Source organism: Microbacterium sp. NPDC056569 (assembly GCF_042793475.1).
Classification (GTDB): Bacteria; Actinomycetota; Actinomycetes; order Actinomycetales; family Microbacteriaceae; genus Microbacterium.
In genome coordinates, this window is the sequence record NZ_JBHTUV010000003.1 from 170,266 (window position 1) to 226,584 (window position 56,319).

Sequence of the window (56,319 nt, forward strand, 5' to 3'; positions counted from 1 at the left end):
ACCTGCTTGTCGTGATCGTGCAGCTGGTTGAACGTGTGGAAGAAGGCTTCCTGCGTCTCAGCCCGGCCCTGCAGGAACTGGATGTCGTCGATCAGCAGGATGTCGACGTCCCGGTACCGCGCCTGGAACGCCGAGCCCCGGTTGTTGGCGATCGAGTTGATGAAGTCGTTGGTGAATTCCTCGCTCGACACGTACCGCACCCGGATGCCGGCGTAGAGGCTCAGCGCGTAGTCGCCGATCGCATGGAGGAGGTGCGTCTTGCCGAGGCCGGAGTCCCCGTAGATGAAGAGCGGGTTGTACGCCTTGGCCGGTGCTTCGGCGACGGCGACCGCTGCGGCATGCGCGAAGCGGTTGGACTGGCCGATGACGAAGTTGTCGAACGTGTACTTCGGGTTCAGTCGCGTATCGCTGCGCGAGACGGATGCTGCGTCCCCTGAGTCGTCCAGCGGCGGGCGTCCGACGGGCGCCGCGGACTGCACCACGGGCGGCGCGACAGCACTCGACTGGATCGGGATCGGAGCGGTCAGATGCGCATCCGCCAGATCCGGGTTCACGACCACGCGGAAGTTCGACGCCGGGTCCTGGACGTCCTCGGCGACCCGCGTGAGCGCCTCGAGGATCGGCGCGCGCATGCGCTTGGTGAACTGGGCGGCGGTCAGATCGTTGGGGACGTCGAGGTAGAGCGTTCCGCCCATCACTCCCTGCGGCACTGCCAGACTGATGAAGCCGTGCAGCTGCGGAGTGATGCGATCGTCTCGCACGAGTTCGTCCAGAACGGCCGTCCAGACCGGGACATCTGGAACTTCGTGCGGTGTCATGGCCCCCCCGGGTTGTTGATGATTCCACCGGAGGCCGCGGAAACGTCGGTGCAGGCCTGTGGATAACTGCCGGAGCCACGCTAGTCAGGAGGCGTCGCGTGAGCAAACTCCACTGTAGAACCGGCCTGCGTGTCGGTGCCAGGGTGGATCGCCTCGCAGGTGCATAATGACACGTTCTGCGCTCGGTTTGAGTTCTCGGTCATCTCGACGTAGCCTTAATCGGTTGACTTATGCCTTCGTGGCAGTCGCCCCTGTACACACGTCCCCGGTCTCGAGCGTCCCGGTGACACCTGATCGGAAGTAGTCCCCATGAGCAAGCGCACCTTCCAGCCCAACAACCGTCGCCGCGCCAAGAAGCACGGCTTCCGCGCCCGCATGCGCACGCGCGCCGGCCGCGCCATCCTCTCGGCTCGCCGCGCCAAGGGGCGCACCGAGCTCTCGGCCTGACCTCGATTCACTCCTGCGGTGCTCGCGAGGTCGAACCGACTCACCCGCGGGACGGAATACAAGGCCGTCGTCCGTAGGGGTCGTCGGTGCGCCGGGACGCACACCGTCACCTATGTCAGCCGCGTCGTGACCGATGGTCCGGCGCGGTTCGGCTTCATCGTGAGCCGGCAGGTCGGCGGCGCCGTCGTGCGCAACACGGTCCGCCGCCGTTTGAAGGCGCTGTGCTTCGAGTCGATCGACACGGTGGCGCCGGGCAGTGATGTCGTGATCCGTGCGCTGCCGAGCGCCGCATCCGCGTCGTTCGACGATCTGCGCAGCGACGTCGCGAACTGCCTCGCACGGAGGGCCGCATGAGCGTCCTTCCCGCCTACGCACTCGGAGAGGCCGAGTTCTCGGCATCCGATTCCCTGCGCAGCATCCCGCTCCTCCCCCGCAACGCGCTGCTCGCGCTGCTGCACGGCTACCGCGCCACGATCTCGCACGCCTACGGCGACGTCTGCAAGTACTACCCGTCGTGCTCGGCGTACGCCGTCGGCGCGGTGCAGCAGCACGGTGCGATCGTCGGGTCGGCGATGACCGCGGCGCGCATCGCGAGGTGTCACCCCTGGGCGGTCGGCGGCGTCGACGACGTGCCGCCCCGCAAGAACTTCCGGCACGCGCTGACCCGCCACGGGTTCGTCGTGCCCGCCCCCACCGGAAAGGACTGATCCTCCGCATGGATCTCTTGTCAGCCCTCGCCTCGACGCCTTCGCCGTCCGCCCCGGCGACGAACGGCGGATTCGATCTCTTCGGGATCATCCTCTGGCCGCTCAAGTGGGCGGTCGAGGCGGTGCTCGTCTTCTGGCACTGGCTCTTCACCGCGATCGGGCTTCCGCCGGCCGACGGCATCACCTGGGTGCTGGCGATCGTCGGCCTCGTGATCGTCGTGCGCTCGGCGATGATCCCGCTGTTCGTACGGCAGATCAAGAGCCAGCGCAAGATGATGGAAATCGCTCCTGAACTGCGGAAAGTCCAGGAGAAGTACAAGGGCAAGAAGGATCAGCTCTCTCGCGAGGCCATGAGCCGCGAGACGATGGCGCTGTACAAGAAGCACGGGACCACCCCGGTCTCGAGCTGTCTGCCGCTGCTCGTGCAGATGCCCGTCTTCTTCGCGCTGTTCAGCGTGCTCAACGACGTCACCAAGCACTTCAACGCCGGCACCGGCGGCGTGGGCCTGCTCAACGCGGAGCTGACGGCGGAGTTCTACAACGCGAAGCTCTTCGGTGTCGCGTCGCTCCACGAGACGCTCATCGACGCGGTCAACACCGGCAACACCCCGGCGATCATCATCCTCGTCGTGCTGGTCGTGCTCATGATCGCGTCGCAGTTCTTCACCCAGCTGCAGATCATCTCGAAGAACCTCTCCCCTGAGGCCAAGACCGGCCAGGCGTACCAGATGCAGAAGATCATGCTGTACGTCCTTCCGCTGGGCTTCATCTTCTCCGGTGTCTTCTTCCCGCTCGGTGTCGTCATCTACTGGTTCGTGTCGAACCTGTGGACGATGGGTCAGCAGTTCCTCGTCATCCGCGAGATGCCCACCCCCGGCTCGGACGCCGCCAAGGCACGCGAGGAGCGTCTCGCGAAGAAGGGCAAGGCGATCGACGCCTCCGGCAAGGTCGTCCCGATGGAGAAGTACCTCGCCGAGCAGCAGCGCCTGTACGAAGAGGCCGAGCGCGCGAAGGCTGCGGCGCCGAAGCGCCAGCAGCCGGTGAGCAAGCAGCGTGCCAAGAAGCAGGCGCAGAAGCCCGGGTCCGGGCAGAAGCAGGGCGGACAGGTCCCCGGTGGGTCCGACCCCGCCGCCCCCGGCGCCGGTTCCGCCTCCTGACCGCATCCGACCGACGTCACACCCGAGGATCACGCAATGACCACGTCCCCTGAGTACGCCCCTGTCGACGCGCGCGAGGAGCGGGCCCCCGCCACCGTGGCCCAGCTCGAAGAGGAAGGCGACGTCGCCGCCGACTTCATCGAGGGCCTGCTCGACATCGCCGACATCGACGGCGATCTCGACCTCGATGTGCGCGCCGGGCGCGCGTACGTGTCGGTCGAGGCGCCGTCGGGTGGTTCGGTCGACCTTATCGCGGCGCCCGACACCGTTCAGGCGCTCCAGGAGCTCACACGCATCGCTGTGCAGAACCGCACCGGGCGTTTCTCGCGCCTGATCCTCGACATCGGCGGATCCCGCGACGCACGACAGAACGAGCTGACCACGCTCGTCGACCGTGCCATCGCCCGACTCGATGACGGCGCCTCGCAGGCGTCGCTGCCCGCGATGTCCAGCTACGAGCGCAAGGTCGTGCACGATATCGTGGCTGAGCGCGGCTTCGTGTCCGAGTCGTACGGCGAGGGCGCCGACCGCCACACGGTGATCCGTCGCGGCTGAGCCGCACGTTTCACGTGAAACATTCGTAGTGAGCTTGTCGAAGTGTCGATGATCGAGATCGAACAGGAACCGCCGGCGGCCGCCGAGATCTTCGGGGACCGCATCGAGGCCGCACGCACGTTTGCCGAAGCTCTGGGCCGGCACGGCGAAGAGCGCGGCCTCATCGGACCACTCGAGCCGCCGCGTCTCTGGTCGCGGCACATCCTGAACAGCGCGATCATCGCCCCCCTGTTCTCCGGACGGGTCGGCGATGTGGGCTCGGGTGCAGGACTTCCCGGACTGGTGCTCGCGATCGCCCGTCCCGACGTCGAGTGGATCCTCGTCGAGCCGATGGAGCGCCGCGTGGCGTGGCTCTCGGAGCAGGTCGAAGCGCTCGAGCTCGACAACGTCGAGGTGTTCCGCGCGCGCGCCGAGGACTGGAAACGCGGGCCCGTGCTGGACGCGGTGACGGCGCGTGCGGTGAGCGCCCTGCGCACGCTGGTGCCCCTCACCGCTCCCCTGGTGCGCGACGGCGGCGAGCTCATCCTGCTCAAGGGAACAAGCGCCGCGAATGAGATCGACGCCGCCGAGAAGCAGCTCCGCAAGTTCAAGGTGACGAACGCACGCGTCGAGGTCGTCGGCGAGGATCTGCTCGCTGAGCCGTCCCGGGTGATCCGGGCCACCGTTCGCTGACCGGCGCGGAATCGCGCCCCGCGAAGCGTGCGCATCATCGGAGCGGTGCGAGTCCGCTGACCCCGCTCGTTGTGCGAGCGAGGAGGGAGCGAGACGAAACGCCCCCGGACCATCCCGCACGCTCAGGTGTTTCGCCGTCCAGCCCTTAGGCGAAAGAGCGCCCGCCAGCCTTGTGCTCCGGTCGTTGAGCGAGCGAGGGGCGAGCGCGACGAAGTGCCCCGGAGCATTCCGCTGACTGAGGGCGCTTCGTCTTCGGCCAGTAGCGCGGCTACCTAGCCTTCCCCCCCGGTCGTTGAGCGCAGGGCGATTCGGCGTCGGGTGGTAGAGCGGCCGCCTAGTCTTCTCCCCAGGTCGCTGAGCGAGCGAGGAACGAGTGAGACGAAACACCCCGCACGCGGCGCAGACCGCCAGCATCGAAGCCGCGGCATCGCGCTGCCAGGGATGGAGAGGTGTACGTGATCGGCGAGCACCCGGAGGATCTGCAGTCGGCGCGTCGCGGGGCAAGCCCTCTTCGGGGCCCGGGTCTGGTACACACGCCCGCGAATGGACGTCACGAGCGCGTCTCGTGCGTCGTTTCACGTGAAACATGACGACCGGACGTTCGGCGCCGTCCGCGATCGCTTGCTGGACGGAATCGCCTAACCCATGCCGATGCACGCGGAGTTTCGCGACAGCGTGGATCGCTTCCCGCGACGTCGTCGCCGTGCGGTAGTCGGGCGACAGTGAGTCGCCTTTGGTCCAGACGGCGTGCGCCTCGCCGGGACGAGTGCCGGTGTGCCGCGCGCCCGCTGCGCTGCGCGAGCGGTTGCACGTCGTTTCACGTGAAACATCGCGGGAGCGCTGGCGCGCTGCGCGAGCGCGGTTGCCCCGTCGTTTCACGTGAAACATCGGCAGCGCAGCCGCTCGCTGGCGCCCCGACGTTCTCATCGCGCGAACCCCCGATCCGCTCAGATCGACAGGCGGCGTACGCGATATCTCAGGTGAAGAACCCGCTCGCCCTGAACAATGATGTCCGGGTCCTCGAGCAGGTGCTGCGAGGCGACGGAGCCGAAGTAGCGCTTGCCGGACCCGAGCACGACGGGTGCGACGTCCATGCGCACCTCGTCGACCAGGCCTGCGGCGAGTGCCTGGCCGCCGACGTCACCGGCCGCGACCTCGACGGTGCGGTCACCAGCGAGCCCTTTCGCTGTGGTCACGGCCGCTTCGATGGTGTCGACGAAATGAAACTGACTGTTGAGCTCCCAACCCTCAGGGGCAGCCCTGTGCGTCACCACGACCACGTGGTCGATTCCGCTCGGAGGCTTCCCGTCCCAACCGTCCGTGATGTCGAAGACGTGGCGGCCGGCGATCGTCACGCCGATCTGATCCCAGTACGGACGGATGTGGTCGTAGGACGCTTGAGACACTCTCAGTGCGCCGTTGTCATCCAGCGGCACATCACCGCTGATCAACCACTCGAACAACGGACCGGGATCGTCGTCCTCAGCCGCAATGAAGCCATCCACCGAGACCGACGCATTCATGACCACTTTCCTCATGGGGTTCCTCCCTTATCTCCGGTCCCCAGTCTCGTGCGTCGTGAGTGGCAGGTCTTGTAGGAAATCAATCGGCCGGCAGCAGCCAGCCCTCCAGCGCATGGGCGGGATGTTCGCGCAGGAAGCGTCGTCGGACTTCGACATACTGGGTCGGCGTGAGCCCGGTGAATTCGCGGAATTCGTGGATGAAGTGCGCCTGGTCGAAGTAGCCGGCCCCTGCGGCGACCTCGCCCCAGTCGATCGGTGCGGCCACGTCGATCGCCAATACGGTGAAGGTGAACCGGTAGCTGCGCGCCAGCCGCTTCGGCGTGACGCCGACGACGTCCTTGAACCTCTTCGCCAGGTATGTGCTGCTGGCACGCGTTCCCATTCCCAGATCGCTGATCGGCATCGATCCGCCATTTTGGGCGATGGCGCTGCTCACCTGACGCACGATCTCCAGGCCGTCGACCACGCGCGTCCGTCGCGCCAGATCCTCCTCGAACAGCCTCAGCATCTCGTGCGGTGTGTCTGCGGAGGCCAGTCGTCGCCGCAACTCGGCGACAGCGGGCCGGCCCCAGATCCGCGCGATCGTTGCCGGTCGGTCGCACAGCTCGGCCGCCGGCATCGGAAGGAACGGTGCCAGTCCCCACGGCTTGAAGTGCACCCCCACTGACCTGGTGGGGGTCGGGTAGCCGAACTTCCACGCACGGGTGGGAGTCGCGACCGCGCAGCCATCCGCGTATTCCGCGGAATCACCGTCGGTGGCGGCTCGGATGAGAAAAGGCGCTCCGAGATTGACGATGAGCAGGGGCGCCGGCGCCGCCGGTAGCAACAACCTGGCGTACGGCGGGACGCCCTCCAGGTAGTAGAGGTCGTCGATCAGACCGTCGAGCGGCGGAGCAGGCGCCCTGGAGACATACCTCACGCTGACATCATCGCCGATGCCCCTTCTCGCATCACGCACCGACGGCAGCGCGCGAGAGCGGCCCGCAATGTTCGGCATCCAGTGTCATCCCAAAGAGACGCGGACAGGAGTTCCCGGCCGGACGCGTTGTCCCCCCCGTCAGCTTCCGCGATGCGGCAGGCACTCTCCGCCCGTGCGCCCAAGAGGATCGCAGTTCCCCGTAGCGGTGAACGACGCATCGGCGGCGCGCGTGGGACAGTCACGGTGCGCCGTCGCCGACGAGAGGCAATTGTTTCACGTGAAACACGGCTCGTCTCCGGGCCCTTCATTGCCTCCCTGATGGAGCCCGGTGGTCGCTGAGCGGGACGGGCATGGCGCCGGAGCCTGCGTGGCAGGGTGGTGCAGGATCGTCTCCCGCAGACGGGGAGTAGGGCCGCCGCTCCGCGATCCCTGCCGGCCGCGATGTCGTGCTGGTCGCATTCGACCCCGGCACCACCGCGTCGTGGAGGCGTTCGTCGCCACGAGAATGTGGTCGTGAGTCCGCCGAGGGAGGTTCTTATCGAGAGCGCGCTTCTTGTCGGTGCCGACTGCCGTGAGCGGTCGCCCCGGACGGCGGTACTCCGCGCCCCGCGTGCGGGGAGCCCGTTGGCCTTCAAGTGTGGGGATCCCCCCCCGCGCGTGCGGGTCGTTCGTGTGCCGTGAACCGTGTCGGAGCCGGACACGCGCGCTCTGCGCGGCAAGCGCAGCGGTAAAGGGGTGGAAGCCGATGCGGTCCCGCGTATCGCACGGACTCGCCACACCCGCCAGTACTCGGTGACGTAGACGAGGGTCCGAGACTGCGGGTGTGCGGATGGGTGATGCTAGATGTGATCTGTCGACCATCCGCCCGGCCAGGGCGCGATCCCTCGGGGAGCAAGGAATGTTTCACGTGAAACGCGGCTCCGTCGCGAGGTCGCGACGCACCAACCATGCCCGGGTGAGCACCCGCTCGATTGGAGCAACACAGGCGCGCGCGTTCAGCGTCGAGCGCTTCGCCGCCTCGATCGCGACCGACCACGCCTGCGACGTCGCGGTCGTGACCGAACAGGCCATCATTGCGACCGGCAGCTGCGGACATTGCCGTCGGTCGCGCCCGTTTCACGTGAAACGGGGCAGCCGCCACTTCGGTGGGCGACGGCCGGCCGGGAGTCTCGTCCGCAGTGTGCGAGACGCGCGAGTCGGCCGCTCGCGCTCATACCGGCGGTGAGCTCCTGCCGACGCAGAAAGCGTCGCGAGGCACAACTGCCCGGTTTCACGCAGACGCAAGGGGCGGCTACGTCGCCGTGGTCGCCGATCCGCCGTCTCCTCCGGCGCCGGGCGATGCGTCGAATCGGATTCGGACCGCGCCGGCCCACATTAGGGATTTCTCAGTGTGTGCGAGCGGCGGGTTGGCGGGGTCGAACGCGCCGTGCGAGGTTGACTAGAGAAGGCGGATCATCCGCCCTGAACGGTAAGGAACGCATGAACAAGTGGCTCCGGCGGCTGGGAGTGGGGGCAAGGCGGGATAGGGTGGAAGACGATGTTGAGCGGCTCGGGCACGGGGGAGAGTTTCACGTGAAACAACCCGACGAGGTCGAGGCTCGAGCGTCCTCGTCTGATGAACCGCCGATCGTCTGGACGCCGGAGTCCTCGGTGATCGAGGTCGCACCCCAGGAGACCCGCGCCGACGAGGCCGACTCTGACCGCGAAGACGATGTCGCCGCGGTTGATGAAGACGAGCCCGCCGACCCGGGAGCCGCCCCGGAGGAACCCGTCCCAGGCGAGATCACCACATCAGAAGTTCCCGACGAGGATGATCGTGCCGAAGCCGAAGCCGAAGCCGAAGCCGAAGCCGACGTCGATGTCGCACCGGATGAGTACGCTGGCTCCGCACCCGAAGAGATCGCGCCCGCCGAGGGCGCCAACGTCAGGCAGGAAGAGGAATCCCCCATCGCGCAGCAAGAGGGCACCGCACTCGCGCAGGAAGACGACGACTCCCCCATCGCGCGGGAGCTCGCGGATCTGTCCGCGCGCCGCAAGGCGCTCGAAGAGGCCGAGGTTCAGCTCACCGGGCGCACGCGCGTACTCACCGTCTCGAACCAGAAGGGTGGCGTCGGCAAGACGACCACGACCGTCAACCTGGCGGCCGCGCTGGCCGAGCGCGGCGCGAAGGTGCTCGTGATCGACCTGGATCCCCAGGGCAACGCCTCGACGGCGCTCGGCGTCCCTCACACCGCCGACACGCCGAGCGTGTACGACGTGCTCATCGACGAATTCCCCCTGGAAGACATCATCCAGGTGAGCCCCGAGTCCCCGAATCTGCTCTGCGCGCCGAGCACCATCCACCTGGCCGGCGCAGAGATCGAACTGGTGTCGCAGGTCGCGCGCGAACACCGCCTGCGAGTGGCGGTGGACGACTACCTCGCGAAGCATCATGAGGAGCTCGACTTCATCCTCATCGACTGCCCGCCTTCGCTGGGTCTCCTCACGATCAACGCGTTCACCGCAGCGAGCGAACTCCTCATCCCCATCCAGTGCGAGTACTACGCTCTCGAGGGCCTGAGCCAGCTGCTCGGCACGGTGCGGATGATCCAGAAGCACCTCAATCCCCGGCTGCAGCTGTCGACCATCATGCTGACGATGTACGACGGGCGCACGAGGCTGGCTCAGCAGGTCGCGGACGAGGTGCGCGCGCACTTCCCCAGCGAAGTGCTCGACACGATCATCCCGCGCTCCGTGCGCGTCTCGGAGGCACCGAGTTTCGGTCAGTCGGTTCTCGCCTACGATGGACAGTCGGCCGGCGCCATCGCGTATCGCGAAGCGGCAGTCGAGATGATCCGGCGCGACAGCGCCTCGAACGAAAGGGGCGCATGATGGCAGCCAAGCGCACAGGACTCGGCCGCGGAATCGGCGCGCTGATCCCGACCAGCGAGCAGGCCGACGAGCGTCCCGCCGACGTCTTCTTCCCGCGCGCAGTCGCGGTGGCTGAGCGGGAGCCGGACGCCGCGGGTGCTGAGCCCGAGATCCAGGACGACCTCGTCGAGGTTCCCGGTGCCCGGCTGGCCCACATCGACCCCCACGACATCGTGCCCAACCCGCGGCAGCCGCGTACGAACTTCGACCCCGAGCATTTCGCAGAACTCGTTCACAGCGTGCGGGAGTTCGGCGTGCTGCAGCCCGTCGTCGTCCGGCTCAACGAGAAGAGCGAGTACGAGCTCATCATGGGTGAGCGACGTACCCGGGCCGCCCGAGAGGCCGGCCTGACGTCGATCCCCGCGATCGTGCGCGACACCGCTGACGAGCACCTGCTCCGCGACGCCCTCCTCGAGAACCTGCACCGCTCGGAGCTGAACCCCCTCGAAGAGGCGTCGGCGTATCAGCAGCTGCTCGAAGACTTCGGCATCACTCAGGAAGAACTCGCGACGCGCATCGGCCGCTCGCGTCCGCAGATCAGCAACACCATCCGCCTGCTCAAGCTCCCGGTTCCCGTGCAGCAGCGCGTCGCCGCCGGCGTGCTCACGGCGGGGCACGCCCGCGCGATTCTCTCCCTCGAGGACGCGAGTGCGATGCAGCGTTTCGCCGACAAGATCGTCAACGAGGACCTCTCGGTCCGTGCCGCGGAAGCCGCCGCGAAGCTTCCGGATGCCTCCCCCACCCGCGCGGTGAAGCCCCAGGCCGGGTCGCGGCGTGCGCACCTGGACGAAGTCGCCGACCGGCTGGGTGATCGCCTCAACACACGCGTGAAGATCTCGCTGACGGCCAGAAAAGGCCAGATCAGCATCGACTTCGCGACGATTCAGGACCTCAACCGAATCCTCGCGGAGCTCGGTGAGACGGAGTACGGGGCGCTGCAGGCCTCATAGCGGTCTGAGGGCGTCGGCGCGCCGACGCAGCAGGGCGGCCTCGGCGGCGTTCCCGGGCAGGTCGGCCGCCACGAGAAACTCCGCGGCCGCGGCCTCGACCATCCCGAGCCGCTCCAGCAGCTCGGCGTGCACGGCCGCATACGGGCGGAAGCCCGTGAGCTCAGGCTCCAGCTCGGCGACGACCTCGAGCGCGGCTTCGGGGCCGTCGACCATCGACATCGCGACCGCGCGGTTGAGTCGCACCACCGGCGACGGCGCGAGGCCATCCAGCGCGTCGTAGAGCCGCAGGATCCGCTCCCAGTCGGTCTCGGCGAATGTCGGGGCGACCGCATGGCACTGCGCGATGGCGGCCTGCAGGCCGTAGTAGCCGAGACCTCGGGGCGAGGCATCCGTGTTCCTCATCGCGTCCAGTCCGCGCCCGATCGCGGAGCGGTCCCACCGGCGCCGGTCCTGGTCCTCGAGGGTCACCGGCAGTCCATCGGCGTCCACGCGGGCGGCGAAGCGCGACGACTGGAACTCCATGAGCGCGATGAGAGACCAGATCTCGGGCTCACGCGGCATGAGTGCGGCCAGCTGCCGGCCGAGGCGCACCGCCTCGCGCGCGACGTCGGGCCGGAGCAGCCCTTCCCCCTCGGTGGCCGAGTAACCCTCGGTGAAGAGCAGGTAGATGACCTGCAGCACGCTCGCCAGTCGAGCGGGCCGCTCGGCGCGGTCGGGAACCTCGAACGGCACACCCTCGATGGCGAGGGTCCGCTTGGCCCGGACGATCCGCTGCTGCACCGTCGGGACGGTCATGAGCAGGGCCCGCGCGATCTGCTCGGTGGTGAGACCTGCGACGGTGCGCAGCGTCAGAGCGAGCCGCGCCTGCGCCGGGAGCACCGGGTGGCAGGCGACGAAGACGAGACGCAGCACGTCGTCGTCGATGCGATCGGGGTCCGCATCGTCGGGCACGGAGTCGATCGCCTCGGCCACGAGAGCCTCCGACACGAACAAGGGCTCGCGCTGCGACATCCGTTCACGCCGTCGCCACCAGTCGATCGCGCGCCGCTTGGCGACCGACATGAGCCATGCTCCGGGATTGTCGGGGATGCCGCTGCCCGGCCATGCGGCGAGGGCTTCGACCAGCGCCTCCTGCGCGAGATCCTCGGCCCACGCGAAATCGCCGGTATGCCGCGTCAGTGCAGACACGATGCGCGCGGACTGGTCGCGCCAGACCGCCTCCACCGCCCGGCGGGCGTGGGCATCAGGGTCGGAACTCATGCTGTCAGCGTAAACGGGTGGCCCACCGTGTCGGGATCGGCAATTACCCTGGATTGATGGCGAACGACGAGCAGAACCCGCGGCGACGTGCGAGCCTCGAGCTGCTCCGTGCAGAAGCCGCAGACGAACTGTCGGTGCTGGTGCACGAGCGTCTGCGTGCCGGCGAGGACCCGTGGGAGTTCATGGACGAGCTGCCGTCGGTCGACGAGCTCGTCGTGTACCTGCTCCGCGCCGAGAACATCGCGGCCGACGGCGGGTCGCGCCCGAACGCCAGCCGCCACTATCGCGTGCTGAGGCAGATCGCGCTCGACTATCCCCCGCTCACCCGAGCGGTGTGGTCGCTGCTCGGAGACGCCAACACGCACCGCCGGTGGGACCCGACGGTGCGTGCGGAAGCGAGCTGACGGAGTCTGCTCGATAGGCGGCGTCACGAGTTGGCGGCGCGCCACTCCTTCTCTTTGGCGACCCACTCGTCGTTCTGGTCGAAGTCGCTGAGCTCGTTGACGCGACGCACTTCGAGCGCCGAGCCGGGGCCGAGGGGGCACTTGCGCGCCCAGTGCTCGGCCTCTTCGCGCGAGGCGACCTCGAGGATCCAGAACCCGGTGAACACCTCGCGGGCCTCGGCGAACGGGCCGTCGGTGACGGCGGGCGGCACCGAGTCGAAGTCGACGCGGAAGCCCTCCGAGGCGTCCGACAGTCCTTCGGCGCTGAGGAACACACCGGCCTTCTGCAGCTCCTCGTTGTACGCGCCCATGGCGGCGTACGCCTCCGCCATGTCGAAGGTCTCGGGGTCGAATGCTGCGGCGGCTTCCGCGCCGACCTGCATGATGAGCATGTAACGCATGGGATTCCCTTTCGTCGGGGCGATGATGGCCCGGTCGGAGGCCCGTTCGGCCCCTTCACCATGTGCGTCGAACAAGCCTCGCGCAGATCGACACGGCTCGCGAACAAATCTCAGGGAATCTCGGATGCTGCAACCGGCATATGCCGGAAACACCCGGTAGACAGATAAAACCCCGCCGAGCGTGCCGGCGGGGTTCTCGTGAAAGCGTGGGACTCTCAGCCGATGTAGGCCGCGAGGTCCTGCTCGAGCGCGAACTTCGGCTTGGCGCCGATGATCGTGGTCTCGACGGCGCCCTTGTTGAACACCTTCATCGCGGGGATCGAGGTGATCTGGTACTTCATCGCGAGGTCGGGGTTCTCGTCCACGTTGAGCTTGAGGATCGTGATCTTGTCGGGGTGCTCCGACTGGATCTGGTCGAGGACGGGCGAGACCATGCGACACGGGCCGCACCACTCCGCCCAGAAGTCCACGAGCACCGGACCCTCGGCCTGGAGCACGTCCTGCTCGAACGTGGCGGAAGTCGTCGCCTTGGCGGTCATCTGTTTCTCCTTCTGTGGGAAAGTCTGTCCACGCTCATTCAACGCGAGGTGGGCGCGAAGTGTTCCCGGGCTTGTGCGCGGCCCGACGCCGCGCTAGGCGGCGTCGACCCGGGCGACGGGCTCGGCACCGGGAAGGCCGTCGATCTCGGCGGCGTCGGGTGCGGGGGCGCCCGCCTCGCCGAGCGCGGCGAGGAAGTGCTCGACGTCGAGGGCTGCGACCGTCCCGCTGCCCGCCGCCGTGACCGCCTGACGGTAGGTCGGGTCGATCACATCGCCGGCGGCGAACACACCGGGAACCGACGTGCGTGACGAGCGGCCGTCGACCCGGATCGTGCCCTCGGGGGTCAGCTCGAGCTTGTCGTGCACGAGGTGGGTGCGGGGGTCGTTGCCGATCGCGACGAACACGCCGTCCAGTGCCAGCTCGCGGCGCGAGCCGTCGACGGTGTCCTCGAGCACCACACCGGTGACCGCGTCGTCGCCGAGGATGTCGACGACCTCGCTGTTCCAGACGAACTCGATCTTGTCGTTCTTGAACGCGCGCTCCTGCATGATCTTCGAGGCGCGCAGCTCGTCGCGGCGGTGGATGATGTACACCTTCGACGCGAACTTGGTGAGGAAGGTGGCCTCCTCCATCGCGGAGTCGCCGCCGCCGACCACCGCGATCACGCGCTCGCGGAAGAAGAACCCGTCGCACGTCGCGCAGTACGAGACGCCACGGCCCGACAGGCGCGACTCGCCCTCGATGCCGATCTTGCGCGGCGCGGATCCTGTGGCGAAGACGAGCGCGTCCGCCTCGTGCGACGCGCCGCTGCCGAGCACGACCTTCTTCACGGGGCCGTCGATGTCGAGCGAGACGACGTCGTCGTACAGCACCTCGGCGCCGAAGCGCTCGGCCTGCTCCTGCATCTTCGCCATGAGGTCGGGACCCATGATCGCCTCGGGGAACCCCGGGAAGTTCTCGACTTCGGTGGTGTTCATCAGCTCGCCGCCGGCCTCGACCGAGCTCGCCACGACGAGCGGCTTCAGGTTGGCCCGGGCGGCGTAGATCGCCGCCGTGTAGCCCGCGGGACCCGAACCGATGATGATGACCTGACGCACGTGCGCACCTTTCCTCGTGAAGCCCTGCGCCCGTCCCATGACGGACGCGAACGCTCCGGATGCCTCAACACATGGTAACCGCGCGGCATTCCGCACCCCGTCCCCCGCGCCCCGAGCACCGGGACCGGGAGGCTCAGCGGCGGCCGGGCAGGAAGCGGCGCACCACGCCGGTGGCGACCGTCAGCTCGGGCGCGCGCAGCAGTGCGAGGAAGCCGACGTACACGGCGATCGCCACGACGCCGATGACGGCGGCACCGACCGCCCCCCAGAGCTGGCTTGACGCGGTCCAGCCGTCGGGGCCTCCGAACCAGAGGAAGACGAGCCAGCCGACCGTGGCGGCGGGGATCGCCGCGAGGACGAAGCGGCCGAGCGACAGCATCCACGATCCGATCGCGAGGCTCCCGAGGCGCCGGTGGAGCAGCCAGGTCGCAAGGACGACCTGGACGATGCTCGAGAACGACTGCCCGACCGCGACGGCCGCCGCGAGGTACTCCAGCCCGATGACACCGGCGTCGACCAGCCCCCGTGCGCCGAAAGCCGTCGCGACGACGATCCCGCACTGCAGCAGAGTGAAGAAGAAGGGCGTTCGGGTGTCGCTGTAGGCGTAGAAGGTCCGCTGGATGACGAACAGCACGGCGAGCGGCACGAGCCCGATCAGGTATGCGAGCAGCACCCACGCGGCATCGACGGCGTCGTCGGCGGAGTTCGTGAAGATGCGCGACGCGGGAACCGCCGCCGCAGCCAGCGCGAACGTCGCGATCACGATGAACACGCCAAGGGTGCGGATGCTGCGCCCGATGTCCGCGCGGACGTCGTCGTCGCGGCCGGCATGGGCGTGCTCGCTGAGCTGGGTGAAGTAAGGAGTGCCGATCGAGAGCACGATGATCGAGTACGGAAGCATGAACAGGAGCCATGCGTTCGCCGAGACCATGGCGGCGGGGCCGGCGCCGGAGGCTTCCGAGACCACACGGGATTGCAGCAGCCCCGCCAGCTGACCCGCGACGACCATCAGGAAGGTCCACCCCGCCAGGCGACCGATCTGGTCGAGACCGACGCCGCGCCAGCGGAAGTCCGGCCGGATGTGAAGCCCAGTCCGGCGCCAGAAGAAGAAGAGGATCACCGCCTGCACGACGATGCCGAAGGTGGCGGTGCCGGCGAGGAGCACGATCATCGTCGGGGTCCAGTCGACGACCTCCGTCAGCGGGCCGCCGAACAGCGCGAGGAAGACAAGGAAGCCCGCGATCGACACGACGTTGTTGACGATCGGCGCCCACGTGAACGGACCGTAGATGCGTCGCGCGTTGAGCGCCTCGCCGACGAGCGCGTACAGCCCGTAGAAGACGATCTGCGGAAGACACCAGTACGCGAACGTGGTCGCGAGGGCGAGCTGATCCGGCGCGTAGCCGGGTGCGTAGAGCTGCACGAGCCACGGTGCGGCCAGGGTCGCGAGCACCGTAGCGACGAGCAGGACGACCGCGCCCAGCGTGAACACCTTGGAGATGAATGCGCGGCCGCCGTCCTTGTGGGACCCCGCCTGGACGATCTGCGGCACGATCACCGCGGTGAGCAGGCCGGTGGAGATGATCGCGTAGATGTTGTTCGGCAGCTGATTCGCGGTGGTGAACGCGTCACCCGCGCGGCTGCCGACCGAGCCGACGACCGCCACGAGCACGATGCCGCGGAGGAACCCCGTGAGGCGCGAGACGATCGTGCCGGCACCGATGAGGACGCTCGCCCGCCCGATCCCGCTCACCGCTCATCCCCCTCGGTCGCGGCGGGAACGCCGCCCCCGGCCCCGGTTCTGCCGGCCTCGGGCTCGGTCCCGGCCTCGGCCCCTGCCCTTTCCGGCGCCTCGCCCTCGGCCTCGTCGGCCGACTCTGCATCCGCATCACGTGGGGCGGCAGCATCCGTTCCCCGCCGTCTGCGGCGCATGCGCAGCACCGTGCGGGCGATGCCGAAGAGGAGGAGGAGGCCGACGAGCACCGCGAGGGCGGTGATGCCGACGGCCTCCCAGTCGGCGTAGACGTTGACCTCGACAGACTCCGGCTCGCCGATCGCGACGAACGCGGGGCTGCGCAGCTGGAGGGTGAGTGTGACGTCGCCGCGGCCGACCCGCGCCTGCACCGGCACCTCGACGCGGGTGTTGCTCCGGGGTGTCGCGACGACGGGCGTCTCGCCCTGCACGTCGAGGCGCAGGTTGTCGCGCGTCGTGTAGAGCACGAGATTGACGGAGTACGGCAGGTCGTTGCGCACCCAGAACCGCAGGGCCGCGCTCGACCCGTAGAGGTCGCTCGGGCTCGTCGGCAGCAGGGCGACCGAGTCGAGGGTGCCGGCGGTCTGCGCGCGGTGGTCGGCGAGCGCCTGGGGCCACGAGTCGTCGCCGATCCACGCGACGCCCAGTAGCTGCAGGATCTCGGCACGCTCGGGGCCCGTGAGCAGCGACGGCTGGTCGAGGATGGTGGCGAACCGCGAGAGCTCGCTCTCGTCGCCGAAGAGAGCGGATGCTGCGGCCGCGCGCTCGTCGGAGGGCTCCACGTCGGCGAGTTCGAGGTCGCGTGCGTCGGCGGCGGCCACGGTCGCGATGGTGCGCGGTGTCACGTCGGGCGCCGAGAAGGCGGCGGAGATCGCGGCACCGAGCTCGACGCGCGAGCGTCCGTCGCCGCGGCCGACGGTCACCAGGAGCGGGCCGTTCGTCTCTGCGGCCGCGAACGCGAGGTACGCGGTGGCCGCCGTCAGCGGCGCTCCGCGCAGCCACGGCTCCTGCTGGTGCGAGGCGTCGTCGAGGGCGGACGAGACGTCGCTGTCGTAGACGAGAACCTCTGCCGCGCCGACCTTCCCGTGCGCGGAGACGGTGCGGCCGTCGGACCCGGCGCGGGTCGTCGAGGACGGGATGAGCGTGAGCGGGGCTGCTCCGCCGTCGACCGCGATGTCGGCGAGCCGCGTGACGATCTCGGTGTCGGCGGTGCCGTCGGCGGGCCAGTACACGCCGGCGCGGGTCGCCGGCCCGACGGCGAGCAGCTCGTCGGTGCTCGGCAGGGCGCTCTCGGGTTGCGGGGTGGGTGCAGGCCCGTCGGACGGTGTCGGCGTGGGCGTCGGTGTGGGTGTCGGCGTCGTCGAGAAGTCCGACGACGACATGTACGCCGTGAAGGAGGTCGGCTGCAGGGGACGGGGCAGCCCGGCCTGGAGCTGCGCGGTGACGTCGGCGTCGCCGAACTGCAGGGCGAAGCGCGAGTTCTGGATGGCCTCCAGACGGGCGAGCCATTCCTGCGCGGATTCCGGCGCCGAGGTGCCGAGCACCCGGATCGACGCCGGCACGGCCGGGTCGACCGCAAGGGTCGCGGCGGTGCCGGTGACGCCGTCGAGCTGATTGGTGAGGTCTCCATCGGGCGCGGTGAGCTCGGCGAGCTGCTCCGCGGTGAGGAGCCCCTCGCTGAGCGGGCCCGCGGTGATGGGGACGACGACGCCGATGCCCACGTCGGTGGCCTCGATCGGCGGCACGACCATGACGCTCGTCGAGGTGACGGTGCCCGACGCACCCGCATACGACGCGGCGAGCGGGTAGACGCCGGGGGCGAGTGCCGCCAGGGCGGGGTCGTCAGCCGCGATCGTGATGCCGCGCACCCCGAATCCGCCGGGCTCGACGGCCTCGATTGTGTCGTTGCCGATCGGCTCGAGGGTGGCCTCGGCGGAGGTGCCGTCCAGCCAGTCGCCGAGGTCGTCGCGGTCGGCCAGCGGCGTGCGACCGAGCGAGAGGGTGACGGTGGTGGGCACCAGCTCGGCGTCGGTCCCGTTCTGGATCGAGACCGAGACGCTCAGCGCCTCGCCCGGTCGCACGATGCCGTTCGAGACCGGCGAGAGGGTGAACACCGTGGTGCCCGCGGGGACGGCGGAAGTCGCGCTCGGCGAGGGCGCCGGCTCGGGTGCCGCGATCGCCGGAGCGGGCAGCAGCAGTCCCGCGAGCACCGCCATGGCCGCGACGCCGGCGGTCGCACGGCGCGGTGCGCGGCGCGGTGCACGCCGCGAGGCTCGCGGTGAAGTCACGATCATCCTGTCGGGGGTTCGCTCCTGTGCGATGTCCTGACCGCACGATCGTTGAGATTCTACGGTCCGCGCCTCCGAGCCCGCCCGACGACGGGCCGCGCGGGCGATCCTGCCACCGCCCGAACGTCATGCGCAGGCGACGCTGTTTGAATGGATCCGTGCTCCCCGAACCGGATACCGCCCTCTGCCGTGACCTCGCCGCCGACCTCCACCACGCCGGGTACACCGCAGAGGCCCTGCGCGACACGTGGGGCGCCGCGGCCGACGACGCCATCGCGCGCGGACTCCGTTCGCCGGCGTCACGCGCCCTCGGCGACCGTGACGACGCCCTGGCCGTGCTGGGGAGACTTCTCGTGCTCGGGATGCCGCAGGCCGCAGCATCCGTCGATCTGGCGCTCTCGCGAGCCGGCGCCGCGGGACTCGTGCGGCTGGGACTGGCAGAGCGGGCTGGCGACGGGGTGCGCCCGCTCGCGGTGGTGCGGCCGCAGTCGTACGCCGACGCGAGCGGATCCGGACAATGGTGGATCGCGAGCGACCTCGACGAGGCGGCCCTCGGCGGCCCGCTGCCCGAAGACCACGTGCTCGGGGTCGGCGGCGCGTCGCTGACGCTCGCCGGCCTGCAGCTGCCGACCCCCGCCGACCGGGCGCTCGACATCGGCGCCGGCTGCGGCATCCAGGCGCTGCGCGCCCGGGCGCACGTCGGCCACGTGGTGGCGACCGACATCTCGCCGCGCGCGCTCTCGTTCACACGCCTGAACGCCCTCCTCAACGGCATCGACGGCGTCGAGGTGCGCCTCGGCAGCCTCTTCGAGCCGGTCGCCGGCGAGCAGTTCGACCGGGTCGTGTCGAATCCGCCGTTCGTCATCACGCCGCGGGTCGCCGACGTCCCCGCGTACGAGTACCGCGACGGCGGGATGGTCGGCGACGACGTCGTGGCCGCCTTCGTGACGGGCGTGGGCGCCCACCTCGCGCCGGGAGGCGTCGCGCAGCTGCTCGGCAACTGGGAGACGCGGGACGGCATGCCCGGCCTCGCGCGCGTTCGCGGGTGGGTCGAGTCGTCGCCGGTGCCGCTCGACGCCTGGGTGGTCGAGCGCGAGAGCCTCGACCCGCTGTCGTACGCCGAACTGTGGGTGCGCGACGGCGGCACGCTGCCCGGCACGCCCGGGTTCGTGGGGCTCGTCGACGCATGGCTCGACGACTTCGCCGCCCGCGCCGTCACCGAGGTCGGGTTCGGCTACCTGCTGCTGCGGCGTCCTGCCGACGGGTCCCCGACGCTCGCGCGGTACGAGACGCTGCACACGGCGATCGCCGGCGAGGGTCTCGGCGCGCACCTCGCGGCAGCGCTCGAGGCGCACGATCGCCTGAGCACGCTCGACGACACGGGGCTCGCAGCATCCGTCCTCCTCGTCGCGCCCGACATCACCGAGGCGCGTCATCACCTTCCGGGCGCCGAGGACCCGACGGTCATCGAGCTGCGCCAGGGCGGGGGCTTCGGCCGGGCGCTGGGCGTCGACCCCGGCCTCGCCGCCCTCGTCGGGGCGTGCGACGGGGACCTCCCGGTGGGGGCGCTCGTCGACGCGATCGCCGAGCTGCTCGAGGTGGACGCCGGCGCGCTGCGGGCCGATCTGCTGCCGCGTGTCCGTGAACTCCTGTTCACCGGCTTCCTGCGGTTCGCGTGATCGCCGCTCGGTAGGCTGGCACCCATGCTCAACATGGCCGAGGGCGTCGTGCGCCTCGGCGCACTCGCCGAGTCCCCCGTCGTCGCCACCCTCGCCCGCGCGTTCGCCGATGCCGGCTTCGACCTCGCCATCGTGGGCGGTCCCGTTCGCGACGCACTGCTCGGCCGCCCGACGAACGACCTCGACTTCACGACGGACGCGCGCCCGGACGACATCCTGCGCATCGTGAAGCCCATCTCGTCCGCGCAGTGGGACATCGGCCGCGCGTTCGGCACGATCGGCGCCCGCGTGCACGGCGAGCAGGTCGAGATCACGACCTACCGCGCCGACAGCTACGACGGCGTCACCCGCAAGCCCACCGTCGAGTTCGGCGACAGCATCGAGGGCGATCTCGTACGCCGCGACTTCACGGTGAACGCCCTGGCGCTGCGTGTTCCGGGGCAGACGCTCGTCGACCCGACGGGCGGCGTCGAGGATCTCGTCCGCGGCGTCCTGCGCACCCCCACCGACCCCGCGGTGAGCTTCGCCGACGATCCCCTCCGGATGCTGCGAGCCGCCCGCTTCGCGTCGCAGCTCGGCTTCGCGGTCGACCCCGACACCGAAGCCGCCATGGAGGAATTGCGCCGCACGCTCGAGATCGTGAGCCCGGAACGGATCCAGGGCGAGCTCGTGAAGCTGCTCGCCACCGACGACCCGGTGCGCGGCATCCGTCTTCTCGTCGAGACGGGACTCATGGCCGAGTTTCTGCCCGAGATCCCCGCGCTGCAGCTCGAGGTCGACGAGCACCACCACCACAAGGACGTGTACGAGCACTCCCTCACCGTGCTGCGGCAGGCGATCGAGCTCGAGAAGACCCGGAACCCGGATGCTGCGCCCGACGTCGCGCTGCGACTGTCGGCGCTGCTGCACGACATCGGCAAGCCGGCGACCCGCCGCCTCGAGCCGGGTGGCGGCGTCACGTTCTACCACCACGACCTCAAGGGCGCCCGGATGGCCCGAAAGCGCCTGCAGGAACTGCGCTTCGACTCCGCGACCATCGCGACCGTCAGCCGGCTCATCGAGCTGCACCTGCGCTTCTTCGGATACTCCGAGGGCGCCTGGACCGACTCGGCGGTGCGCCGCTACGTGCGGGATGCCGACGCCGAGCTCGAGCGCCTGCACATCCTCACGCGCGCCGACGTGACCACCCGCAACGTCAAGAAGGCCGGGCGCCTCGCCCGCGCCTACGACGACATCGAGCGCCGCATCGCCGAGCTCGCCGCCCGGGAGCAGCTCGACGCGATGCGCCCCGAGCTCGACGGCAATCGCATCCAGGAGGTGCTGGGCATCGCACCCGGCCGCGAGGTGGGCGAGGCCTACCGGTTCCTCCTCGACCTCCGTCTGGACGAGGGCGTCGTCGGCGAGGAGGAGGCCGAGCGCCGCCTCCGCGCGTGGTGGGCCTCACGCGCCTGACCCGTGCGAACGGTCGTGGTCAGGGTGCCAGCGACCGCAGGTGGGACGACACGCGCTGTGCGAACGCGGGGCAGCCGGCTGCGGTGAGCGCCTCCGCGAGCGAGTAGGGGTCTTCGCCGGCCCGGCGGGCGCGTCGGCACTGCTCAGAGGCCACGCGCCTCACGTCGGCACCGGCGGTGTCATCGACGAGGCAGAGGAACTCGTCGGGGGTGCAGACCTCGAACGGCAGCGGACCATCGGCCGCGACCCCGTGGAGGCGGGTCGAGACCAGCACATCAGCGCGGCCGGCCGCCGCGTCGGTCGCTGCGAGCGGGGGCTCGACAGCCTGGTCGAGGTCGATGTCGGCGTCGACGGCGCCCAGGACCTCGTCGAGGCTGGTCGCGAGCAGCTCGAGACGCCGTCGCGCGGCCGCCCGGCGCGGCGGCTGCCGCCTCGACCACAGACGGACGGAGTCCGCCACGACTCCGGCGGAGGAATGCAGCTGGAACGATCCGGTCTGGTGGCGCAGCAGGGCAAGCCACTCGTACGGCGGGCGCGCGGCGAGGACGTCGGCGTCGACGAACACGCGTTGCAGCACCCGGTCAGACTACCCAGCGCGAGTTGTCATTCCGCTCCGAACTCGTCGTCGAGCTCGCGCAGGGCATCGAGCGCCTCGCGGCGAGCACGAGCGCGCGTCCGCCTCAGGGACAGGACGTCGGCGGTCTTCAGCCGCGTGTGGGTCCCCACCTGGTGTGATGCCAGCTCGCCCGACCGCACCATCTTCATCAGGGTGGGCCGGGAGACGCCGACGAGCTCGGCCGCCACGGTGGTGGTCAGCTCGTCGGGCAGGGTCGCGACCGACACGCGTCCCCGCGCGAGTCCCTTGAGGACGTGGGCCAGGAAGGAGCCCAGATCCGCAGGGATCGCGGTCTCGGCTCTGTCGTCCGCGGTGACCGCGAACCCGAGCGAGCCGAGATCCGGCACCCGGCGGAGCAGGTCGGCGGCCTGCTCTCGCAGGCTCTCTTCCACGAAGACTGTCCCGTTCGACAACAACACGCTCATACGGCCCCCCGACCTGTGTCGCGCACCACCCCTGAGCGCTGTACAGGGCAATGCTATCCGGTTGCAGTTGCACGTGGATGCTTTGCACATACATCTGTAACGCGCTAGCGTCGCCCGAGACCGACTCGCCGATCGAGAGGACCGGACGACACGTGGATGCGGTAGCGCTCAAGCGGACCTGGGCTCAGGTCGCTGCCCACGGGGACGCGGTTCCCGGGTACTTCTACGCGCACCTCTTCCTCGCCCACCCCGAGACGCGCGACCTGTTCCCGGTGGCGATGGCGGCGCAGCGCGATCGCCTCGTCAAGGCGCTCGGGCACATGGTGAGCAACGTCGACCGCGTCGGCGACGTCGTGCCGTACATCGAGGACCTCGGGCGTGATCACCGCAAGTTCGGGACGATCTCCGCGCACTATCCCGCCGTCGGCGCATCGCTGCTCGCGACCCTCAAGCACTTCCTCGGCGACGCGTGGACCGCCGAGCTGGCCGCCGACTGGGCGGAGGCGTACGGGCTCATCGCGACCACGATGATCACGGCCGCCGAGTCCGTCGAATCGCAGCCCGCCACGTGGGCCGCCGAGGTCGTCGCGACGGAGCGGCGGGGGATGGATGTCGGCACCGTGACGATCCGGCCCGACGACCGCTACCGCTTCCAGGCCGGCCAGTCGCTGGCCGTCGAGATCCCCCAGCGGCCCCGGCAGTGGCGCTACCTGTCGCCGACGCACGCGCCGCGCGCCGACGGCACGATCACGTTCCATGTGCAGCTCGTCGCCGGCGGCCAGGTCAGCGGAGCACTGCTCCGCGACGTCACGGCGGGAGATCGCGTCCGCCTCGGCCCGCCGGTCGGCGAGCTGCTGACCCTCCCCTTCGACAGCGAATGGCCCGACCTGCTCCTCGTCGCCGGCGGCACGGGGCTGGCGCCCCTGCTCGCCGTGATCGACCAGGTCGCCGCGCGCCACGCCGCCCGCGGGGACGGCCCGCGCGTCACGCTCTACCAGGGCGTGCGGCATCCGTGGGGGTTCTATGCGAAGCCCGAGCTCGAGCGGTACGCCGACGCGGGGTGGCTCGACATCGAGTACGGCGTGTCGGACGACCCGTCGTTCCCCGGCCGCCGCGGACTGATCGGCGACCTCGCCGCCGCGGACGGCCCGTGGGGCGACCGCCTCGCGATGGTCTGCGGCTCACCGCGCATGGTCGACCACACCGTCGCCGCTCTGCACCGCGCAGGATTCGACGAGCACCGCATCCGCAGCGAGAAGTACGAAGACCCGTTCACCCAGCAACCCAGCGCCACCGCCGGACGAGCAGACTCCCCGGAGCTCGTCCGCCCCGGCGTCGCGATGGGAACCCAGTAGAGGGCAGACGATCATGACCGCGATCCAATCCGTATCCACCACGCCGGAGTCGCTGCGCAGAGCAGCCTTCTCGGACGAGCGCGACGGCTACGCCCGCTCCGAGGTGCACGCGCTGCTCACGGCCGCGGCCGACGCCCTCGAGGTCGCCTGGCGCGAGAACGCGTCCTTGACGGCCAGCGGCGTGAGCTCGGACGACGGCGAGATCTCGAGCCGCGCGGTCCTGCTGCTCAGCAGCGCGCAGCGCATCGCGGACGACGCCGTCGCCGAGGCGGAGTCGTACGCCAGAGACCTCATCGAGACCGCGCGCCGGCAGTACCGCGAGATCGTGGAGCGGGCGCAGCAGGTCGCCCACTCGATCGAGAAGGAGGCCGCGGCGCACCCGGGTCAGGTTGCGGCGGCGCAGGCCGCACAGCCCGCCGCCGGCGCCACCGCCGGCAACGCGGCCCCGTCCTGGACCGCAGACAGGTCACCCGCGCTCGCGTTCGCGACCGACGACCTCGACGTCGCGGGACCTGCGTCCCCGGACGACGTCGTGCGCGCCCGCCAGTTCGCCCGCATGGCCACCGCGCAGGTGCACTCGCTGCTCGAGTCGATCGAGCGCGAGCTGGGCCGCCTCGGCGCGGGAACCGCGCGAGCGGCCGCGGTCACGCCCGCCCCGCCCGCTCCTGCCGCGGCGGCCTCGGCCCCGCCGCTCCCCGCTCCCGCCCTCCCCGCTCACGCCGACCCCGTGGACGAGATCCGCCGCCGGCGGGGCGACCTCGAGCGCTGACCTACCCGAACGACACCCGCACCCTTCACGATCGGAGCACGCACATGACGGACACGAGCGAAGCAACCCTGTACCAGCGTCTCGGCGAAGGCGCCGGCATCGCGGCCGTGGTCGACGGCCTCTACAGCCGGATCATGGCCGATGAGACCCTCGCCCCCTTCTTCGAGCACACGCGCATGATCGAGCAGAAGCGTCACATGGCGCTCTTCCTCGCCGCCGCCGCGGGCGGACCCGACGGGTACCGGGGCAAGGATCTGGGCGTCGCCCACGCCGGCCGCGGCATCACCGACGCCGACTTCGACCGCGTCATCGGCCACGCCGCCGCGGCGCTCGCGGAAGCGGGCGTCGACGCCGACGCGATCGACCAGGTCGCCGGCGCGCTGCTGCCCCTGCGCGAGAAGGTCACCGCCGCCGCGGCCTAGCCTCGGGCGCACGCGACGACGGGTCAACCCCACCTACACTGGAGGCACGCTCCACCGACGTCGATCGGAGCCGCCGTGTCATCATCCTGGTCGCAGCGCCGTGAGGTGTCGCCCGAGACCTCACGTCTGCTCATCGAGCGCGCCCACGAGGAGCTCGTCGCCGGCAACGCCGCCGATGAGCGGCTGCGGGACGTCCGCCTGCTCGTGCGCGACTCGTGGCGACGATCGCTCGACAGCCTCGTCGGCGCCGAAGCGCTCCCGCCGCTCGATCTGACGGCCGAGGAGCTCGACGCGTACCGCCGGGCGCATCCGCTGGCCGCGGTGATCGACATGGTTCGCGGTCTGCTGCTGCCGGGCGAGGCATCCGAATCCGGGGTCGTCGTCGCGGTGGGCGACGCGGCAGGTCGCCTCCTGTGGGTCGAGGGCGACCGGAACGTCCGGAGGCTGACCGGTGACATGGGGTTCGTGGAGGGCGCCAACTGGTCGGAGGACGCCGTGGGCACGGCCGCCCCCGGCACCGCGATCGCGCTCGACCGTTCGGTGCAGATCACGGGCGCCGAGCACTTCAACCGGCTCGTGCAGCCGTGGTCGTGCAGCGCCGCACCGGTGCACGACCCCGAGACGCGCCGCATCCTCGGTGTGATCGACGTGACCGGCGGACTCGAGGCGGTCACCCCTCAGGCGCAGCTGCTGGTGGATGCCACGGCCCGGGCGATCGAGGGAGAGCTCCTGGTCGCCCGGCTCCGCGCCCGCGCCGACCCTCCGCGGCCGCCGCGCCGGGCGCCGGCCCGGCGCGTGGAGCCCACGCGGGCCACGCTGCGCGTGCTGGGTCGCGACCGCGCACAGCTCGAGGTCACCGGCGAAGGCTTCGAGACCGTGTCGGAGCTCGGTCCGCGCCACGCCGAGCTGCTGCTCATGCTCGCCGTGCACCGCCAGGGTGTATCGGCCGAGCGGCTCGGAGACCTCGTGTACGGGGAATCGGCCGGGGACGCAGCATCCGTGACGCTCCGCGCCGAGATGGTGCGCCTGCGCAAGGTGCTCACGACGGACGCTCCCGCGCTCGTGCCCGAGTCGCGGCCGTACCGGCTGGGCGTCGAGATCGAGACCGACGCGCACCAGGTGCTGTCGCTGCTCGACCGCGGCGCGCACCGCGTGGCCCTCGCCGCCTACCGCGGCGACGTGCTCCCCGACTCCGTCGCGCCGGGCGTGGAGGAGTTCCGCGACACCGTCCGCGTGGCGCTCCGCGAAGCGCTCATGGCCGAGGCATCCGTCGACGTCCTGCTGGCGTTCGCGGAGACGGATGCCGCCGCCGACGACGCCGAGCTGCTCCGGCTGTGCCTGTCCATGCTGCCCGCGCGCTCGCCGCGGCGTGCCGGCCTCGTGACCCGCATCGAGAAGCTCGAAGCGGACCTCTGAACGCCGGCGCAACATTCTGCAACGTCCCCCGGCCTACCTTCGACGCATCGCGACGACGACCGTCGCGGACCGCGTCGAAGGAGACCAGCAATGACCATCGTCGAAGAGGGCGTCTCGAGCGTCTACGCCGCACCCGGGCAGCGAGGATCGATCGCCGACTACCGCCCCCGCTACGGCCACTACATCGGCGGCGAGTTCGTCGAGCCGATCAAGGGCCAGTACTTCGAGAACATCAGCCCGGTCAACGGCAAGCCGTTCACCGAGGTCGGCCGGGGCACCGTCGAAGACGTCGACCGGGCGGTCGACGTCGCGTGGAGGGCGTTCGAGTCGTGGAAGCGCACGACGCCCGCGGAGCGCGCCAACATCCTCAACAAGATCGCCGACCGCATCGAGCAGAACCTCGAGCGGATCGCCGTCGCCGAGACGTGGGAGAACGGCAAGCCCGTCCGCGAGACGCTGGCGGCCGACATCCCGCTCGCCGTCGACCACTTCCGCTACTTCGCGGGCGTGCTGCGGGCTCAGGAGGGCTCGCTCAGCCAGCTCGACGAGGACACGGTGGCGTACCACTTCCACGAGCCGCTCGGTGTCGTCGGCCAGATCATCCCGTGGAACTTCCCGATCCTGATGGCCACGTGGAAGCTCGCCCCGGCGCTCGCCGCCGGCAACTGCGTCGTGCTGAAGCCGGCTGAGCAGACGCCCGCCTCGATCCTGTTCCTGTTCGACATCATCGGCGACCTCCTCCCCGCGGGCGTCGTGAACATCGTCAACGGATTCGGCATCGAGGCGGGCGCGCCGCTCGCGCAGCACAAGCGCATCCGCAAGGTCGCGTTCACGGGCGAGACCACGACCGGCCGCCTCATCATGCAGTACGCGTCGCAGAACCTCATCCCGGTGACGCTCGAGCTCGGGGGCAAGAGCGCGAACGTTTTCTTCGAGGACGTCGCGCGCTCCACCGACGACGCCTACTACGACAAGGCGCTCGAGGGGTTCACGTTCTTCGCGCTCAATCAGGGAGAGGTGTGCACGTGCCCGTCGCGCGCGCTCATCCAGCGCTCGATCTACGACCGGTTCCTCGGCGACGGCCTCGACCGCGTCTCGAAGATCGTGCAGGGCAATCCGCTCGACCCGGCGACGATGATCGGCGCGCAGGCATCCAACGACCAGCTCGAGAAGATCCTGTCGTACATCGACATCGGCAAGGCCGGCGGCGCGAAGCTGCTCGCCGGCGGCGAGCGGGTGGATCTCGGCGGCGACCTGTCGGGCGGCTACTACGTTGCGCCCACGGTGTTCGAGGGCACGAACGACATGCGCATCTTCCAGGAGGAGATCTTCGGGCCTGTCGTGTCGGTCACGTCGTTCGACGACTTCGACGACGCCGTCTCGATCGCCAACGACACGCTGTACGGCCTCGGCGCCGGAGTCTGGAGCCGCTCGGGCGACACCGCCTACCGCGCCGGCCGGGCGATCGAGGCCGGCCGCGTGTGGACGAACACGTACCACCAGTACCCCGCGCACGCGGCGTTCGGAGGGTACAAGCAGTCAGGAATCGGCCGCGAGAACCACCTCAAGATGCTCGACCACTACCAGCAGACGAAGAACCTGCTGGTGTCCTACGCCGACGGAGCCATGGGCTTCTTCTGATCGGCCCGCCGGTCCCTCTCCGGGGGGCTCGCGGGACCGGCACCCAGGACTCGGGCGGCGTGGCCCCACACGCGCCGCCCGGGTCGCCCCGGCGTCCTCAGGAGGTCACGATGACAGAGACCCGCACCCACTCGCGCGTGGCGCTGACGGATGCTGCAGCATCCCTTCTGCGGCAGCTCACGGCCCAGCACGGCCCGCTGATGTTCCATCAGTCCGGTGGCTGCTGCGACGGCAGCGCGCCCATGTGCTACCCGGTCGGGATGTTCCTCACCGGGCCCTCGGATGTGAAGCTCGGCGACCTCGACGTGGGCCTCGACGATCCCGTCGAGGTCTTCATCTCGGAGGCGCAGTTCGAGTACTGGAAGTACACGCACCTCACGATCGACGTGGTGCCCGGCCGCGGCGCGGGGTTCAGCGTCGAGAGCCCGACGGGCAACCGGTTCATCATCCGCAGCCGGATGCTCGACGACGCCGAGCTCGTGCGTCTCGGACTCGGACCGACGGTGTCACCGAGCGCTTCGGCTGGTTGACCCGCGTTCACATCACGTGCACTCACCGAGATCACCCGTTCCGTACGCGAACAACGGGTGATCTCGGTGAGATCACCCGTTGTGAACGCGGGTCAGGCGCTGTCGCGGATGTCGCGCGCGAAGCCCTCGGCGTGCGCCCGCAGCGCCTCGATGCGCCGCTGACGCGCGGCCATCACATCGAAGCCGAGGTACGCCGGCGGCATCGGCCGTCGGGCGTTGGCCGAGCACTCGAACCTCTCGCACAGCAGGGTGCCGACGGTGTCGCCGTTGCGGCCAGCCTTGCCGGCGCGCTTCGCGCCGAACAGCACGACGTCGTTCGGGAGGGTCACGTCCTCGCACCACGAGCACTGCGCGCGCGTGCGCGTGCGCTGCTCGGTCTGGCGCAGCAGGATGCCGACGGGCTGGTCGTCGAGCGGCACCACAATGAAGCCGGCGAGCGGCTGCTTCGGGTCGCGCCAGCCGAAGTAGTCGAGACCGTCCCAGCCCACGTGGGCGAGGTCGGGGACGACGAGCGCGTTGCGTTCGCGCAAGGAGGCGTTGATGAAGGACGCGCGGATGTCCTTCTCGGTGAATGCGTGCATGATTCCTTGATTCGGAGGGTCGCCCGTGGGGACGACGAAGAGGGGAGGATGCCGCGGGCCCGCGGGCCGCGGAGAGTCGGGCTGCGTCGCAGCAGGCGTCAGGCCCGGCGACGCGCGCGGCTACCTCCGCTCGGCGCGAGCAGCGCCGAGTACCCCCTCACGCCCGCCGGGCGTCGTGGACGTCGAATGCACGCCCGACAGCATACGCTCGTGTACCCGTGTTGCAGGGGTGCACGAGCGCAGCAACGCCGCGCGTCGCTACCGCCCCGCCCGCATCTGGCGTTCCCGCTCGGCCAGGTGCTCGCGGTGCTTCTTGAGCTCCTCGCGACTCAGCTTGATCACCTGTCCGGTCGCGCATCGGTACAGGTAGCCGACGCACATGGAGAGTAGCCACCAGCCACCGACGATTCCGGCGACGGCAGCGATCGTGGCCAACCACACCGGTGTGGGTCGAGCGATGCCGACCATGACGAAGGGGTTCCCTCCGCCGACCAGGTAGACGACGTTACTGATGAAGAGGTACGCGCCGAGAACCACGATGGCGGCGCCGATCAGCCCGATGATGACGGAGGCGACGACGGCGCTGGCTGTGAGGTACTCCTTGCGGCCTCGACGCTGCATTTCGCGGACGCTGAGCTTCTTCTTGCGGTTCATGATGCGTGCGCCAGGCTAGCAGCGGCGCGAGCCCGAGCACGGCGCACGCGTCAGCGCAGGAACGCGGGTCCGATCTGGGTGAAGATCCAGAACAGCGCCACGACTCCTCCGACGACGATCGGCACCCACGGCACGCCGCGCTGCAGGCGCCGGCCCTCCGGCGCGACGCCGGGCGGGGGACGCAGCGCGTCGAGCGGCGGATGGAACGGCACGGATGCCGCGCCTCCAGGGCCGCCGCCCGCCGCGGGCGATGCGGAGCCGAGGGGCGCAGCATCCGTCATCGAAGCGGCGGCAGCCGCCAGGCGCTCGTCGCGCCACCGCGCCCACTGCGCGAACTTGTCGAGGAGCGCCCCGACGACGGAGAACAGCCACGCCCACGTCTGCGGGTCGAGCGTGGAGAAGTCGCGCTTCGCATACAGGAACAGCCAGTCGTCGACGATCTCGACGTCGAGCGCTGCGGCGTTGTCGATGAAGCGCGCCATGATGTCGGGCGTGAAGAGGTACAGGGCGTCGCGCTCGTAGTCGGCCGGGCAGTACAGCGAGAAGTACCGGTCGAAGTCGCCTTCGAGGCTGAGGCGCTGATCCTTGTCGAAGGCGAGCGGCAGGTTCGAGCCGAACAGCCCGTTGTTGCTCGTCGCGTCGAGCACGATGTGGGGCAGGGGCGTGTCGAGCTTCACCGCGACGTAGCCCCAGTGGTACGTCTGCTGGTTCTTGCCCGAGCCGGTCGTGTAGCGGTAGTTCGCGAACTCGACGAAGCGCGGACGGTCGCCGCGCACGAGGTCGCTCGAGTGGCGGCTGCTGCCGATCGAGAAGATCATGCCCGGCAGCCCGGGGGCGTCGAGCCGCGGCTCGTACTGCATCGCGTTCGCTCGCGCGAAGCGGTCGAGACGGTACATGCGCTCGCCGCCCGTGCGCGCCCCGCGCACGAAGAGGGTGATCGCGACCGCCGCGACGACGCCGACGACGAGCAGCGGGAAGAGCGCGAAGAGCAGCGCGATGCCGCCCCCGCCTTCGACGCCCGCGGAGACCGCGCTCACGACCGCGGAGATCATCGTGATCGCGACCGAGCCGAACATGATCAGCACCACCGCGGAGACGAGCACGACGATGAGCACGCCGGTGTACGGCGAGGTCCTCAGGCGGCCGGTGCGGCGCAGCTCCTGCACGAACGCGCGCGCGGCGCCCGGCGGGACGGGCTCGACCAGCGGGCGCGCGTCGAAGGGGTACGCGGGAGCCGGTCTCGGATCGCTCACGCGTCAACGCTACCTCCGGCTCGCAGCGCGCGAGCCAGGCCTACCCGCCCTCTGACACGCCGGGACTTTCACCCGTTTCGCCGATCCGCGGCATGATCGAGAGGGCCGCGCGAGAGCGCGCCCCGATGTTCTGCGCGAGGAGGCGCCGCCGTGACCGATGTCAGCCGTGACCCCGACGATCTCGCCGCCCTGCGTGAGGCATCCGACATCCTCGGCATCGAGGCTCAGCTCAGCACCGAGGAGCGCGCGACGCGCGACCGGGTGCGTGCCTTCGTCGACGCCGAGCTGCGGCCCCACATCGCGGACTGGTTCGACCGGGCCCACTTCCCCGTCGAACTCGCCCCCGCACTCGGACGCCTCGGCATGCTCGGGATGGAGCTGGAGGGGTACGGATGCCCCGGCCGCAGCGCCGTCGAGTACGGTCTGGCCGCGCTCGAGCTCGAGGCGGGCGACTCGGGCATCCGCACCTTCGTCTCGGTGCAGGGCTCGCTCGCGATGGGGTCGATCCACCGCTGGGGCAGTGAGGAGCAGAAGCAGGAGTGGCTCCCGCGCATGGCCGCGGGAGAGGTGATCGGCAGCTTCGGGCTCACCGAGCCGACGGCCGGATCCGACCCGTCGAGCATGAGGACGTTCGCCCGGCGCGACGGCGAGGACTGGGTGATCACGGGCGCGAAGCGCTGGATCGGTCTCGCGTCGATCGCGCAGCTCACCGTGGTGTGGGCGCAGACCGACGACGGGGTGAGGGGCTTCATCGTTCCCACCGGCACGCCGGGCTTCGAGGTCACGGTGCTCGAGCCGAAGGGGTCGATGCGGGCGTCGGTGCAGACCGGGCTGCGGTTCGACGAGGTGCGGGTGCCGGCCGGCGCACTCCTTCCCGGGGCACGAGGACTGCGCGGGCCCTTCTCGGCGCTGAACGACGCGCGGTACGGGATCGTGTGGGGCGCGCTCGGCGCGGCGCGCGACAGCTACGAGGCGGCCCTCCGCCACGCGCTGCGACGCGAGCAGTTCGGGCAGCCGATCGCGGGGTTCCAGCTCACCCAGCGCAAGTTCGTCGACATGGTCGTCGAACTGCAGAAGGGCGCGCTGCTGGCGCTGCAGATCGGGCGGGCGAAGGATGCCGGCACCCTGACGCCCACCCAGATCTCGCTCGGCAAGCTCAACAACGTGCGCGAGGCGATCGGGATCGCGCGCGAGGCCCGCACGATCCTGGGCGGCGACGGCGTGCTGCTCGAGCACTCGCCCATCCGCCACGCGGCGAACCTCGAGTCGGTGCGCACCTACGAGGGCACCGACGAGGTGCACACCCTGATCCTCGGCCAGCACCTCACCGGGCTGGGCGCGTTCCGATGACGGCGCCCGGGGAGCGCGCGGCCGGTCCCCTCGCCGGCCTGCTGGTCGCCGACTTCTCCCGCGTGCTCGCCGGGCCGTACTGCACGATGCTGTTCGCCGACCTCGGCGCCACCGTCGTGAAGGTCGAGGGTCCGGCGGGCGACGAGACCCGGCACTGGACGCCGCCGGCGCGCGACGGCGACGCGACCTACTATCTGTCCGTCAACCGCGGCAAGCGTGCGGTCACCCTCGACTTCGAAGACGCCGACGACCTCGCCCTCGCCCGGGAGCTCGCGCAGCGGGCCGATGTGGTCGTGGCGAACTTCAAACCCGGCGGGCTGGCGCGCTTCGGACTCGACTACGACGCCGTGCACGACGCGAACCCCCGCGCCGTCTACGTCTCGATCACCGGCTTCGGCGCCGCCTCTTCCCTGCCCGGCTACGACGTGCTCGCCCAGGCGCTGTCGGGCGTGATGAGCATCACGGGCGAGGCGGACGGCGAGCCGACCAAGGCGGGCGTCGCCATCGTCGACGTCGTGACGGGGCTGCACGCGGGTCTCGGAGCCCTCGCCGCGCTGCGGCACCGCGACGCCACCGGCGAAGGTCAGCACGTCGAGGTGAACCTGATGTCGTCGGCGCTGTCGGCGCTCGTCAACCAGTCCGGCGCGTATGCGCTGGCGGGAGTCGTGCCGCAGCGGCTCGGGAACGACCATCCCAGCATCTACCCGTACGGCTCCTTCCCCGCGGCCGACGGCGACCTCGTGCTCGCGGTAGGCAACGACGGCCAGTTCGAGCGGCTGTGCCAGGTGCTGGAGATCCCGGATGCTGCGGTCGACCCCCGCTTCGCGCGCAACGCCGACCGCAGCACGGGTCGCGAGGCGCTGCGTCCCCTGCTCGAGCGGGCGCTGGCCGCTCGTCCGGCGACCGAGTGGGAGGAGCTGCTCGGCTCGGCCGGCGTCCCGTGCGCGCCGATCCTCGCGATCGATGCCGCGTTCGAGCGCGCCCGCGTGCTCGGCCTCGACCCCGTCGCCTACGCCGGTGCCGAGCGCGTGCCGGGCGTGCGGCATCCGATCTCCCTCTCCGCGACGCCGCCGGCATACCCGCTCGCGCCGCCGGCGCCCGATGCCGATCGGGCCTGGGTTCGGCGCCTGCTCGGCGATCCGGTACCATAGGAGGGTTGTCCGCACGCGCACCAACGCGCGGTCAGTCGGACGACGTGCAACACACCCTCCTGCTGCCGGGAAATGCCCGACAGCCGTTCTAGTCCGAAGGAGGTGGGTTAGTGACGCACCAGTACGAGCTCATGGTCATCCTGAACCCCGAGATCGACGAGCGCCAGGTCGGCGCCAACCTCGACAAGTTCCTGAAGGTCATCACGACCGACGGCGGCACCATCGAGAACATCGACATCTGGGGCAAGCGCCGTCTTGCCTACGAGATCCAGAAGAAGACCGAGGGCATCTACGCCGTCGTCAACTTCACGGCGACCGCCGCCACCACGCAGGAGCTCGACCGCCAGCTCAACCTGAGCGAGCAGATCATGCGCACCAAGGTCCTCCGCGCCGAGGAAGCGATCGCCATGATCGCCTCGGAGAAGCAGCGTGCCGACGAGCGCGCCGCCCGCAAGACCGCCAAGGCTGCGAAGGCGTAAGGACGATGGCCGGCGAGACGATCATCACCGTCGTGGGCAACCTCACGGCTGATCCCGAACTGCGTTACACGCAGAACGGTCTCCCCGTCGCGAACTTCACGATCGCGTCGACGCCTCGCAACTTCGACCGTCAGGCGAACGAGTGGAAGGACGGCGAAGCGCTGTTCCTCCGCGCGAGCGTGTGGCGCGAGTTCGCCGAGCACGTGGCCGGCTCGCTGACGAAGGGCATGCGGGTCATCGCGACCGGCCGCCTCAAGCAGCGCAGCTACCAGGACCGCGAGGGCAACAACCGCACCGCGATCGAGCTCGAGGTCGACGAGATCGGCCCGTCGCTGCGCTACGCGACCGCTCAGGTCACCCGCGCCGCGGGCGGCTCCGGCGGCGGTGGCGGCAGCTTCGGCGGCGGTCAGTCGCGCCCGCAGCAGCAGGTCGCCGACGAGCCGTGGTCGACCCCCGGCTCCTCGAACGCCGGCGGCGGCGACGCGTGGGCTGCCCCGGGCGCCTACGGCGACGACACCCCGTTCTGATCGGTCAGATCTCAGCAACAGATTCCGGATGCCCCGTGACGAGGCATCCGATCAGCAAACGTAAAGGAAACACCATGGCTGGAAAGGCAACCGGCGACCGCCGGAAGCCGCGGAAGGGCGCGAAGAACGCGGCCCCCGCGAAGGCGATCCGTGTCGGCGTCATCGACTACAAGGACGTCGCCACCCTCCGCAAGTTCATCTCGGAGCGCGGCAAGATCCGTGCCCGTCGTATCACCGGTGTCTCGGTGCAGGAGCAGCGTCTGATCGCCAAGGCGATCAAGAACGCGCGCGAAATGGCGCTCCTGCCTTACGCCGGCGCTGGCCGCTAAGGAGTACCCACATGGCAAAGCTCATTCTCACGAACGAGGTCGCCGGGCTCGGTAGCGCCGGTGACGTGGTCGAGGTCAAGAACGGGTACGCCCGCAACTACCTCATCCCCCAGGGCTTCGCGGTCGCGTGGACCCGCGGTGGCGAGAAGCAGGTGGCGTCGATCCGCGCCGCCCGCGAGGCACGCGCGATCCACGACCACGAAGAGGCCGTGGCCCTGAAGAACAACCTCGAGACCAACAAGGTCCGCCTGGCCGTCAAGGCCGGCGCCGAGGGTCGCCTGTTCGGCGCGGTCAAGACCGTCGACGTGGCCGACGCGGTCAAGGCCGCCGGTCTCGGCGAGCTCGACAAGCGCAAGATCCACATCACCTCCCCGATCAAGTCGGTGGGCGAGCACGAGGCGACTGTTCGCCTCCGCGACGACCTCACCGCCGTGATCACCCTGCAGGTGGTCGCCGCCAAGTAATCCCTCCGGGATACGGCAGAACGGATGCCGCGGACCTTCGGGTTCGCGGCATCCGTCGTCTCCGGGGTCAGAGCCAGCCGTTCTCCTCGGCGAGGCGGGCGGCGTCGGCGCGGTTGCGGGCTCCGGTCTTGCCGATCGCGGCCGAGAGGTGGTTGCGCACCGTCCCCTCCGACAGATGCAGCAGGCGGGCGATGTCGGCGACCGAGCCGCCGGTCTGCGCCGCCGACAGCACGTCGGTCTCGCGGTCGGTGAGCGGCGAGTCGCCTTGGGCGAGCGAGTCCGCCGCCAGGACGGGATCGACGACGCGCAGCCCCTGGGCGACGCGGCGCACGGCGTCGGCGAGCTGGGCGGCAGGAGTGTCCTTCACCACGAAGCCCGACGCGCCCGCCTGCATCGCGCGCTTGAGATAGCCGGGCCTGCCGAACGTCGTGACGATGAGCACACGGCAGGCCGGAACCGCCGCGCGGAGCGCGGCTGCCGCCGCGATGCCGTCCAGCCCGGGCATCTCGATGTCCAGCATCGCGACGTCGGGGTGCGCCGCGAGCGCCGCGTCGACGACCGCGTCGCCCCGCGCCACCTCGGCCACGACCTCGATGTCGGACTCGAGTCCGAGCAGGGCCGAAAGGGCGCCGCGCACGAGCGCCTGGTCGTCGGCGACGAGCAGGCGGATCACAGCGTCACCCGCAGGCTGAAGCCGCCGAGGTCGCTGCGCCCGACCGTCAGGCGGCCGCCGGCGGCCTCGACGCGCTCGCGCAGGCCCGACAGCCCCGTCGAGCCCGTCGATCGGCCGGACGGACCGACGCCGTCGTCGGCGATCTCCACCTCGCTCCCGAGCGTCACGCGGCAGCGCGTCGCTCCGGAGTGCCGCACGACGTTGGTGACCCCCTCGCGCACGACCCAGCCGGCGAGTTCGCGGCCACCTGGGGGCACAGCATCCGTCGACGAAGGCAGCTCGGCGGCGATCCCCGCCGCCTCCAGCGCCGCCCGGGCCGCGGCGAGCTCCCCGCTGACGTTCACGGTGCGCACGGCGGCGACGGTCGCCCGCACGTCGGCGAGGGCGCCGCGGGCCAGCGACTCGACCTCGGCGATCTCGGCCTTGGCGCGCTGCGGATCGACGTCGACGAGCCGTCCGGCGAGCTCGGCCTTCACGGTCACGACCGTCAGCGAGTGGCCGAGGATGTCGTGGATGTCGCGTGCCACACGCCCGCGCTCGCGCTCCACCGCGAGAGCCTCGAGCTGCCGCTGCGTGTGCCGCAGCTCGCTCGTGGTCGCGGTCGTGCGGGCGATCGAGGCCATCACGAGCGAGATCGAGACGATGACCGCGGGCACCCAGATCACGTTCTCGTCCCAGCCCCCGGTCAGCCCGTCGGTCACGAGCGCCAGCAGGCCGAGCCCGAGGATCGGCGGCCACGTCCACCGCCACGGGAAGGCGCACATACCGAACGTGACGCCGACGTACGCCCACGTGGGCGCGATGTCCCAGCCGAGCCAGGGGAACAGCGCGAAGGAGAGGGCGAACAGCCCCGCGCACACCGCGAGCCGGCCGCGGGTGCGGAGCGTCCAGGCGATGGGCGCCGACACGAGGAACGCCACGGCGAACACCACGACGAGGGTGACGCCGACTATTGCGGAGGCGGTGGAGGGCGACCGCGCGATCACCTGCTGCGCAAGGCTGACGAGCCACACCAGCGCGAAGCCGGCGCCGACGTACCAGCCCGCGGTCGCGCGCGACCACAGGGCCCGCGGCAAGGAGCCGCGGGCCCGGATGGTTGCGTCGTGCCGTCGCACGGGCTCCGGCCGGATGCCGGCATCGAGCCCGTCGCCGCGAGGCGTCGCGTGCATGGCACTCACCCTAGAGCGCTCAGACCCGTTTGGTGTCGCGGCGGAAGGCCCAGGCCGCGCCGGCGACGAAGATCCCGAGCCACACGACCGCGTTCACGAGCCAGAGCAGGTCGAACGGGGCCCCGGTCAGCGGCGCCCGCGTGATCTGGCTGATGCCGTAGACCGGCGTGAACCGGGCGATCGCCTGCACGAAGTCGGGCATCGCGCTGAGCGGGGTGAAGAGGCCGCCGAGGAACGACAGCAGCACGATCGCGAGACTCGTGATCTGCGCCGCGCCCTCTCCCGGCACGAGGTACCCCATCATCAGGCCGAGCGTGGTGAAGACGGCACTCGCGAGCAGCCAGCCGGTCAGGCCGGTCGCGATCCACTGCGCGGGATCGAGGCGGATGCCGCTGATCGCGCCGGCGAGGTAGGTCCCGACCACGGCGAGGAGGCCCAGCAGCATGCCGGCGATCGTCTTGACGACGACGTTGACGATCGGGTTCAGCGGGGTGAGGCGCAGCTGGCGGCTCCACCCCTGCGCCCGCTCGATCCCGATGCCGGCCCCGGTCTGGGTGGCCGACATCATGGCGCCGTACATCGCCATCGACACCATGATGTAGGCGGCCACCGAGGGCCCGCCTTGCGAGAGGGGGGTGGCGGTGAGCTGCTGGTCGCGCAGCGGGAGCCCGATGATGATGAACATCACGACGGGGAACGCGACGATGACCAGCAGCGTCCGGCGGCCCCGTAGCTTGCGCTTCAGCTCGATGCCCAGATGAGTGAGGGTGAAGCCGCCGAGCGGCGGCACCCGCCGCTCGAGCGACACCCGGTCGGTGGTGCGGGCGATGGTGGTCATGATGCTGTTCCTTCCGAGGTGAGGGCGAGGAAGACGCTCTCGAGGTTCTGCGCGGCGATCTCGAGGTCGCGCGCAACGGTGCGGGTCAGGAGGTGCCGGGCGACGGCGTCCGAGTCCCTCGTGTAGATGCTGAGCCGGTCCCCCAGCGCCTCGACGTACTCGACGAAGGGAAGCGCCGCCAGCGAGGCCGGATCCACGCCGGGAACGGTCGCGGTCACGGTCCGGCCCGACACCATGTTCTTGATGTCGGCGGTCGGCCCGTCGGCGACGATGCGACCCCGGCTCATCAGCACGATGCGGTCCGCGTACTCGTCGGCCTCGTCGAGGTGGTGCGTCGCGAACAGCACGGTGCGCCCGCGCGCGGCGTCGGCCCGGATGGCGTGCCAGAACGAGCGGCGGCCCTCGACGTCCATGCCGGTGGTCGGCTCGTCGAGGATGAGCACGCCCGGGTCGGAGAGCAGCGCCATGGCGAAGCGCAGGCGCTGCTGCTGCCCTCCCGAGCAGAGGTCGACCCGGCGGTCGGCGATCTCGGTGATGCCGGCGCGCTGCATCACCTCGTCGACGGGGCGCGTGTCGGCGAAGAGGCTCGCCGTCAGCTCGAGCGTCTCGCGGACCGAGATGTCCTTGAGCAGTCCGCCGGTCTGCAGCACCGCCGAGACGAGGCCGTGGGCGATGGCTGCGCGGGGCGACTCTCCGAATACGCGCACGGAGCCGGAGTCGGGCTGCGACAGGCCGAGCAGCATGTCGATCGTCGTGGTCTTGCCTGCGCCGTTCGGGCCCAGGAAGGCGACGATCTCGCCGGGGTGCACCCGGAGGGTCACCGCGTCGACGGCGTGGACCGATCCGAACGACTTGCGGAGCGCAGTCGCGTCGATGGCGAGCGGAGCGTCGGATGCCGTGACCGCGGTCGCGGGGCGGGTGAAGGGTTGTGTGATCTCCATGCCCTCAGCGTCGCGCCGTCGGCGCGAGCGACCCTCACACGGCTGTCACGATGTGCTCGTGACAAACGTCACGGGTCAGAAGATCCAGTTCGCCCCGGCGGCCACCGGCCAGGACCACGCCGCCGACGCCCCGCGCAGCGCGTCGGCCGAGCGGACCCCGACGAGCCCCGCCTGGGCCAGCGACGCGAGCGAGATCGACCCGAGGTGCGCCGCCCCGAGCTCGCGGATGTCGAGCACGAGGTCGGGTTCGGAATCGGATGCCGCCACCTCCGCGTGCTCCCACGCCGCGGCGCGCACGCGCCAGCGACCCGCGTTCGCGGGCAGCATCGCGTCGGTCACCTCGAGCACCACGTCGACGTCGCCCGCGTAGCGCCGCTGTCCGAGGGCCGCCGGCAGGTCGAGGATGCGGATCCACGAGTTGTCCTGGAAGTCGGGGAGCGCCGGCCGGATGTCGACGAGCAGCGACACGATCGGGTCGTCGACGGGCAGGTTCGAGATCTTGACGCGGCTGGTCAGGTCGAGGTCGAGCAGCACCGACCACATGCGGTGCGCCGCGGCGGGGGTGAGCGCGACGGCCTCGCGTACGTGGACGGTGCCCTCGGCGCCCGCGCGCTCCCACGACATCGTGCGGCGGAAGGTCGCGTACGCGAGCGTGTCGTCGTCGGCGTCTCGCACGAGCAGCAGCCGCAGCGACTCCTTGCCGCCGCGGTACGCGGGCGGGTCGGACTCGCGCGCGGTGCGCTGCTCGGGCGTCTCGCGCGCCGCCCAGCCCGGACGACCGAGGCCGGCGGGCAGCCGCCCGTAGTCGCGATGGATCGAGGCCACGAGATCGCCGTGGGCCTCAGCATCCCATTCCTCCAACTCGACCTCGAGCTCGGACGCCCCGGCGACCGGGCGAAGCGCCGCGCCGCGCGGAATCGTGAGGTCGAGCTGGGTCGAGGCCATGCCGTAGCCGAAGCGGCCGTAGATCGGCGTCTCGGCGGCCATCAGGCCCGAGATCGCCTCGCCGTTCTCGAGGCAGTCGGCGAAGTGGTGCTCGATCATGCCGCGGAGGAGGCCGCGGCGCCGGTGCCCCGGGTGCACGCCCACCCAGGTGAGCCAGCCGCAGGCGGTTTCGGCGCCGGGCACCGGGTAGGCCCGCAGCGGGTACGCGCCGTGGAAGCCGGCGAGCATGTCGTCGTCGTCGACGCGGGCGACGCCGTAGGTGCGATCCCAGCTGAGCGGGCTCGGCAGTTCGCGCAGCGCCTCGACCGAGCGCTCGGTGGGGAACGCCCAGGTGTCCAGGCGCAGGACGTCTTCGAGCCGGTCTGCGTCGACGGGGATGAGGCGGTACGACTCGGGAAGCGGCATCCCTCCACTCTGGCGAGCCGGTGGCGGGCGCGCAACGCGGGGGGGCGTCTGGCGCCACCTGCGCATGACGAGGCGGATGCCGCGAGCCCCCCGGGTCGCGGCATCCGCTCGTTGCATCTCCGTCCGCGCCGACCCGGTCCAGGCAGTGCCCGGGCCCGTCGCGGGCGGAGACGGTTGTGGACCCCCGATCGTGAGGCGCGGTCCAGGCAAGGCCGGCGATCGCGATCGGGGGCGTTCAGGGCGGGAGCGCCGCTGGGGTTCGGCCCTCCCGCTGGGGGAGGTTCAGGGGCGGGAGGGCCGCTGGGGTTCGGCCCTCCCGCGTGCTCACGCGGGTCGGAGGGGTGGGGCACCCGGGGAACGGCAGGTGCCCCGTCGACTCACGCGGAGCGTCGCCGCGACGCGCGTGCGATGGCGCCCGCTGCGAACAGCGAGAGCCCGAGCAGCAGGAACGGCATCACACCCGTCCCTCCCGTCGCGGCGAGCTGAGTGGCGGTGCCGGCCGAAGCCGCCGAACCGGTCATCGCGGCCGATGCGGTCGTGCCGTCGGGGCCGCCGTCACCGGGCGTCCCGTTGTTCCCCGGGCTGGCGGGGTCCGTCGGGTCGGTCGGGTCGGTGGGGTCCGTCGGGTCCGTCGGCTCGGTGGGGTCCGTCGGGTCCGTCGGGTCCGTCGGGTCGGTGGGGTTCGTCGGCACCACGGCGTCGACCGTGGTGCTGTCGCCGATCACCGACACCGCGTTGCCGCCAATGGTGACGGGCAGCGAGATCGGGGCGAGGATCTGCGTGCCCCCGAGGATCGAGCCCGAACCGTCGGTGCTCCCGGTCGTCCCGCCCGTGCCGGTGCCGGGTGCCGCGACGGCGCCGTTCGACTCGCTGTCACCGACGCCCGAGACCGCGTTGCCGACGACCGTGACGGGCACGGCGATCGGCGCGAGCACCTGGCTGCCGCCGAGGATCGAGTCCCCGCCGTCGGTCCAGGCGTCGCCGCCGGTGGAGCCGGTCGAGGGAGCCGCAGCGGAGCCTTCGCTCGAGCTGTCGCCGACGACCGAGATCGCGTTGCCGACCGCGGTGACCGGGGCCGTGACGGGTGCGACGACCTGGCTGCCGCCCAGGGTCGAGTCCCCGCCGTCCGTCGTGCCCGCGGCCCCGCCGTTCGTCGAGCCCGCGGTCGGCGCGGTGGTGGCAGCATCCGTCGACGCGCTGTCGCCGATCACGGAGACCGCGTTGCCCGCGACGGTGACCGGGGCGGTGACGGGTGCGACGACCTGGGTGCCGCCGAGGGTCGAGTCCCCGCCGTCGGTCCAGGCGTCAGCCCCCGACGCGGAGCCCGACGAGGGTGCGGTGGTCGCGCCCTCGCTCGAGCTGTCGCCGACGACCGAGATCGCGTTGCCCGACACGGTGACCGGCGCGGCGACCGACACGATGCCCTGGGTGCCCGAGAGCAGGCCGTCCTGGCCGGACGTCTCGGCGGCGGGGGCCGGGGCGGGTGCGGGCGCGGCGGTGGCGGCATCCGTCGACGAACTGTCACCGGCGACGGAGATCGCGTTGCCGCTGACCGTGATCGGGACGTTCACCGACACGAGCGCCTGCGTGCCCGAACCGACGCCGTCGGCGCCGGTCGTGGACGCGGCAGGAGCCGGCGCGGGAGCGGGAGCGGGGGCAGCGGTGGTCGCGCCGCCCGAGGAGGAGTCGCCGAGCACCGACAGCGACGTGCCGCTGACGGTGATCGGAAGGTTGACGTCGATGACGGCCTGGCTGCCCGAGAGCAGTCCGTCGTCACCGGTGGTCTCGGCCGCGTTCGCGACCGTCGCGCCGAGCAGCGTGATGCCGCCGGCCAAGAGCGTGCCCCAGAGGGCGCGCTTGCAGAAAGTGCGCATGATGTTCCCCTTAGTGGATTGATCGGTTCGCAGCGCGCGAAGGAGGCGCGCTGCTCAGCGCGGAGGGCGCGCTGATGCTCTGTCGCCCGCGCTCGGATGAGCAGGGCGGCGAGGAGCCGATCAGTCGGGGGAGACGTCGGTGGAGCCGGCGGGCGCCGGCGGCGCGTGCTCGTCCTCCGGTCCGGCGCGTCGCACCCAGGCACGGTGTGCGGCGAGCGGAAGGAGGGCAGCGAGCGCCCAGGCGCCAGGACCCGCACCACCGGGTCCTGCGGAGGCGATCGACAGGCAGAGTCCGCCTGCAGTACCGAGGAGTCCGCCCGCGACCAGCGCGGCGGACGAGACGACGACGACGGCACGCGTGGCCGCTTCGGAGACGGATGCTGCGGCCCAGTGGCCGAACCTGCCCGCTGTCGTCGTGAAGAGGGTGGCGGCAGCACCCGTCGGCGCAGCGAGGAGCGCGGTCACGTTCGGTGCCGACGACTCGGCCGCGGCGCTGCCGAGGAGGCCGGGAAGCTGCGGAACCGGCGGGAGCGCGGGGAGTCCCGGGCCCGTTGCCGGCGGCCGGCCGATCGTCGCGCCCGTCTCGTCGACGGCGCCGACGAGGCTGCCGAGGGTCGCGTCGGCGGTGCCGCCGAGGTCGGTGACCGCGTCGTCGAGGCCGACGCCGGTGACGACGTCGCCCACGATCGGCACCTCGGTCACGAGGTCGACGACCGGCTGTGCGATGCCGCTCACGACCCCGCCGGAGACGACTTCCGCGACGGGCTCGGTCACCGTGGTGACCACGGTGCCGACGGTCTGCACGACCTGGCTCACCGGCTGCTGCACGGGAGCGGGCGTCGCGGCGACGACGGTGTCGACCGCGTCGGCGACGCCGGTCGTGACGGTCGTGACGGTGCCGGTGACCGTCGACGCGGTCGTGTCGACCAGCGAGGTCACGGCGCCGAGGACACCCCCGAGCGCTCCGCCGTCATCGGGCTCGTCGGCCTGCGCCGGGCTCAGGCCGAGGCCGAGAACCAGCGAGACGACGATCCAGGCGAACGCGGTTCCGACCCCGATGAGGGCCAGCCGCACGATCCTCGGCAGCTGCGAGGTTGCGATCTCCACGTTCACCTCCCACGACGAAAGAGCCGCACGTTCCGGACGGATCGTGCGTGAGGGTGCCTGGAGTTGAGAGGCTACCCCTTCACGCATAGCTCTGTCCAGACCTTTGGACGACGAGTCCCTTTGTGTCCCTCCGTGCGCCGCGCCGTGCACCCGGCGTCCGGAATTGTGCACAGGACAGCGTTCGCCGGCAAACCTTCAACCCTGACTTCAACCACATCGCCCTCCACAGGCTGTGAAATACGCAATGGCCGATCAAACGGGATTTCCGAAAGATATCCCCCAGAAAACGTCTGAGTTCTCCACAGAGGTTGTTCACAGGTGTGACGGCGTTTCACGCAGGCTCTCCACAGAGTTATCCACAGGCTGTGTTGCGAGTGTCGGAGGCCGTCCATAGCGTGGGGTGCGGCCCATTCGGGACGCGCGCCTCCGCGCTGGGAACGGCGGCGCGATGCCGGCCGGGATCGCAGGACGGGTTCATGCGGGGGGCGGAGTGCCGTGGCATCCCGCTCTTCGGCCATGCCCGGGCGCGCCGACTCGGCGAGCCGTCCGGCGATACCGCCGACAGACCTCGGACGATGTGAACGAACGGTAGGAGGACGAGCAGCCTATGTCGATCGCCGACATCTCCGAAGAGCGCATGGGGGGACCGCGTGACTTCGAACGCACTCCCCCGCACGACGTGCTCGCGGAGCAGAGCGCGCTCGGCGGGATGCTGCTGTCGAAGGATGCCGTCGCCGATGTGATCGAGACACTGCGCGGCAGCGACTTCTACGTGCCGAAGCACGAGCTGATCTTCGAGGCGATCCTCACCCTCTATTCGCACGGCGAGCCGACCGACGTCGTCGCCGTCACCGACGAGCTCATCAAGACGGGCGAGCTGCAGCGCGCCGGCGGCGCCGACTACCTGCACACGCTCACCTCGATCGTGCCGACCGCCGCGAACGCCGGGTACTACGCCTCGATCGTCTCGGAGCGCGCGCTGCTGCGCCGCCTCGTCGACGCCGGGACGCGGATCGTGCAGATGGGGTACTCGGGTCAAGGCGAGGCGCTCGACCTCGTCAACAACGCGCAGGCCGAGATCTACTCGGTGACCGGCGCCGAGCAGGCCGAGGACTACGTGCCGCTCACGATCGCGGTGGATGCCGCGGTCGAAGAGATCGAGGCCGCGCGCGGTCGCGACGGCCAGATGACGGGCATACCGACCGGGTTCTCGGGGCTCGACTCGCTGACCAACGGTCTGCACCCCGGCCAGATGATCATCATCGCGGCGCGACCCGCGATGGGTAAGTCGACGCTCGCGCTCGACTTCGCGCGCTCCGCGGCGATCAAGGCGAACATGCCCACCATCTTCTTCTCGCTCGAGATGGGTCGCAGCGAGATCGCGATGCGTCTGCTGAGCGCCGAGGGCGCGATCCCGCTGCAGTCGATGCGCAAGGGCACGCTCGACTCGCGCGACTGGACCACCGTGGCGGCGACCCGCGGCCGCATCAACGACGCACCGCTGTACATCGACGACAGCCCCAACATGACGCTGGTCGAGATCCGCGCGAAGTGCCGCCGGCTGAAGCAGCGGGCGGGCCTCAAGCTCGTCGTCATCGACTATCTGCAGCTGATGACCTCGGGCAAGCGCGTCGAGTCCCGTCAGCAGGAGGTCTCGGAGTTCTCGCGTGCGCTGAAGCTGCTCGCAAAGGAGCTGGGTGTGCCGGTCATCGCGCTGTCGCAGCTGAACCGTGGCGCCGAGCAGCGCGCCGACAAGAAGCCGGCCCTCTCCGACCTCCGTGAATCGGGCTCGATCGAGCAGGACGCCGACATGGTGGTGCTCCTGCACCGCGAGGCCGCCTACGAGAAGGACTCCCCGCGCGCCGGCGAGGCCGACCTCATCGTCGCCAAGCACCGCAACGGCCCCACCGACACGATCACGGTCGCGTTCCAGGGTCACTTCTCCCGGTTCACGGACATGGCTCCGGGCGACTTCGGGTAATCCCCTCCTGTAGGGGGCACTCTGTTACCGGACGCTCTCCGGTGGCTATGGGCTGACGTGCAGCCCTGAAGTCGCACCCGAGAACGCGGCGGCAGCACACTCAGCCCGCTCCGCCTCAAGGGTCGCCGGAATCAGCGTCGCGAGCATCGGCGGCGCGCGCGATCAGCACCGGCTCTTCCTCGAGGCATAGATCGATGATGCCGCGTAGCAGGCCTCCGAGACTGGTTGAGTTCAGCAGTCGGAACCGGTCGTATTCTCCCAGCGGAGCGATCGCGGCGAGCTGCCAGGACGACTCCACCGGATCGTCGGAAAGGTCCGTCCCAGGGTCCCATCGAGCCTCATCGAGTACGGAGGCGAGAGTCGCGAGGCGGCGCACCATCCGCTCGGCTTCGCGGTGGAGCGGGGCGAGCGCCTCATCCCACACGAGCGGGGCCATCTCCGACACCTCCGCCACCGGGTGCGGGTCGTCCTCACCCCATCGGTCGACGGTGATTCGCTCCCCGCCCACGGCGACCACGTACAGGTCGGCGGCGCCCGCCTCGATCTGAAGGATCCTCGCCATTGTGCCGACGGAGGAGCGCTGATCCCCACCGCCTGCCTCGAGCCCGCGCTCGATGAGGACCACCCCGAACTCCGGGTCCTCCACGTCGAGCAGGCGACCCATCATGGTGAGGTAGCGCGGCTCGAACACCCGCAGCACCAGCGGTGTGTATGGCAGCAGGACGCTACCCAACGGGAACATCGCGACGGCGCCCATAGGCATCAGTCAATCAGCCGGACGCGTCCCCGGGGCGGCGTCGTGCGGGTTCGCTGTGTGGCTCCGGCAGGGACTCCGAGCTCGCGGCGACTGGTAGCGCAGCTCTGGGAGCGGGTGTGGGTTCCGCTGTCACCGGCGTGGCCGGTCTCCTGGCGCCAGAGTGCATCCAGATCGGCCCCGGGCAGGGAATCACTTCAAGGGTGGCTCTGGGACTGCCGGTCCCAATATGGTGTCGACATGAACCTCGCACGTGGGCGGCGGACGCGCCAGCATCAACGGCGACCTGATCGACCGAGGAGTGAACGACCTTGCACGGGGCACGGTGGGCCTCGACACTGACGGCAACGTGAAGACCTACACGGTCGAGCCGGGTGACGCGCTGTACGCGATCGGTGACCGGTTCTGCATCGCGAACGCGCTGACCATCGCGACCCTCAATCACACGCGCACGATTCAGCCTGGCGAGGTGTTGCTGCTTGCGCCGGACAGCTCGATCCCGTGGGTGGAGTACTTCAACCCGCGCAGCGCCGAGGGCGGCTACCAGCAGATTCCCTACCAGCTCGCGGTCGAAGCAATGAGTGCCGCTGCCTGGGCGGGCGACGTCGAGAAGATGCGTGCCATCTTCACGAACGAGCTGCGCGGACTCTACCCCGACCCGGCCGAGGCTGACGTCATCGCGCAGGCGCTCGACGCCGGCGACCTCGACGTGCTGCGCCAGATGTTCGCGTAGCCCGGTAACCCCATCGAAGCCCTTCGCATACCCGGGTTGCGCGCGGCACGGCCAAGCACGTAATCGCAATCCTGACGAGCTGGGATTCGCCAGATGCTCGGACTGGCGCCGCGGGCCGGAGCGATGATGCAATCGGCCCATGGGGAAAGTCGTATGACGAGGATCGACCGATCACGACCCTGGCGCGCGGTTCTCGCCGGCCTCGGAGGAGTGTGGTCCTTGGCGATCCTGCCGTTCCCTGCGACGGAGTTCGGGGTGTCGCTGTGGAGATGGGTCTTCCACCACCGGGCGTACTTCTGGGCGCGTGAGGCCGTCCATGATCCGTACATCGTCTTCGGTGCTCTGGCGGGGTTGTCTTTCCTGGCCATCGGGCTCGCGCTGCTACCGGATCTGCGCAGAGCCGGATGGGGAGGCACGGTCATGGCATGGCTGGTCATCGCGGGAGCGCCCATCACCGCGCTCAGCTACCTCAACACCCCGCAGGAAGCGCCATTGCACTTCCTGTGGGGCGCCGAGGCATTCGTGCTCGTCGCGGTCGGGTTGGCCGGCATCCTCGCCGCCGTGACGGCCGGATCACGCTGGCGTCTGTGGGTGCGGATTGTTCTGGGACTGACTCTGCCGGTCCTCGTCGTGGGCACCCTCGCCACGGGTTACTGGCCGCACGGTCCTCTCGTGTTGCTGGGCGTGGAGGCGATCGCCGTCATCCTTGCCGCGCCGGATGGCATGCCGCGCGCGCACGAACACGATGCCCGCGCCGACTCGACCCGCGGGCGCAGTGAACGCAACCGTCTGCAGTAACGGTTGACGCACGGTGCCGAAACGTCGCTCCGTCGCGGACACCGATCTGCCCGCCTACGCCATCGACGAGCAGACCGCGAGCTCGATCGTCGACGGCACCGTCGAGGTGATCACGGAGGGCGACAGGGCGTACTTCGACTGAAGCGGCCGGCCGGGAAACCCCGACCGGCCGCCTCCGCGTCTCACCCGATCAGTGGGCCGCGATCAGATCGTTCGTCCAGCCGATCATGCGCTGGGCGAACACCGCGTCCACGCCCTTGCCGAGCTGGCCCTGCAGCTGCTCGACCGCCGCGCCGAGCTGGTTCACCTCGGTCGGGTGCTTGCCCGTCGCGTGACTCTTCAGCGCCGCGTTGAGCTTGTCGCGCAGCCCCTTCTCGACCTTCGGGTCGGTCACGAGCTTCTCGGCGACAGCCCGCGTGAGGTTGTTGCTGAGCGACTCGGTCGTGGCGAGCAGCGTGAACGCCCGGGTGGCCGTCCCGGTGTTGCCGACGAAGTCCGTCGCCGTCGCCACCGCCGCGTGGGCGCCGGTGTCGAGCGTGAACATGTCGAGCACGTAGCCCGTCGGCACCTCCGTGCCGTCGAACTGCACGGACTGCGTCTCGACGCCGCTCAGCGAGTCCGTGATCGTGTACTGCACGCTCGCGAAGTCGTCGGTGTCGTAGCCGGTCGCCGCGGGCTGGCTGAGGTCGATCACCGGCGCCGTGCGGTCGACGCGGACCGTCTGGGTGCCGCTGACGGTCTCGCACTCGCTCGCCGTCTTCCACTCGATGACCCACTCCAGGTTCTCGTCGGCGTCGGCCGGGAGGGCGAACGCGGCGACCGCCCCGTTCACCGTCGTCCAGGTCGGCTGCGCGCCGGCCGGGTGGACGGAGTACGTCGTGGTCAGCGACTCCGGCGTGAAGGAGTCGTCGGTGGCGGCGACGGTGAAGGTGTGGTCCACACCCACCCACTGCACGCCCGAGACGACGGCTTCGTCACCGGCGATCTGGAAGTCCGCGCTCAACGACCCGGCGATCCACGCCGGCGCGCTCGGGGCGTCGCCGTGGTCGGGGAAGTTCTTCCCCGGCAGGTACCAGGCGCCGTTCTCCCAGTCGCGGAACACCTCGCGGAAGGTCGAGCGCGCGACGCACGATTCCCACAGCGGCATCTGACCGGTGCCGGCGTAGTGCGGCTCCTCGTCCGAGTGGTGGCCCGGGTCGGGCGAGTCGAAGACCGGCAGGCGATCGGCGCGCCACGAGTGGTCGGAGTCGATGCTTCGCAGCCACGGCTGCCCATCGAGGCCGTCGATCATGACGTTCGCAGGGCGCCCCGCGGGGTCCGTGTAGATCGCCGTCGACACGCTCGGCAGCAGGCCGGGGCTGCGGTGATCGGAGATGACCTGGTTGAGGCCGTTCGCGTCGAGCAGCAGCAGCTTCGACATCTGGACGGCGTCGTAGGCGGGCTCGAAGTCCTCGAGGGTCCACTGGGCGCTGTCCTTCAGGCGCGAGGAGGGCACGATCGTGCCGTCCGGCAGCTCGACCTGGTCGCCGACCAGCGGGTCGACGAGACCCATGACGGCGTCGAGGTATTCGCGGTCGCCGTCGTCGAAGAGGTCCACGTGCACGTCGTCGTCCGAGAAGGGCACGTCGATGTCGGCCGAACCGACCTCCATCCAGTGCGTCGGGTGCTTCAGGAAGTCCGACAGCAGCTCGACATCGAAGCCGAGGGCCTCCGAGGCGAGCTCGAGCACGAGCTCCTTGGCGTCGGCGATCAGCGGGTCGAACACGTCGACGTCGGGCATGATCGTCTGCATCAGGTCCTGCAGCCAGAGGAAGACGTCGCCGCCCTCTTCGACGACCTCGCCGACGAAGTCGGGGGCGCCGAGCATCGAAAGCAGGTACTCGTTGATGAAGCCGGGCTTGTCGCTGTCGTTCAGACCGCCGAGCGTGTAGCCGGCGACCTGGAAGATGCCCACGCCGTCCTCGCACTTCGCGCGATCGGTGTCGAGCACCTCGTCGGTCTCGCCCTCTTCGGCATCGCCGTCGCACAGGAAGTTCTGCGCGTCACGGAACGTGCCCGCGTCGAACAGCGTCTTCGAGAGCGCCTCGCCGAGCTCCGGCCAGTGCCGCAGACCACGGTCGATGTCGTCGATCCACGCGTCGAGGTAGGCGATGATCGCCGGGTTGACGACGGCGTCGTCGGCCTCGTCGATCAGGCTCGTGACGCAGAAGATCTCCGCTCGGCACTCCTGCACGGTGACCGCCTTGACCGTCACGCCGCGCACGGTGTCGACCGTGACGTTCTGGACGACCTCGAAGCAGTCCGGGTCGACGATGTTGCAGTCCTCGTAGCCGAGGTCCTCCGCGATCGCCGCGCGCTCGATCTGCAGCTCGGCCTTGAGGTCGATGAAGTAGTCGATGAGCGGCCCGCGGTTCGGCTCGGGGTCTTCGCCGACGGTGTACGCGAGGCCGGGGCATCCGTCATCCGCCGTCCCGTCGCCGTCGTCGTCGAGACCGTCGCCGCACGTGCCGACCGGCAGCGGGTTGTTCGGGTCGACGAGCGTCTCGTAGATCCACTCGTTCGGAGCGGCGTACGCGAACGCCGGCGTGGCGTCGTTGCTGTACTCCGGTCCGGTCTCGTCGGTCTCGCCCGCGACCTGACTGCGCAGCGAGTTGCCGTCGTAGCCCGCCGTCGCGTCGCCGACGTAGCCCTCGGCGATGACGTGGCGCAGCGCGATCTCGAGCGCGGTCGGGTCCTCGATGTCGAGGATCTCGCCGACACCCGGGAACACGCCCTCCGCGACCTGGTTGATGAGCGTGTGCGCCCACATGTCGCCGGCGGCGTGCGTCATGAAGCCGTACGCGAAGGCGAGGATCTGCTCCTTCTCAGCGGCGCTGCGGCCCGCGTCATCCTGCGCGTCCCACGCCTCGGTCATGACGTGCTGCAGCCACTTGCCGGTCTCGTCGGGGTGGATCGCCGACTGGCCGTAGGCCAGGTCGGGGAATCCGTCGGGGCCGATGACGCCCGCGTTGTACGCGGCCGGCTGGTTCTGCAGCGCCGTGACGATCTCGGCGCGGACGGTGTACTCGGTGCCCTCGATGGTGACCTGACCGTCGTCGGTGACGTCGTCGTAGGCGTTCTCGGCGGTGGCGTTGTGGGTGTACGGCTTGAAGGCGGCGGCGGGCAGCGCGCTGACGACGAGTGTCGTCACGGTGAGCGCCGCCGTCGCGGTCAGGCCGGCCGCGAGCTTCGTGAAGCTGCGGCGTCGGCCGGCGGTTCGAGACATGGGCTTTCCTCCCCAAGGAATGGACGTGCGGAACTGATGCACCACGAGACTGGCGGCAGTGCGCCGGGTGCCGGATGGGTGACCGGTGCTCAGATCGCGCGCGGCGATTACTCAGAGCACTACTCATCCCGACGCATCGAGAGTCACGGTGGCGCGCACCAGATACACGATTCGAGAGACGGATGCTGCGGCAGGGCGTCCGCTCACGCGCGCAGCCGCGACGGGTCAGTCGTCGTTGCCGTTCCCGTTTCCGTTGCCGTTCCCGTTGCCATTCCCGTTTCCGTTCCCGTCCGGCGGCTGGGCCGGGGCGGGGTTCTGGCCGGGGGCCGGTGCCGGCACGGGGCGCGGGGGCGGGGCCGCACGGCGGACCAGGTTGCCGGGCGGAGCGGGGAAGCCGCCGCCCGGGTACAGCTGGTTGGCGGTCGCCTGGATGTCCCGGGTCATCGGGAGGCGGATCGTCGAGAGCGCCCGGCCGTTGTGGAATGCACGGAAGACGTCGCCGAATCCGTACGTGTTGCCCACCCACACCGCTGTCGTCACGCGCGTGCTCGACTCGACCAGCCACGTCTGGATGTTCTCGTGCGTGCCCGTCTTGCCCATCATCGGAGTGCCGTCGTTGGGGTTGCCGCCCGACCCGGTGCCGCCCGGGCGCATGACGCCCTGCAGCGCGAACGCCGTCGCCGCCGCAACTTCGGGGCTGATCGCCTGAGAGCATCGGTTGCCCGGCACCGGCAGCTCGGCGCCGTCGGCGTTGACCACGCGCTCGATGACGCGCGGCACGCAGTAGACGCCGCCGTTGGCGACCGTCGCGAATGCCTCGGCCATGGCGACCGGTGCGATGTTGTTGGTTCCGATGATCGACGCCGCGCCGTCGAGGTCCACGGGATCGCCGTCGCCGCGGGTGACGCCCATGCGGGCAGCGACGTTCTCGATGTCGCACAGGTCGAGCTGCTCCGCCATGCCGAGGAATCCGCTGTTCAGCGACTGCGCGGTGAACTGCATGGGTGTTCCCACGTAGCCGGCAGCGCCGCCGAAGTTGCGCACGACGTGGTTCTCCCGGTTGACCCAGGTGCCTTCGCAGCGGTCGCGCATACGGGGGATGGCGCGCAGCGTGCCGTTGACGCTGTCGGACAGCGTGCGTCCCTGCTCGAGCCAGTCCACCAGGGTGAACAGCTTGAACGTCGATCCGGTCGGGAATCCGTCGGACACCCCGTGCGTGTGGTCCCCGGCGTAGACGAGCGACGTGTACACGGGGTCGGTGAGCGCGAGGTCGCGGTCCTCCGTGAAACGGTTGTTCTGGCTGATCGCCAGGATGCGCCCGGTGTTGACCTCGATGCTGACCGACGCCGACCCGAACAGCATGCCCGCCACCGCCTCGGGCGCGTACCGGTGCATCGCATCCTGAGACGCGTTCTGCAGCCGCCAGTCGAGCGTCGTGTAGATGTTCAGGCCCTCGCGCGTCAGTGACTTCTGCCTGTCGTCCGGGGTCGCGCCGAACGCGCTCGCGTAGTCCGGATCCAGCTGAACCGTGTTCACGACGTACTGGCAGAAGAAGGGCGCGGAGGTGGAGGCGCACCGGGTGGGCGGCGGCTGCAACGCCGGCGCGATCGGCTCGATCGCCGCGGCGACGTACTGCTCGGCGGTGATGCGGCCGTCCTCGCGCATCCGGTCGAGCACATAGAGCTGGCGACCCTTCGTTGCGCTGTAGGGGTCACCGGCGGCGAGGTACTGCTCCTGCGTGATCGTCCCTTCGGCGAGCAGGGTGTCGAGGCCCGCCAGGGTGCCCGGGGTGACGTCGTCCACCGACCCGTCGGCGGCCTTGTTGTACCTGGTGCCGTCGGCGCCGAAGATCGAGCCCGCCGACCGATCGATCCGGAAGGTGTTGGGGTTCTGCACGATGCCCGCGAGCGTGGCCGCCTGGGTGAGCGTGAGGTTCGCCGCCGTGGTGCTGAAGTAGTAGCGGGCTGCGGCCTCGATCCCGTAGGTCGTGCCGCCGTAGTTGGCGATGTTGAGGTAGCCGAGAAGGATGTCGTTCTTCGAGTACTTCTGCTCGAGGGCGACCGCGTAGCGCATCTCCTGCAGCTTGCGCGTGTAGCCCTCGGTGCCCTCGGCGGTCGTGGCGTCTGTCCAGCACTTCTGGAGGACGTCGTCGCGGCTCATCTCGACGACGGGCTGGCCGTCCTCCCCGATGATCTTCTGGCCGGCCTCATCCGTCGCGTACAGGGTCGCAGCGTTCTCCTCGCACTTCTGGATGAGGACGTTCTTGACGTACTGCTGGCTGATCGAGGAGCCGCCCTGGGTCGCCCCGCCTTGCGCGTTCTTGATGAGGGCGCGCGTCGTGCCGAGGATGTCGATGCCGCCGTGCTCGTAGTAGCGAGGGTCCTCCGAAGCCAGGATCGCGTCGTACATGACGAGCGCGACCTGGTCGAACTCGACGGGCTCGCGATTCTGGTCGTAGAACGACGTCAGCTCGACGTCCTGCCCGGTCGCGGGATCGCGCGCGTAGATCGTCGTCGGCAGCATGAGCCGATCGATCTCGAGGTAGCTCGGCATGCGATCGAACAACGACACGGCGGTGCTGGCGGCGTGGCCCGAGATCGCGATCGCCGGGGCGAGAGGCGCGACGACGAGCACTCCTGCGACGACGCCGAGCACGAGGAGTCCCACAAGACCGCCGAGGACACCGGCGAGGGTGCGCCGGTACGGCGGCAGGGACGAGTCCTCTGCCGAGACCTGTCGTGACCGCTTCATGCTGCTTCCCATCTGCGGTGGGAGAAATCATGTCAGACCGTCCGCGATTGCGCGATGGGTTCCACAACCTCGAAGCGGCGCATAGGGTCGGGCACGCAGCATCCGTTCGAGAACGAGTCGCGCGCCGACGCGCAGAACCGGACACGAAGGAGCGTCCCATGCAGACCCTGACGGTCGACTTCATCATCTCGCTCGACGGCTACGGCGCCGCAGAGGGATGGCCCGGATTCTGGGGGATGGAGGGCCCCGAGTATCTGGGCTGGCTCGCCGAGTCGCCCGAGAAGGACGACCCCCTGCTCATGGGCGCGACCACCTATCGCCTCATGTCGGAGCTCACCGCCGGCGGCGAGGAGGGAACCGACATGCTCGGCGGGATACAGAAATACGTGTTCTCGTCGACCCTCGAGGAGCCCCTCGCGTGGGAGAACTCGACGCTGGTCCGCGAGGATGCCGTCGAGTTCGTCCGCCGGCTGAAGGAGGAGTCCGACCGCGCGCTCCGCACCCTCGGCAGCGTCGCCCTGTGCCGCTCTCTCCTGCTCGCCGGACTCGTCGATCGGTACCGCGTCGGCGTGTTCCCGGTGATCACCGGCGCGACCGGACAGGACCGCATCTTCGACGGCTACCCCGACGTGCGCCTGGACCTCGTTGAGTCGCGCACCTTCGACGGGCGCATCCAGCTGCTCGAGTACGTGCCGACGGTGCTCGACGGCCCTCCCGGAGCGTGATCGGGCACACCTGAGGGGGGACGGATGCTGCGGCCCGCAGCATCCGTCCTCTACATCGCCTGCGCGTGCTCGACGAACGCGTCGAGCGCAGTGCGCAGTGCGGGGGAATCCTCCTGCGAGCGGCGGTGAACCGCGAGCACGTCGCGGGTCGACGCCGGTGCGGCGGTCGGGATCGCGACCAGGTCCTCGCCGATGTCGCCGCGGCCGAGGCGCGGCACCAGCGCGACCGCGCGCCCGGTGCGCGCGAATTCGAGGTGGTTCTGGAACTCCATGGACTCGTGCACGATGCGCGGCGCGTTGGGGACGCCGTCGAAGAGCCGCCGCAGCCACTGCCGGCAGATGGTCGCCTCGAATGTCGCGACCCAGGTCTCCCCCGCAAGCTCTTCGGGGCGCAGTTCCGTGTGCCCGGCGAGCGGGTGGTCGCGGTGCAGGATGACGTCGGCGACGTCCGTGAACAGGGGCGTCGAGACGAGGTGGTCGGGCATCGCGAGCGCGACGCCGCCCCAGCGGTGCACGATGCCGAGGTCGCGCTGGCCCGAGGCGACGAGTGCGATCGTCTCCCAGGGTTCGCTTTCGCGCAGGGGCAGTGAGAGATCGGGGTGCCGCTCGGCCAGCCCGCTCAGCACCGGGATCACCAGTCCGCGCACGACCGTCGAGAACGCGGCGACCCTGATCTCGCCGACGACCCGGTCGTCCGCCCCGGCGGTGAGCTGGAGATCGGCGCGCAGACGCTCGAGGTCGGCGAGGATCGGCGTGGACGCGACGACGAGACGGGTGCCCGCCTCGGTGAGGATGACGCCGCGGCCGGCGCGCTCGAGGAGTGCGATGCCGGTCTCGCGCTCGAGTCGCTTGACCTGCTGCGAGACCGCGGACGGGGTGTATCCCATGCTCGTCGCCGCGGCGACCACGCTGCCCTGCGTGGCGACCGCACGGAGCGACAGCACGGCTTCGAGATCGATCATGAAGCAACGCTACATCGTTTCATGACAAAAGCATCGCTGGTGCTTCATCCACGGATCGGGTGGAGTTGAGGCGTGAAGAGACGCGACATGGTGCTGGCCGCGGTGGTGGCATCGTTCTGGGGATTCAACTTCGTCGTGATCGACTGGGGGATGACGGGCGTCCCGCCCCTTCTGTTCGTCGCGATCCGCTTCCTGGTGGTCGCGCTCGCCGTCTTCGTGGTCCCGCGCCCGCGCACCTCCTGGCGCACGGTGATCGGCGTCGGCCTGTTCATGAGCCTCGGGCAATTCGGGCTGCTGTACACGTCGATGGCGCTGGGGCTGCAGCCGGGGCTCGCCGCGCTCGTGCTGCAGGCGCAGGCGGTGTTCACGATCCTCATCGCCGCGGCAGTGCTGCGGGAACGCCCCACGGTGCCGCAGATCGCGGGTGTCGCGCTCGGCGTCATCGGCCTCGCCATCGTGGCCGCCGGCCGCGGCGGCGAGGCTCCCGTCCTCGCCGTCACGCTGGCGCTCGCGGCGGCGTTCTCGTGGGGCATCGGCAATGTGATCTCGCGTCGTGCCGGGGCGGTCAGCGGGCCTCGCCGGCTGGGCTCGCTGTCGCTCACGGTGTGGTCGGCGCTCGTCGTGCCCGTTCCGGCGCTGATGCTGTCCTTCGTGGTCGAGGGGCCGGAGGCGATCGCATCCGGCGTCGCCGCGTTCGGCTGGCAGTCGGCGGTCTCGACGCTCTACACCGCCGTGCTGTGCACGATCATCGGCTACTCGATCTGGAACGGCCTGCTTGCCCGGAACACCTCCGCGGCGGTGGTGCCGTGGGTGCTGCTCGCACCGGTCGTGGCGATGGCCTCGGCCGCGCTCCTGCTCGGCCAGA

54 protein-coding genes (2 of these 54 cut by a window edge) are annotated in these 56,319 nt (G+C 70.3%); 29 read left to right on the top strand and 25 right to left on the bottom strand.

Features of this window, described 5'->3' with window-relative positions:
* Window positions 1–818, bottom strand: partial view of a chromosomal replication initiator protein DnaA gene (gene dnaA, locus ACFQ7C_RS05085; protein ID WP_378898432.1) — the 5' portion only. It extends 625 nt beyond the left edge of the window; only the first 818 of its 1,443 coding nucleotides appear in the window; the start codon lies at window positions 816–818; the stop codon falls past the left edge of the window.
* 309 nt (window positions 819–1,127) lie between these two features.
* On the opposite strand from dnaA, the gene rpmH reads away from it, so the two are divergent.
* The 6 genes from rpmH to rsmG are packed head-to-tail and all read left to right on the top strand — an operon-like array spanning window position 1,128 to window position 4,356.
* Window positions 1,128–1,265 carry a 50S ribosomal protein L34 gene (gene rpmH, locus ACFQ7C_RS05090; protein ID WP_022879826.1) on the top strand — a complete coding sequence of 46 codons (138 nt, stop codon included), beginning with the start codon at window positions 1,128–1,130 and terminating at the stop codon, window positions 1,263–1,265.
* Between the two features lie 18 nt (window positions 1,266–1,283).
* Window positions 1,284–1,619, top strand: a complete 336-nt coding sequence (rnpA, locus tag ACFQ7C_RS05095; RefSeq protein WP_378898433.1) for a ribonuclease P protein component — start codon at window positions 1,284–1,286, stop codon at window positions 1,617–1,619.
* Complete coding sequence (yidD, locus tag ACFQ7C_RS05100; RefSeq protein WP_378898434.1) at window positions 1,616–1,972, top strand: membrane protein insertion efficiency factor YidD; 357 nt, start codon at window positions 1,616–1,618, stop codon at window positions 1,970–1,972. Before rnpA ends, yidD begins: the two co-directional genes overlap by 4 nt.
* An 8-nt stretch (window positions 1,973–1,980) precedes the next feature.
* Complete coding sequence (gene yidC / locus ACFQ7C_RS05105; protein ID WP_378898435.1) at window positions 1,981–3,129, top strand: membrane protein insertase YidC; 1,149 nt, start codon at window positions 1,981–1,983, stop codon at window positions 3,127–3,129.
* A gap of 36 nt (window positions 3,130–3,165) precedes the next feature.
* Complete coding sequence (locus tag ACFQ7C_RS05110; protein WP_378898436.1) at window positions 3,166–3,684, top strand: protein jag; 519 nt, start codon at window positions 3,166–3,168, stop codon at window positions 3,682–3,684.
* A gap of 48 nt (window positions 3,685–3,732) precedes the next feature.
* Entirely contained in the window at window positions 3,733–4,356 is a 624-nt protein-coding gene (gene rsmG / locus ACFQ7C_RS05115; RefSeq protein WP_378898437.1) for a 16S rRNA (guanine(527)-N(7))-methyltransferase RsmG, read from the top strand.
* Between the two features lie 947 nt (window positions 4,357–5,303).
* Here rsmG and ACFQ7C_RS05120 read toward each other — a convergent pair.
* Together ACFQ7C_RS05120 and ACFQ7C_RS05125 are read right to left on the bottom strand one after the other, a co-directional pair.
* Entirely contained in the window at window positions 5,304–5,894 is a 591-nt protein-coding gene (locus tag ACFQ7C_RS05120; protein ID WP_378898438.1) for a dihydrofolate reductase family protein, read from the bottom strand.
* 64 nt (window positions 5,895–5,958) lie between these two features.
* Window positions 5,959–6,876: a helix-turn-helix domain-containing protein gene (locus tag ACFQ7C_RS05125; protein ID WP_378898439.1), complete on the bottom strand. Its 918-nt coding sequence runs from the start codon at window positions 6,874–6,876 to the stop codon at window positions 5,959–5,961.
* Window positions 6,877–8,745: 1,869 nt separating this feature from the next.
* On the opposite strand from ACFQ7C_RS05125, the gene ACFQ7C_RS05130 reads away from it, so the two are divergent.
* Window positions 8,746–9,669, top strand: coding sequence for a ParA family protein (locus tag ACFQ7C_RS05130; protein WP_378898595.1), 924 nt, complete (start codon window positions 8,746–8,748; stop codon window positions 9,667–9,669).
* Complete coding sequence (locus ACFQ7C_RS05135) at window positions 9,669–10,658, top strand: ParB/RepB/Spo0J family partition protein (RefSeq protein WP_378898440.1); 990 nt, start codon at window positions 9,669–9,671, stop codon at window positions 10,656–10,658. Before ACFQ7C_RS05130 ends, ACFQ7C_RS05135 begins: the two co-directional genes overlap by 1 nt.
* Here the strand turns inward: ACFQ7C_RS05135 and ACFQ7C_RS05140 are convergent.
* Complete coding sequence (locus tag ACFQ7C_RS05140; protein ID WP_378898441.1) at window positions 10,653–11,918, bottom strand: RNA polymerase sigma factor; 1,266 nt, start codon at window positions 11,916–11,918, stop codon at window positions 10,653–10,655. The two genes, ACFQ7C_RS05135 and ACFQ7C_RS05140, sit on opposite strands and share 6 nt — an antisense overlap.
* 56 nt (window positions 11,919–11,974) lie before the next feature.
* Between ACFQ7C_RS05140 and ACFQ7C_RS05145 the strand changes: the two genes are divergently transcribed.
* The gene (locus ACFQ7C_RS05145) at window positions 11,975–12,322 is read left to right on the top strand and encodes a tryptophan synthase subunit alpha (RefSeq protein ID WP_378898442.1); all 348 of its coding nucleotides are present in this window, start codon (window positions 11,975–11,977) and stop codon (window positions 12,320–12,322) included.
* Between the two features lie 23 nt (window positions 12,323–12,345).
* On the opposite strand, the gene ACFQ7C_RS05150 is transcribed toward ACFQ7C_RS05145, so the two are convergent.
* The 5 genes from ACFQ7C_RS05150 to ACFQ7C_RS05170 all read right to left on the bottom strand — a co-directional run bounded on the left by ACFQ7C_RS05150 (window position 12,346) and on the right by ACFQ7C_RS05170 (window position 18,440).
* Window positions 12,346–12,762 carry a YciI family protein gene (locus ACFQ7C_RS05150; RefSeq protein WP_378898443.1) on the bottom strand — a complete coding sequence of 139 codons (417 nt, stop codon included), beginning with the start codon at window positions 12,760–12,762 and terminating at the stop codon, window positions 12,346–12,348.
* A gap of 215 nt (window positions 12,763–12,977) precedes the next feature.
* The gene (trxA, locus tag ACFQ7C_RS05155) at window positions 12,978–13,301 is read right to left on the bottom strand and encodes a thioredoxin (RefSeq protein ID WP_045301944.1); all 324 of its coding nucleotides are present in this window, start codon (window positions 13,299–13,301) and stop codon (window positions 12,978–12,980) included.
* Between the two features lie 93 nt (window positions 13,302–13,394).
* Window positions 13,395–14,399, bottom strand: coding sequence for a thioredoxin-disulfide reductase (gene trxB, locus ACFQ7C_RS05160; RefSeq protein WP_378898444.1), 1,005 nt, complete (start codon window positions 14,397–14,399; stop codon window positions 13,395–13,397).
* Between the two features lie 133 nt (window positions 14,400–14,532).
* Window positions 14,533–16,152, bottom strand: a complete 1,620-nt coding sequence (gene murJ / locus ACFQ7C_RS05165; RefSeq protein ID WP_378898445.1) for a murein biosynthesis integral membrane protein MurJ — start codon at window positions 16,150–16,152, stop codon at window positions 14,533–14,535.
* Entirely contained in the window at window positions 16,149–18,440 is a 2,292-nt protein-coding gene (locus tag ACFQ7C_RS05170) for a DUF6049 family protein (RefSeq protein ID WP_378898446.1), read from the bottom strand. Before ACFQ7C_RS05170 ends, murJ begins: the two co-directional genes overlap by 4 nt.
* A 158-nt stretch (window positions 18,441–18,598) precedes the next feature.
* Here ACFQ7C_RS05170 and ACFQ7C_RS05175 point away from each other — a divergent pair, with 158 nt between their 5' ends.
* The gene (locus ACFQ7C_RS05175; protein WP_378898447.1) at window positions 18,599–20,119 is read left to right on the top strand and encodes a methyltransferase; all 1,521 of its coding nucleotides are present in this window, start codon (window positions 18,599–18,601) and stop codon (window positions 20,117–20,119) included.
* 24 nt (window positions 20,120–20,143) lie between these two features.
* Window positions 20,144–21,571: a CCA tRNA nucleotidyltransferase gene (locus ACFQ7C_RS05180; protein WP_378898448.1), complete on the top strand. Its 1,428-nt coding sequence runs from the start codon at window positions 20,144–20,146 to the stop codon at window positions 21,569–21,571.
* 19 nt (window positions 21,572–21,590) lie between these two features.
* Here ACFQ7C_RS05180 and ACFQ7C_RS05185 read toward each other — a convergent pair whose 3' ends face one another.
* A complete protein-coding gene (locus ACFQ7C_RS05185; RefSeq protein WP_378898449.1) occupies window positions 21,591–22,148 on the bottom strand; it encodes a hypothetical protein in 558 nt (185 codons plus the stop codon).
* A 26-nt stretch (window positions 22,149–22,174) separates the two neighbouring features.
* Window positions 22,175–22,600 carry an excisionase family DNA-binding protein gene (locus tag ACFQ7C_RS05190; RefSeq protein ID WP_378898450.1) on the bottom strand — a complete coding sequence of 142 codons (426 nt, stop codon included), beginning with the start codon at window positions 22,598–22,600 and terminating at the stop codon, window positions 22,175–22,177.
* Between the two features lie 164 nt (window positions 22,601–22,764).
* Here ACFQ7C_RS05190 and ACFQ7C_RS05195 point away from each other — a divergent pair, with 164 nt between their 5' ends.
* From ACFQ7C_RS05195 to ACFQ7C_RS05220, 6 genes are all read left to right on the top strand, one after another.
* Window positions 22,765–23,967 carry a globin domain-containing protein gene (locus ACFQ7C_RS05195; RefSeq protein WP_378898451.1) on the top strand — a complete coding sequence of 401 codons (1,203 nt, stop codon included), beginning with the start codon at window positions 22,765–22,767 and terminating at the stop codon, window positions 23,965–23,967.
* 13 nt (window positions 23,968–23,980) lie between these two features.
* Window positions 23,981–24,736, top strand: a complete 756-nt coding sequence (locus ACFQ7C_RS05200) for a DivIVA domain-containing protein (RefSeq protein ID WP_378898452.1) — start codon at window positions 23,981–23,983, stop codon at window positions 24,734–24,736.
* Between the two features lie 44 nt (window positions 24,737–24,780).
* A complete protein-coding gene (locus ACFQ7C_RS05205) occupies window positions 24,781–25,158 on the top strand; it encodes a group 1 truncated hemoglobin (RefSeq protein ID WP_378898453.1) in 378 nt (125 codons plus the stop codon).
* Between the two features lie 75 nt (window positions 25,159–25,233).
* Window positions 25,234–26,574 (top strand): transcriptional regulator, encoded by a 1,341-nt coding sequence (locus tag ACFQ7C_RS05210; protein ID WP_378898454.1) that lies wholly within the window; start codon window positions 25,234–25,236, stop codon window positions 26,572–26,574.
* 90 nt (window positions 26,575–26,664) lie between these two features.
* Complete coding sequence (locus ACFQ7C_RS05215) at window positions 26,665–28,215, top strand: aldehyde dehydrogenase family protein (RefSeq protein WP_378898455.1); 1,551 nt, start codon at window positions 26,665–26,667, stop codon at window positions 28,213–28,215.
* 110 nt (window positions 28,216–28,325) lie between these two features.
* On the top strand, window positions 28,326–28,745 hold the full coding sequence (locus ACFQ7C_RS05220; RefSeq protein ID WP_378898456.1) for a DUF779 domain-containing protein: 420 nt from the start codon (window positions 28,326–28,328) through the stop codon (window positions 28,743–28,745).
* A gap of 92 nt (window positions 28,746–28,837) precedes the next feature.
* On the opposite strand, the gene ACFQ7C_RS05225 is transcribed toward ACFQ7C_RS05220, so the two are convergent.
* The 3 genes from ACFQ7C_RS05225 to ACFQ7C_RS05235 form a co-directional block, all read right to left on the bottom strand.
* Window positions 28,838–29,326: an FBP domain-containing protein gene (locus tag ACFQ7C_RS05225; protein WP_378898457.1), complete on the bottom strand. Its 489-nt coding sequence runs from the start codon at window positions 29,324–29,326 to the stop codon at window positions 28,838–28,840.
* A gap of 258 nt (window positions 29,327–29,584) precedes the next feature.
* On the bottom strand, window positions 29,585–29,980 hold the full coding sequence (locus ACFQ7C_RS05230) for a hypothetical protein (protein WP_378898458.1): 396 nt from the start codon (window positions 29,978–29,980) through the stop codon (window positions 29,585–29,587).
* Window positions 29,981–30,030: 50 nt separating this feature from the next.
* Complete coding sequence (locus ACFQ7C_RS05235; protein ID WP_378898459.1) at window positions 30,031–31,233, bottom strand: hypothetical protein; 1,203 nt, start codon at window positions 31,231–31,233, stop codon at window positions 30,031–30,033.
* Window positions 31,234–31,383: 150 nt separating this feature from the next.
* On the opposite strand from ACFQ7C_RS05235, the gene ACFQ7C_RS05240 reads away from it, so the two are divergent.
* From ACFQ7C_RS05240 to rplI, 6 genes are all read left to right on the top strand, one after another.
* Window positions 31,384–32,583: an acyl-CoA dehydrogenase family protein gene (locus ACFQ7C_RS05240; protein WP_378898460.1), complete on the top strand. Its 1,200-nt coding sequence runs from the start codon at window positions 31,384–31,386 to the stop codon at window positions 32,581–32,583.
* Window positions 32,580–33,734 carry a CaiB/BaiF CoA transferase family protein gene (locus tag ACFQ7C_RS05245; RefSeq protein WP_378898461.1) on the top strand — a complete coding sequence of 385 codons (1,155 nt, stop codon included), beginning with the start codon at window positions 32,580–32,582 and terminating at the stop codon, window positions 33,732–33,734. The genes ACFQ7C_RS05240 and ACFQ7C_RS05245 overlap by 4 nt, the downstream gene beginning before the upstream one ends.
* 110 nt (window positions 33,735–33,844) lie before the next feature.
* Window positions 33,845–34,213, top strand: coding sequence for a 30S ribosomal protein S6 (gene rpsF, locus ACFQ7C_RS05250; RefSeq protein ID WP_378898462.1), 369 nt, complete (start codon window positions 33,845–33,847; stop codon window positions 34,211–34,213).
* A 5-nt stretch (window positions 34,214–34,218) separates the two neighbouring features.
* A complete protein-coding gene (locus tag ACFQ7C_RS05255; protein WP_192633124.1) occupies window positions 34,219–34,740 on the top strand; it encodes a single-stranded DNA-binding protein in 522 nt (173 codons plus the stop codon).
* A 74-nt stretch (window positions 34,741–34,814) separates the two neighbouring features.
* On the top strand, window positions 34,815–35,069 hold the full coding sequence (rpsR, locus tag ACFQ7C_RS05260; protein WP_005054609.1) for a 30S ribosomal protein S18: 255 nt from the start codon (window positions 34,815–34,817) through the stop codon (window positions 35,067–35,069).
* Window positions 35,070–35,080: 11 nt separating this feature from the next.
* Window positions 35,081–35,533 carry a 50S ribosomal protein L9 gene (gene rplI, locus ACFQ7C_RS05265; RefSeq protein ID WP_378898463.1) on the top strand — a complete coding sequence of 151 codons (453 nt, stop codon included), beginning with the start codon at window positions 35,081–35,083 and terminating at the stop codon, window positions 35,531–35,533.
* A gap of 67 nt (window positions 35,534–35,600) precedes the next feature.
* On the opposite strand, the gene ACFQ7C_RS05270 is transcribed toward rplI, so the two are convergent.
* The 7 genes from ACFQ7C_RS05270 to ACFQ7C_RS05300 form a co-directional block, all read right to left on the bottom strand.
* A complete protein-coding gene (locus ACFQ7C_RS05270) occupies window positions 35,601–36,206 on the bottom strand; it encodes a response regulator (RefSeq protein WP_378898464.1) in 606 nt (201 codons plus the stop codon).
* Window positions 36,203–37,375 carry a sensor histidine kinase gene (locus ACFQ7C_RS05275; RefSeq protein ID WP_378898465.1) on the bottom strand — a complete coding sequence of 391 codons (1,173 nt, stop codon included), beginning with the start codon at window positions 37,373–37,375 and terminating at the stop codon, window positions 36,203–36,205. Before ACFQ7C_RS05275 ends, ACFQ7C_RS05270 begins: the two co-directional genes overlap by 4 nt.
* A gap of 19 nt (window positions 37,376–37,394) precedes the next feature.
* Window positions 37,395–38,213 carry an ABC transporter permease gene (locus ACFQ7C_RS05280; RefSeq protein ID WP_378898466.1) on the bottom strand — a complete coding sequence of 273 codons (819 nt, stop codon included), beginning with the start codon at window positions 38,211–38,213 and terminating at the stop codon, window positions 37,395–37,397.
* Window positions 38,210–39,154 carry an ABC transporter ATP-binding protein gene (locus ACFQ7C_RS05285; protein WP_378898467.1) on the bottom strand — a complete coding sequence of 315 codons (945 nt, stop codon included), beginning with the start codon at window positions 39,152–39,154 and terminating at the stop codon, window positions 38,210–38,212. The genes ACFQ7C_RS05280 and ACFQ7C_RS05285 overlap by 4 nt, the downstream gene beginning before the upstream one ends.
* Window positions 39,155–39,229: 75 nt before the next feature.
* The gene (eis, locus tag ACFQ7C_RS05290; protein ID WP_378898468.1) at window positions 39,230–40,504 is read right to left on the bottom strand and encodes an enhanced intracellular survival protein Eis; all 1,275 of its coding nucleotides are present in this window, start codon (window positions 40,502–40,504) and stop codon (window positions 39,230–39,232) included.
* Window positions 40,505–40,881: 377 nt separating this feature from the next.
* Window positions 40,882–42,378 carry a hypothetical protein gene (locus tag ACFQ7C_RS05295; protein WP_378898469.1) on the bottom strand — a complete coding sequence of 499 codons (1,497 nt, stop codon included), beginning with the start codon at window positions 42,376–42,378 and terminating at the stop codon, window positions 40,882–40,884.
* Window positions 42,379–42,498: 120 nt separating this feature from the next.
* Window positions 42,499–43,485: a hypothetical protein gene (locus tag ACFQ7C_RS05300; protein WP_378898470.1), complete on the bottom strand. Its 987-nt coding sequence runs from the start codon at window positions 43,483–43,485 to the stop codon at window positions 42,499–42,501.
* Between the two features lie 607 nt (window positions 43,486–44,092).
* Between ACFQ7C_RS05300 and dnaB the strand changes: the two genes are divergently transcribed.
* Window positions 44,093–45,466 (top strand): replicative DNA helicase, encoded by a 1,374-nt coding sequence (gene dnaB / locus ACFQ7C_RS05305; protein WP_378898471.1) that lies wholly within the window; start codon window positions 44,093–44,095, stop codon window positions 45,464–45,466.
* Between the two features lie 115 nt (window positions 45,467–45,581).
* Here dnaB and ACFQ7C_RS05310 read toward each other — a convergent pair whose 3' ends face one another.
* Window positions 45,582–46,223: an LON peptidase substrate-binding domain-containing protein gene (locus ACFQ7C_RS05310; protein WP_378898472.1), complete on the bottom strand. Its 642-nt coding sequence runs from the start codon at window positions 46,221–46,223 to the stop codon at window positions 45,582–45,584.
* Between the two features lie 250 nt (window positions 46,224–46,473).
* Here ACFQ7C_RS05310 and ACFQ7C_RS05315 point away from each other — a divergent pair, with 250 nt between their 5' ends.
* From ACFQ7C_RS05315 to ACFQ7C_RS05325, 3 genes are all read left to right on the top strand, one after another.
* The gene (locus ACFQ7C_RS05315; RefSeq protein ID WP_378898473.1) at window positions 46,474–46,953 is read left to right on the top strand and encodes a hypothetical protein; all 480 of its coding nucleotides are present in this window, start codon (window positions 46,474–46,476) and stop codon (window positions 46,951–46,953) included.
* Window positions 46,954–47,172: 219 nt separating this feature from the next.
* Window positions 47,173–47,751 carry a hypothetical protein gene (locus tag ACFQ7C_RS05320; RefSeq protein ID WP_378898474.1) on the top strand — a complete coding sequence of 193 codons (579 nt, stop codon included), beginning with the start codon at window positions 47,173–47,175 and terminating at the stop codon, window positions 47,749–47,751.
* Between the two features lie 13 nt (window positions 47,752–47,764).
* The gene (locus tag ACFQ7C_RS05325; RefSeq protein ID WP_378898475.1) at window positions 47,765–47,893 is read left to right on the top strand and encodes a hypothetical protein; all 129 of its coding nucleotides are present in this window, start codon (window positions 47,765–47,767) and stop codon (window positions 47,891–47,893) included.
* Between the two features lie 48 nt (window positions 47,894–47,941).
* On the opposite strand, the gene ACFQ7C_RS05330 is transcribed toward ACFQ7C_RS05325, so the two are convergent.
* Both ACFQ7C_RS05330 and ACFQ7C_RS05335 read right to left on the bottom strand, forming a co-directional pair.
* Window positions 47,942–51,016, bottom strand: coding sequence for a hypothetical protein (locus ACFQ7C_RS05330; protein WP_378898476.1), 3,075 nt, complete (start codon window positions 51,014–51,016; stop codon window positions 47,942–47,944).
* A 225-nt stretch (window positions 51,017–51,241) separates the two neighbouring features.
* Window positions 51,242–53,767 carry a transglycosylase domain-containing protein gene (locus ACFQ7C_RS05335; RefSeq protein WP_378898477.1) on the bottom strand — a complete coding sequence of 842 codons (2,526 nt, stop codon included), beginning with the start codon at window positions 53,765–53,767 and terminating at the stop codon, window positions 51,242–51,244.
* Window positions 53,768–53,925: 158 nt separating this feature from the next.
* On the opposite strand from ACFQ7C_RS05335, the gene ACFQ7C_RS05340 reads away from it, so the two are divergent.
* Entirely contained in the window at window positions 53,926–54,492 is a 567-nt protein-coding gene (locus tag ACFQ7C_RS05340; RefSeq protein WP_378898478.1) for a dihydrofolate reductase family protein, read from the top strand.
* Between the two features lie 50 nt (window positions 54,493–54,542).
* On the opposite strand, the gene ACFQ7C_RS05345 is transcribed toward ACFQ7C_RS05340, so the two are convergent.
* Entirely contained in the window at window positions 54,543–55,454 is a 912-nt protein-coding gene (locus tag ACFQ7C_RS05345) for a LysR family transcriptional regulator (RefSeq protein ID WP_378898479.1), read from the bottom strand.
* 72 nt (window positions 55,455–55,526) lie between these two features.
* Here ACFQ7C_RS05345 and ACFQ7C_RS05350 point away from each other — a divergent pair, with 72 nt between their 5' ends.
* On the top strand, window positions 55,527–56,319 hold the 5' portion of the coding sequence (locus tag ACFQ7C_RS05350; RefSeq protein ID WP_378898480.1) for an EamA family transporter. It continues 125 nt past the right edge of the window; the window shows 793 of its 918 coding nt (coding positions 1–793); it begins with the start codon at window positions 55,527–55,529; its stop codon lies beyond the right edge, outside the window.

Excerpts from the sequence above, each read along its gene's own strand:
- rpmH (WP_022879826.1), top strand. The coding sequence starts at position 1,128 with ATGAGCAAGCGCACCTTCCAGCCCAACAACCGTCGCCGCGCCAAGAAG.
- yidD (WP_378898434.1), top strand. The coding sequence starts at position 1,616 with ATGAGCGTCCTTCCCGCCTACGCACTCGGAGAGGCCGAGTTCTCGGCA.
- yidC (WP_378898435.1), top strand. The coding sequence starts at position 1,981 with ATGGATCTCTTGTCAGCCCTCGCCTCGACGCCTTCGCCGTCCGCCCCG.
- ACFQ7C_RS05110 (WP_378898436.1), top strand. The coding sequence starts at position 3,166 with ATGACCACGTCCCCTGAGTACGCCCCTGTCGACGCGCGCGAGGAGCGG.
- rsmG (WP_378898437.1), top strand. The coding sequence starts at position 3,733 with ATGATCGAGATCGAACAGGAACCGCCGGCGGCCGCCGAGATCTTCGGG.
- ACFQ7C_RS05120 (WP_378898438.1), bottom strand. The coding sequence starts at position 5,894 with ATGAGGAAAGTGGTCATGAATGCGTCGGTCTCGGTGGATGGCTTCATT.
- ACFQ7C_RS05125 (WP_378898439.1), bottom strand. The coding sequence starts at position 6,876 with ATGCCGAACATTGCGGGCCGCTCTCGCGCGCTGCCGTCGGTGCGTGAT.
- ACFQ7C_RS05135 (WP_378898440.1), top strand. The coding sequence starts at position 9,669 with ATGGCAGCCAAGCGCACAGGACTCGGCCGCGGAATCGGCGCGCTGATC.
- ACFQ7C_RS05140 (WP_378898441.1), bottom strand. The coding sequence starts at position 11,918 with ATGAGTTCCGACCCTGATGCCCACGCCCGCCGGGCGGTGGAGGCGGTC.
- ACFQ7C_RS05145 (WP_378898442.1), top strand. The coding sequence starts at position 11,975 with ATGGCGAACGACGAGCAGAACCCGCGGCGACGTGCGAGCCTCGAGCTG.
- ACFQ7C_RS05150 (WP_378898443.1), bottom strand. The coding sequence starts at position 12,762 with ATGCGTTACATGCTCATCATGCAGGTCGGCGCGGAAGCCGCCGCAGCA.
- trxA (WP_045301944.1), bottom strand. The coding sequence starts at position 13,301 with ATGACCGCCAAGGCGACGACTTCCGCCACGTTCGAGCAGGACGTGCTC.
- ACFQ7C_RS05180 (WP_378898448.1), top strand. The coding sequence starts at position 20,144 with ATGCTCAACATGGCCGAGGGCGTCGTGCGCCTCGGCGCACTCGCCGAG.
- ACFQ7C_RS05200 (WP_378898452.1), top strand. The coding sequence starts at position 23,981 with ATGACCGCGATCCAATCCGTATCCACCACGCCGGAGTCGCTGCGCAGA.
- ACFQ7C_RS05205 (WP_378898453.1), top strand. The coding sequence starts at position 24,781 with ATGACGGACACGAGCGAAGCAACCCTGTACCAGCGTCTCGGCGAAGGC.
- ACFQ7C_RS05215 (WP_378898455.1), top strand. The coding sequence starts at position 26,665 with ATGACCATCGTCGAAGAGGGCGTCTCGAGCGTCTACGCCGCACCCGGG.
- ACFQ7C_RS05220 (WP_378898456.1), top strand. The coding sequence starts at position 28,326 with ATGACAGAGACCCGCACCCACTCGCGCGTGGCGCTGACGGATGCTGCA.
- ACFQ7C_RS05225 (WP_378898457.1), bottom strand. The coding sequence starts at position 29,326 with ATGCACGCATTCACCGAGAAGGACATCCGCGCGTCCTTCATCAACGCC.
- ACFQ7C_RS05230 (WP_378898458.1), bottom strand. The coding sequence starts at position 29,980 with ATGAACCGCAAGAAGAAGCTCAGCGTCCGCGAAATGCAGCGTCGAGGC.
- ACFQ7C_RS05245 (WP_378898461.1), top strand. The coding sequence starts at position 32,580 with ATGACGGCGCCCGGGGAGCGCGCGGCCGGTCCCCTCGCCGGCCTGCTG.
- ACFQ7C_RS05255 (WP_192633124.1), top strand. The coding sequence starts at position 34,219 with ATGGCCGGCGAGACGATCATCACCGTCGTGGGCAACCTCACGGCTGAT.
- rpsR (WP_005054609.1), top strand. The coding sequence starts at position 34,815 with ATGGCTGGAAAGGCAACCGGCGACCGCCGGAAGCCGCGGAAGGGCGCG.
- rplI (WP_378898463.1), top strand. The coding sequence starts at position 35,081 with ATGGCAAAGCTCATTCTCACGAACGAGGTCGCCGGGCTCGGTAGCGCC.
- ACFQ7C_RS05275 (WP_378898465.1), bottom strand. The coding sequence starts at position 37,375 with ATGCACGCGACGCCTCGCGGCGACGGGCTCGATGCCGGCATCCGGCCG.
- ACFQ7C_RS05280 (WP_378898466.1), bottom strand. The coding sequence starts at position 38,213 with ATGACCACCATCGCCCGCACCACCGACCGGGTGTCGCTCGAGCGGCGG.
- ACFQ7C_RS05285 (WP_378898467.1), bottom strand. The coding sequence starts at position 39,154 with ATGGAGATCACACAACCCTTCACCCGCCCCGCGACCGCGGTCACGGCA.
- eis (WP_378898468.1), bottom strand. The coding sequence starts at position 40,504 with ATGCCGCTTCCCGAGTCGTACCGCCTCATCCCCGTCGACGCAGACCGG.
- ACFQ7C_RS05295 (WP_378898469.1), bottom strand. The coding sequence starts at position 42,378 with ATGCGCACTTTCTGCAAGCGCGCCCTCTGGGGCACGCTCTTGGCCGGC.
- dnaB (WP_378898471.1), top strand. The coding sequence starts at position 44,093 with ATGTCGATCGCCGACATCTCCGAAGAGCGCATGGGGGGACCGCGTGAC.
- ACFQ7C_RS05310 (WP_378898472.1), bottom strand. The coding sequence starts at position 46,223 with ATGGGCGCCGTCGCGATGTTCCCGTTGGGTAGCGTCCTGCTGCCATAC.
- ACFQ7C_RS05330 (WP_378898476.1), bottom strand. The coding sequence starts at position 51,016 with ATGTCTCGAACCGCCGGCCGACGCCGCAGCTTCACGAAGCTCGCGGCC.
- ACFQ7C_RS05335 (WP_378898477.1), bottom strand. The coding sequence starts at position 53,767 with ATGAAGCGGTCACGACAGGTCTCGGCAGAGGACTCGTCCCTGCCGCCG.
- ACFQ7C_RS05340 (WP_378898478.1), top strand. The coding sequence starts at position 53,926 with ATGCAGACCCTGACGGTCGACTTCATCATCTCGCTCGACGGCTACGGC.
- ACFQ7C_RS05345 (WP_378898479.1), bottom strand. The coding sequence starts at position 55,454 with ATGATCGATCTCGAAGCCGTGCTGTCGCTCCGTGCGGTCGCCACGCAG.